The sequence below is a fragment of the Oryzifoliimicrobium ureilyticum genome (genome assembly GCF_037199735.1).
Taxonomy (GTDB): Bacteria; Pseudomonadota; Alphaproteobacteria; order Rhizobiales; family Rhizobiaceae; genus Rhizobium; species Rhizobium ureilyticus.
Map to the genome: position 1 here is coordinate 1 of NZ_JBBBVQ010000014.1, position 56227 is coordinate 56227.

Below are 56227 nucleotides of genomic sequence, written 5' to 3' on the forward strand. Positions count from 1 at the left end.
GTACGAACATCTGAAGATCAGAGGAGTAAACAAGGCGCGTGTTGCCATTGCGCGCAAGCTTTTGACGATCGCCTTCCAGATCCTGCGGGACCAGCGACCTTATGAGCGGCGTGACGCCAATAGTGAGGAAGAGGCATTGTCAACGAAATCCCGGCTGTCCTGATGGTAAATTAGCGAGCTCGGTAGAACTGGGCTGCGCTCTTGAAGGAGAATGGGAAGCCGGGAGCCGAACGTCACTCTGTGACCGAAGCCAAGGCATCAGGTCACGCATTGGAGATTGGTTCAAGAACCGAAGGACAACTCCGTCCTGCGGACGGAAGAGATTTAGCCGATCGGCGCAAACGCCGGTCAAAACATAACCGAACCCAAGGAAATTCCCGCAAATGCTGGTGTTTTGCCCCTTGTGTTCTTTCATTGGAGGATACCCATGCGACTGACAGTTCTTTCCACTCTCTTTCTTGCCACAACCGGTTTGAGTGCAGGTTCGGCGCTCGCGGCCGGTGAACTCAACCTCATCTGTGCCGCTGACGTTGTGATTTGCGAGCAGATGAAGGGTGACTTCGAAAAAACCCATGACATCAAGGTCAATATGGTGCGCATGTCCTCAGGCGAGGCCTATGCCAAAATCCGCGCTGAGGCGCGCAATCCGAAAACCGATGTCTGGTGGGCAGGAACGGGCGATCCTCATTTGCAGGCAGCGTCCGAAAAGCTGACAGCCGAATACAAGTCGCCGATGCTCGACCAACTGCAGGACTGGGCGAAGCGTCAGGCCGAAAGCTCCGACTATAGGACGGTGGGTGTCTATGCTGGCGCGCTGGGTTGGGGATACAACACCGAGATCTTCAAGAAAAAAGGATATAAAGAACCGGTCTGTTGGGCAGACCTGCTTTCGCCGGAGTTGAAAGGCGAGATCCAGATCGCCAATCCCAACTCATCCGGGACCGCCTATACGGCACTCGCCTCGCTCGTTCAGATCATGGGCGAAGACAAAGCTTTTGAGTATCTGAAGGCCCTGAACGCGAACGTTTCGCAGTACACGAAGTCCGGCTCTGCACCCGTAAAGGCGGCTGCCCGCGGTGAGACCGGCCTCGGCATTGTCTTCATGCACGACGCTGTTGCACAGACGGCCGAAGGCTTTCCCGTCAAGTCGATCGCCCCTTGTGAAGGCACTGGCTATGAAATCGGCTCTATGTCGATCGTCAAGGGCGCTCGAAACATGGAAAATGCCAAAATCTGGTACGACTGGGCACTGAAACCTGAGGTGCAGTCCCGTATGAAGGACGCCAAGTCTTTCCAGCTTCCGTCGAACAAGAGCGCCGAAATACCGAAGGAAGCGCCACGGTTCGAGGATATTAAGCTCATCAACTACGACTTCAAGACCTACGGCGAGCCGGCCAAGCGCAAGGAATTGCTTGAGCGTTGGGATCGCGAGATCGGCGCGACCGCTAACTGATCTGTGCGACCTTGGGCTGGCGGTCTGTCGACTGCCGGCCTCTTTCATCTTTCGAACCCACCAATGAGGTCGACCATGAGACATGGCAACCGCAGACTGGACCTGTTGCTGGCCACCGCGGCGGCGTCCTTCATTTTGCTTCCCTGGTACAGACTGGAGTCCGGCTTCTTCGGTCTTGGCTGGCTCGGCAAATATCCCTTCACCAAGGAGGCGGCGCCCGGAATTCTGCAGCTCTTTGCCTATGATCGCCTCTGGCTCATCGGTGTCGTCTTCTTCTTCGCCCTTGGGGTTGCTGCACGTTTCGTCGCCGATCCGATGCGTCGTGGCACCCTCTTTGCAGCCGCTGGGGTCGGGGGGCTCGTCTATCTATGTCTTCAAGGACTTGCCATCGGGTTTTCCGGTTGGAGCTGGGCGATCAGCGAAACTCTTTTCGGCGCGCTTTCCGACGGGCAGCCATCCATGGGCGCAGGCGCTGTGACGATCGCCATCCTCTTTGTACTGATGTTTGCTTTCGGTCTCGTCGAGCGCGGCGTCATGAAAGGCGACGCTTTCGTTGTCGGGTCTATTTCACTGCTTGTGTTTCTGGTCTTCGTTTTCGTCTTTTATCCAATCGGCAGCATGCTGGTGGCGGCTGTTCAGGATGTCGATGGGTCCTTCAAGCCTGATGGCTTCTTCCGAAATCTCCAGGATCCAGGCATCTGGAGCCTGAGCTGTCTGGTCGGTGTAGGACGCTGTGGCGTTGCTTGGCGCACTTTCACGCTTGCCATCATGACCGCCTCTGCCTCGACAATGCTCGGCCTTGCCTTTGCGCTGGTGGCAACGCGGACGCGCTTTCCATTCAAGAAGGGCCTGCGGCTTCTGACCGTCCTGCCGATCATCACGCCGCCGTTTGTCATCGGCCTTGCCCTCGTGCTGCTCTTCGGTCGCGCCGGTGTGGCTACCGCAACACTCTCCAATCTCTTCGGGGTGGAGCCCGGCCGCTGGCTCTATGGTCTTTCCGGCATCTGGATTGCACAGGTCCTGTCCTTTACACCGATCTCCTTCCTTGTCCTGATCGGGGTTGTCGAAGGTGTAAGCCCGTCGATGGAAGAGGCCTCGCAAACGCTGAGGGCCAACCGCTGGCGGACCTTCTGGCGCGTCTCTCTGCCTCTCATGAAACCAGGCCTCGCCAACGCCTTCCTGATCGGCTTCATCGAGAGCATGGCGGACTTCGGTAACCCTCTGGTCCTCGGCGGCAGCAATGGCGTGCTCTCAACCGAGGTCTTCTTCGCCGTCGTCGGCTCGCAGAATGATCCGTCACGGGCCGCTGCCCTGGCCTTGGTCCTGTTGTTCTTCACACTTTCGGCTTTTTTGGCACAGCGCCTCTGGTTGTCGGGTAAGAACTTCGCGACTGTCACGGGCAAAGGAGACAGCGGTGCCCACATCGCCTTGCCAAGAGGCCTTTCGATCGGCGTCCATGCCATCGTCATTCCTTGGATGATCTTCACCGTCGTTGTCTATGGCATGATCCTGTTTGGCGGCTTCGTGACCACATGGGGTCTGGATAATACGCTGACCCTTGATCACTACGCGCGCGCCTTTTCCGTGAGCATTCAAAATGGTTCGGTCGCCTGGACGGGCGTTGCGTGGAATTCCTTCTGGACGACCATGGAGATTTCTCTGATATCGGCCCCCTTGACGGCTGCCGTCGGACTTTTGACCGCCTACATCATCGTGCGCCAGAAATTTGCTGGTCGAAATCTTTTCGAATTTGCCTTGATGATGAGCTTTGCCATACCTGGAACCGTCATCGGGGTCAGCTATGTGATGGCGTTCAACCTGCCACCGCTTGAGATGACCGGTTCGGCGCTGATCCTCATTGCCTGCTTCGTCTTCCGTAACATGCCGGTAGGCGTGCGCGGTGGGATCGCGGCGATGAGCCAGCTCGACAAGAGCCTGGATGAAGCTTCGCTGACGCTGCGGGCAAACAGCTTTAGAACCGTGCGGAAGATCATTCTTCCTCTGCTGAGGCCTGCGATCACAGCAGCACTCGTTTATTCCTTCGTGCGCGCCATCACCTCGATCAGCGCTGTGATCTTCCTCGTCAGCGCTGAGCACAACATGGCGACGTCCTACATCGTCGGCCTCGTCGAAAATGGGGAATATGGCGTGGCCATCGCCTATTCGTCGATGCTGATCGTCGTGATGATCGCGGTCATCGGCGGCTTTCAGCTTCTTGTCGGCGAGCGCAAGTTGCGTCGCGAAAACCGCATTGCCGGGCTCGGCGATGCTCGTCCTATTCCTCTTGGTCAGGAGAAAATTGCATGATCACCGTCAAAGCCGGGTCCGTCACCTTCCAGAATGTTCGCAAAGTCTTCGGTGCTTTCACCGCGATCCATGACCTTTCACTTACTATCGAACCCGGTACACTCGTGACGTTGCTCGGGCCTTCCGGCTGCGGAAAGACGACGACGCTGCGTATGCTTGCCGGCCTTGAGCATCCGACTTCCGGAAAGATTCTGATCGGCGGCAAGGATGTGACGATGTTGCCTGCCAATGAACGCGACGTCTCAATGGTCTTCCAGTCCTATGCATTATTTCCGCATATGACCTCACTTGAAAATGTCGCCTACGGCTTGCAGTCGTCTGGTCTTGGCAAGAAGGAGGCGCGGGAGAAAGCCGAGGACGGGCTTAAGCTTGTCGGTCTCGCGGGTATGGGCCATCGCCTACCCGCCGAACTTTCGGGTGGCCAACAGCAGCGTGTCGCCGTTGCTCGCGCTCTCGTTCTCGAACCGCAGGTGCTTCTGCTTGACGAGCCTCTGTCCAATCTCGACGCGCGGTTGCGGCGTAGGGTGCGTACCGAAATCCGCGAGCTCCAGCAGCGTCTTGGGTTTACTGCCGTCTATGTCACACACGACCAGGACGAGGCGCTCGCCGTTTCCGACCGCATTATCGTGATGAAGGACGGAGAGATCGCCCAGTCGGGCGCACCGCGGGAACTTTACGAAACGCCAGCCTCGCCCTTCATTGCAGACTTCATGGGAGAGGCAAATGTGCTTCCATGTGAAGTCATCCAATCCGATGGCGGCGAGGTGCTGGTGCGGGTGAGCAATGTCGAGCATCGCTTGCGATCCCAGGCAGGCCGAGGCCCGGCCAAGCTTGCCGTACGACCAGGAGCCATCCGGATCGGAGCACCCAGTGCAGAAGGCTTGAAGGGACGCGTCTTGCACTCGGCTTATCTCGGCGGTCATGTGGAGTATGAGGTCGAGACCGATCTGGGAACGCTCTTCGTTATTGATCATGACGTCGATCACGCTCATACCGCGCTGAGTGACGTCTCATTGGGGTTCAAGAACCGCGGCATCGCCGTGATCAGCGGCTGACGATTTATTGCAGGCATAAGGATGAAAGACCATGACAATGACTGACACGGAGCTTGCGGCGCGGTTCGCGCTGGCCAAGAGGCTCGCGGCAGAAGCAGGAGCTATGGCGCTCGATTACTTCAATCGGCGCGATACGCTGGTGATCGAAACAAAGCGCGACCTGCAGGACGTCGTTTCCATTGCCGACCGAAACGTCGAAACGTTCCTGAGAGATCGCGTGGCCGAGGTATATCCCGAAGACGGGTTTTTAGGAGAAGAGTTCGGCTTTGGCGAAGGCACCTCCGGCTTCACATGGGTCGTCGATCCCATCGACGGGACGGCGCCGTTCGTCAACGGGATGCCGACATGGTGTGTGTCCGTCGCCATCATGCATGACGGTGAACCGGTCGTTGGTGTCATTCATGCGCCCTGCTCGAATGAACTCTTCGCCGCGGCGCGAGGCTTCGGTGCAACGCTCGACGGCGAGTCGCTTCACCTCGATCCTTCCCGCAACCTGCAGAACGCGATGACCGGCATCGGCTGCAACAGCTATGTGACCCCCGAACGCGTCGGCGCTATTATCGCCGGTCTCATGCAACGTGGCGGCAACTTCATCCGCAATGGTTCGGGCGCATTGATGCTGGCCTATGTCGCTGCCGGAAGGCTGGTCGGGTATTACGAGCCTCATATGCGCGCCTGGGACTGCATGGCAGGCTTCTGCCTCGTGCGTGAAGCTGGCGGTCAAACGCTCGATTTTCCAGGAACGGGAGAGGCATTCCTGCAAGGGCATCCGGTGCTGGCCGCAAACCAATCCTGTTACGAGGATCTCCTGGATCTTCACATGCGCAATCTCTGACGGCCTTCAGAACGGCTACTTGATGTTGGGCTGGACCATCGCAAGGCGCGAAGCGGTAGGCCCGCCTGACATCAGGCGATCGGAACATCAATGGCGATGACAGCGCTTATCTTTGATAAGCGCGCGCTTTCGTTGCAGGCGCGGAGCCATGATGCGCCACACCCGGAAGGATGCGGCAAAGTCTCGTTCCACAGCGAGATTTGTCGTGGTGTTGTCGTGAGAGCTCTGAAGGGCGAGGAATGGCTGCCTCGCTACGATCCCTTCGCACGGCGTGTTTCGAAGACCTGTCGCTTCTCGGCATGAGCGTCACGCTGCCAAAATGGGCTCATAGATAGCCAGCCTTGAGTGCCAGCCCGTTTGACGAAATGGTTCTATCTGATCACGGATACCCGATATATGCGGAACGCGTATGCGTCGCCAGGATCACATCAATGACCGCCACTTGCGGGGATTGCCCCCAATGTCATCACATGCTCGAACAGTTCGAAAACGGAAGCGTGACAGGCGTACGCTGCCAATTTTGTGGTTGGAGTGTCGTGAGGACAAACCATCGATCGTTCACTTTCGACCCTCAAGTTTATATTGTGTCCTTGACGGATGTTGTAAACGATGCGGCACATGTGCGAGCCGTGTCGAAAATAAAAGGAATAAACTTCCTTCAGGCGAGAAATTATATTCAAACCGGAGATTTTTCGAATTTTTTGGTGGGCAGGGCAGTGGAGATCAACAAAGACATCGAATTTCTGAAAAAGGCTGGTGTGAATTTTACTGTGTCACCTGAATATCCGTATCTGCAGAATGCAGGCGACAATCGTCTTGTTTATACGAGGTTGCGCTAACTAGTCCTGCGGGGTGCCCGCCAAATCTCCCAAGAGATCTTTTGCCAACGCAACGGCGTCGATCGGCCAATAGATTTCAGGCCGCGGGCGTGCCACTTTCGGATCACCGACCTCGGGCCTGCAGGCAAGGAGCGTCTCTCGCCATCGCGTCGGCACATGTTCGTCTCCGTAGACGGCGCCGAGAAGCGCTCCCGCGATCGCTGCATTGGTGTCGGTGTCGCCTCCTCTGGAGATCGTGTTGACCAAACCATCTTCGAGAGATGGCGCGTGCAGCAGTTGGAAAACAGCGTTCTGGAAGGCAATCATCACCCAACCCTGCTGGTGCTGAAAGTCTACAGGGGGCAAAGTTCTGGCTGCATTCAACGCATCACGCACAATCATTGCGACATTCAACTCTTGGGTCCAGATCACAAGCGCCTCATAAACCTCGGCAGGGGAGGGGCCCTGAGCAATCGCGTAAGCAAGGGCTCTGGCGAATAAGTTATTGATCTGGAGGCAGATTGGGTTCGGGTGCGTGATCATAGCATCCTCCTCCGCCCAGCTTCCGACCAATGCCAGGTTCCGGGTGGCACCCAAGATGCCTATTGGTGAAACGCGCATCAATGCGCCATTTGCCTGGCTTTCGTGGTTCGCTTCTCCGCGGATGCCACTCATGACCGTAAGGCCCACATCGAAGGGGTTCGACGCGAGCCAATCCTCATAAGCTTTTCGGGCAACTCGCTGATGGTACCCACCTTCGGATAACAGGCATCTGGCGAGTGCCAGAGCCATTTCGGAATCATCTGTCGGTTGGCCGGCAATGGTGTTCCAAGTGCCTCCATCATGCATTTCTCGAACGCCATCTGGATATTGCCGCCGGATTCGTTCCGTCGTCTCAAACTCAACAAGGGAGCCAAGGGCATCCCCTGCCAGTTGACCCAGCATGCAGCCGACCGCTCGCGATCGCATTTCTGATCTCATCAAACGTCTCCTTGGGCCTGCGGAAATAGCGTCGAGGGAGGTTCAATTAATCCCCTTCGTCACTTTAGATCTTCGGGGAAGAGTCGCAGGATATTGATAAGGACCTGTCAGAACATTGGTTAGAGCATTTGGAGGACAGAATGCATACTCGCTACGTCCTAGTCATCTTGTCCATACTCAGCTACTCCAGCCTCTCCTTTGCGCAGGTCGAGCCGAGGCAAATTGTAGCGGAACCGGAGTCGGACAAGGTTCAGCGCATTATCGGAAACATGAGGATTCACGGCGCCGAAATCTCATTTAGCAATATAAGAGGTCATTTGACCGTTGAACGGCTGAAGAACATTTTTCCTCCGGTTGGATTTCCGGGCTCTGGCCTCCTCAAGGTTTATAAACTGAAAAATGCTGCAGAGTTTTTCAAGAACAGGCATGCTGACTTTTTTGCCCAAGACCGGCGCCTGTCCCACTTATAGAGACCCTATCAGTAACCGCGATCCGCGTGTTCTTTCTGCAGGTGGATCTCCCAACTTTCGAGAAGCAGCCAGATAATGCGGTTTGCACGGCAACAAACTTTGACATCGTAAACTAGTGCTAGCGGACATTTGTTTTTCCATGTCACCACGCTTAATCATACGCCACAGCCGCCTCTATAGCGGTGTGGCCTACGATCAGAGCCTGTCAACGCTATCGGTCGTGCACACAGACGTTTAACATTGTTCGAAGGATCTTTGCAGCTCACAAGGCACATAACAGCTTTATAAAATGACAAAAGCAAACTTTCGATCTTTTGATGATGAAGACCTTCTTTCGGCATTAGCCGAGGCTAAGGGGGTCGGTGCGGATATTCTGATTGGGCATTCAATTGAGCTTTATTGCGAGCAGGGTTGGACGCTGGAAATCCGTCAATCGATGGTGAAGCTGGCCAGCGACTATCAGCGATCTCTTGGAGACAGGATCACGCATTATCATCCGCGGGAATCTGCTCGCTTGAAGAGGATCGCCGGCGTCGACTGGGTTGATTACTTTCTGAGGCTCGCCGAAACCGTCAAGGTCGACGATGAAGAAGGTTTCGATACCACCCTTTACGGCTTTGACGGAGGCCAGGACATCGACGCCGCAACGCCCTACTTCTTCTGCGCCATCGCGTCACCGCAGCGTAAACGATACTCCCGCATCAATGCCTATTATCCTGCGGACTGGTTTCAGACCAGCGATGGAACGGACCGCTATATCCGGTTGATGCAGCAGTGGTGCAGCCTTTTGAAGGTTTCCCATGGAACCGCCGGGTTCAGTCTTATTTTAGAGGAAGGACAGCCAAAGGATGGCGATGTTCGCGCAGCATTTCCTTTGCTGAAACGTTTTCCGGGACTCGACCTGCCGTACTCCAGTCGATGGAGCAGCAGTGTCCGCCGGACAGACAGGCGATACATTCGCACCATCAACTGGTTGACGGCCATCGACGACGATTTTGTCGAAGAACTGGGCGGGTGGGTCACGTCTGCGCCACGTTGGGAGATGATATTCCGGTTCACCGCTACGACGGCGGTGTCATCTTGCAGGCCGGGCCCTACCCGAAAACGGGCGATAGAGATCGCGGTCATATCCCCGGCCCGTACCAAAAGATCGCTCAGTTACTTGATCCGCTCATCTTCAAGGATTTCAGCGCCAAACTGCCTTACATCCATGCGCCGCATCCCCTGGAAAGCCTGGACGAGACAAAACGATGGATCGAACGTTTCAAGCTTGCTGATTGAGACTCGTTTTAGCAGAACTGGCGCAGTGGAAATCCTCGGGCGGGAAAAACGTTTCTTGCGTTGCTTTTACGCTTTCTCGTTCGGGTTCGCTCATGTGGGATCGAGGAGTGACCAGACGGCCCGCAGTTAATCGGTGCTGCAGAGGTAACCGCTGATCTAAAGCAAGATCAGCCACGCCTTTAGAAACGTCTGCGCCTCCCGCCAATTTGGTTAAAAACACCCGACCCTTCGCAATCATCACCGACGTGAATCGATCCTCGCCGACTGATTCAAAACTGTCGTTGGACGTCGGACTCGTCGTCGACGATTCTGATCATATGATCACCCAACCATACAGTCTTTATGTCGAACGCACGGATGCAGCAAAGAACATGGCGCGCTACTACGCCATGTCGATTGAGCCTAGCCTGTTTGGTGATGTCTGCCTGTTCAGGAAGTGGGGACGGATCGGGTTCAATGGGCAGATGATGGTGCATCACTTCGCGCGTGAGGAGGAAGCCGTGGAGCTTTTCCTTGATCTCCTGCGAAAAAAACGAAGACGCGGCTATCGACCGCGCCCGCCCGCCGCCTCATGAAAAGGTGAGCTTCTGAGGGAATGGGTGATGCGGTCTGTCGCGGCCCGAATCAACGCCATATCGCGTTGCTACAGCCTGTGAGCCAATGCAATGGCCTCGGCTGCCTCCACGCAGCGTTCGCTCAAGTTGCTGGTTGCAACGCGCAGATGTTGGCTCGGCAAAATCGAGAACTTGCTCCCGGGAACCACAGCAATGTTCCGAGCAGCGAGTGTCACCATTGCGAAGGGTTCTGACTGGACTGGAACCCATAAACAGAGGCCGCTGCCGGGCCAGGTTTGAACACCCCGCTCAGAGAGTTCGAAGGCCAATCGATCGCGTCGTTGCTGATAAATCTCACGCGCCTGCGTGATCTTGTCCCCTGTTGCCGGATCTTTAAGGAGCCAGGCCGTCGCCGCTTGCAGTATCCGGCTGGTCCAGCCGGCGCTGAAGGCTCGGTATGATTGGATCTGCTCGATGATTGCAGAAGAACTGGATACGACGGCCAGTCGAAGATCCGGCCCAAGCGTCTTTGAATAGGACAGGATGCGGATTGTTCTGTCCGGAAAGCGTGCACCGAGAGAGGCGGGTCTTTCGGCCGAGATATCGCCGATCCCATCATCCTCTATGATCAATGCATCGCTGTTTGCAAGGATCTGTCCCAATGCCTCTATCCGTGCCGCGCTGACAGTCTGTCCAGTGACGGAGTGCAGGCGCGGTTGGAAGAGAAAAGCTGAAGGCCGCTCCTTGAGTGCCTCGCCTAGGGACTGCGGTGTCGGTCCTTCTGCATCCGACAGGACTGGTACGAGCCTCACACCCAAGTCCTCCAGAATATCGAGGAGGCGCATCGCCGTCGGATGTTCAATCGCAACCACCGAGTCAGGCATCAACAGGGCATGCACTGTCGTATAAACAGCATTGTAGCCGCCGTTGGTGGCAAGAAAGGCTTCCGGTGCATATGGCCATGTGTCCATAACCGCATCCCGAAGTTCGGGTACGATGCGGCTTCTTTCGTAGCTGTTCAAGTCACCGACCTTTGCCCCGTGCGCCAATGCCCGCTCCAACGATGGCAAAAGACTGACGTCCGGGACGGCCATGGAAAGATCGAGCACCCCGCTGGCATAGTTTCCTGAGCTGGCAAGTCGCTCTGGCTTCGCCACAAACCGCTCCCCGCTGACCCAGGTTCCATTGCGTCCACGACCCGAAATGATCTTTTGGCGCCGCAGGTCGCTCCAGGCCTCCGAGATCGTGGCTGGGCTTACGCCGAGCTCATACGCGAGATCGCGAATGGCGGGCAGGCGCGTGCCAACCGGCAAGATGCTCGCGCGCACCAGAGCGCTTGTCTCCAGCGCAATGCCGCGTTGGGTCCTGTTGGTCAATTTTTCAGCAAGCCAGCGCGCAGTCGGAATTTCGCTCATTTTAATTGCACTCTTAAATGTTCAATAACGTAATAACATTTGTTTATGCGAAAATGAACATTTAACCTCCGATCTATTGATCTTGATTGTGGGTACTGACATGCCGCTGAAACTTCGCCTTGCCCTCCGTGACTGGGACTACATGACGCCTCTCGTTTTGGGCGACGTTGCCTCTTCTCGGCTCGAGATAGAAGTGGACCGGGTCGGCACGCTTGTTCCAAATATAGCGCGTGACGATGCGCATGATGCCGCCGAGATGTCCTTCAGCCGCTATGCGCAACTGCGTCATGATGGCGATGAGAGTGTCGTCGGCATCCCAAACTTCATCATGCGTGGCTTTCGTCACCGCTGTGTCATTACCACGAAGCAAAGCCCGCTGCGAACCTTTGCTGATCTCGCAGGCAAGAAGATTGGCGTTACGGGCTGGCGGGATTCCGGTAACACCTGGACGCGTGCTGCGCTGCGCCGCGAGGGTGTCGGGGTCGAGGATGCAAATTGGTATGCAGGCCGCCTCACGGAAGCGCATCCTATCACGGATCGCCTCGACGGGTTCGGTCGCCCCGGGCGTATCGAGGCTGCTCCAGGAGAGCGGCCCATGGTCGACCTTTTGATGGATGGCGGGCTCGATGCCGTCTTTACGCCCTTCATGCCCAAGGGCTTCTTCGATCATGATTCAAAGCTGCGGCCACTGCTGGATGATTACCGCGCCTCCGAAGTCGCGTATTTCAATGAGGTCGGATATGTGCCTGGCATGCATCTCATTGGCTTCAAGGCGGCGTTTGTTGAAGAGCATCCATGGATCATGGATGAGGTTAGTGCCCTGATCGACGAGTCCCAGCGTGTCTGGCTGGAAAAGCGTGAAAAATATGCCGACACGACACCCTGGATGATCGATGAATTGCGTCGCTGTGCGGCGGACCTGCCGGCAAACTGGAACATCAGCGGTTTTGCGGCAAACGAGCGAATGATCAGCGATTTCGCCGACGAACTCTATGAGCAGCAGATTCTAACGCGGCGTCTGACCCCACAGGAACTCTTTCCGCGGCAGACCGCCTCCAACTGATCAAGCCCTCTGACAACATAGGGCAAAAATAAAGGGAACAGTTCATGAAAACCAAACTAACCGCATCGCTCGCCTCATTCACTTTGCTGCTTGCTGGCAGTGCCTTTGCAGATGGTGCTGCTATTCCCAAGCAGACGGTTAACAACGAGCTTCGCGCGCGCCTACCGGAAAAAATTCGTACCGAAGGAAAAATGATTTCGGTCAATAACGGATCGTTCCCTCCCTATGAGATCGTGACCGGAACGAAGATGGAAGGTGCGAGCGAGGATTTGGCCAATGCCATTGGCCAGCTTCTTGGGATTGAAATTCAGCACGTTACCGTCGGCGGCCTGCCAGCGGAGCTGACGGGAATTAATTCCGATCGTTATCAATTCGCCATCGGCCCTGTCGGGGACTTCAAGAGCCGTGAAGAAGCGAGCGATTTTGTCGATTGGGTTCAGGAATTCGTCGTCTTTGCTGTTCAAAAAGACAATCCGAAAGCGATCACGTCCTTGGACACAGCCTGCGGCAATCGCATCGCGGTGATGTCAGGCGGCTCGGCCGAGCGTGTCATTCAGGTGCAGGCGGAAAAGTGCAAGACAGATGGCAAGAAACCCATCGAGATCCAGTCGTATACAGATCAGCCGAGCTCCATCTTGGCGGTACGCTCCAAGCGCGCCGATGCGTTTTTCTCCTCCCAGGCGCCGCTCACCTATTTCGTGTCACAAGCCAATGGCCAGTTGGAGCTGACGGGCGTTGGCCAGAAAAACGGCTTCGAGGATCTCTATCAAGGTGCCGTCGTCCAGAAGGGATCGGACTTCGGGCCACTGCTGAGAGATGCCATTCAAGTATTGATGGACAATGGGACCTATGCGGCCGTCATGAAGAAGTGGGGTCTTGAGAACAATATGCTCAAGCAGGCAGGCATCAATCTCGGGGGCCAGCTGCCAAAATGAGTGATCGCACACCATCCATGACAACGCACCCGGGGGAACACGATTTTCGCGATGTCTCGACGGCGCACGCCCCGTTTCGCACCGGCCGGTTGGTTCTTTGGATTGCCATTATCTTTGTCGTGGCGGATTTTGCCTTCATCGTCGCCAAGAACGAGAACTTCGGCTGGCCGGTCGTTGCTCAATATCTCTTCGATCCGGTCGTCATGAGCGGTCTTTCCGTCAGTCTCGGGTTGACGGTGATCGGTATGATTCTCGGTATCGCCTTCGGCCTGATCATCGCAATTGCGCGCATGTCTTCGGACAGGCTCGCCAGCTCGTTTGCCTCGCTGTTCATCTGGTTCTTTCGAGGCACGCCGCTGCTTGTGCAGCTGATCTTCTGGTACAACATGTCAACCCTCTTTCCACAGCTGTCGATCGCCGTTCCTTTCGGCCCCACGCTCATCAGTTGGGACACGAACTCCGTCATCACGCCAATGACCGCAGCAATTGTCGGCCTCGCTCTCAATGAGGCGGCTTATATGGCCGAAATTATCCGCGGCGGACTTTTATCCGTCGACCGGGGGCAGGCAGAAACCGCGCAGGCCTTTGGCATGACACGGGCGCGAGCTCTTTGGCGCATTATCATCCCTCAGGCCATGCGGTCCATCGTGCCACCAACGGGCAATCAGTTGATCAGCATGATCAAGGCTACCTCGCTGGTCAGCGTCATTGCGATGGCAGACCTCCTCTATTCGGTGCAGTCGATCTACAACCGAACCTTCGAAATCATCCCGATGCTGCTCGTGGCCGTCATCTGGTACCTTGTAATCACCACCGTGCTGAACATCGGTCAAAGTTATATCGAAGCCTATTATGGCCGCAGTGACCGGCGCAATAGCGGCGCAGCACCCAAGACGGTTGCCCTCACCGAGGAGGCAAGCCATTGAACGCTTCCAGTCAGGCCAAGCCGCTCGTCGAGGCGCGCAATGTTCACAAGTCATTCGATCAGCTGGAAGTGCTGAGAGGTATCGATCTGGATGTGATGCCAGGCGAAGTGGTCGTGATCCTCGGGCCGTCCGGTTCCGGCAAGTCAACCTTCTTGCGCTGTATCAATCATCTGGAAGCGATCCAAAAGGGCTACATTCAGGTGGACGGCGATCAGATCGGCTACAAGCTTCGCAAGGGACGTCTTGAAAAGCTGTCGCCCAACGGGCTCGCGCGGCAGCGACGCAAGATCGGTATGGTCTTCCAACAATTCAATCTGTACCCGCACATGACGGTGCTCCAGAACATCATCGAGGCCCCGATCGGCGTGCACGGAGAAAGCCGCGAGGAGGCGACCGCCAATGCTGTTCGGCTTCTGGAGCGCGTTGGACTTTCCGAAAAGGCTCAGAACTATCCACGCCAGCTTTCCGGCGGGCAACAGCAGCGCGTTGCCATCGCTCGTGCACTCGCCATCCGGCCAAAGCTGATGCTTTTCGATGAACCCACATCGGCGCTCGATCCGGAACTCGTCGGGGAAGTTCTCGCCACCATGCGTGATCTTGCCAAACAAGGTCTGACAATGATTGTCGTTACACATGAGATAGGCTTCGCGAAGGAGGCAGCCGACAGGGTGGTCTTCATGGACGGCGGCCATATCGTCGAAATGGGGAAGCCGGAGGACGTCATCGGCAACCCGCAACATCCTCGCACCAAGGCATTCCTATCGCGCTTTCTATAGCGGAAACGCCCATTTGCCATCTCATCGCCAGTCCCCTGGCTGGCGCTCCTTTCCCGACAGGCCGGAAGATTTTTATGTTGAACGACAATCAATTTGCACGCGTCTCCGATTTCGACGCCATGGAGGCAGAGCTCAAGCAAACGCGCCATTATCTGCATGCCCATCCGGAGCTTTCCCTGGAGGAGGCGGAAACCGCCCGCTTCGTCGCTGAAAAGCTGGAGGGCTGGGGTTATACCGTCACAAGGAATGTCGGCGGGCATGGTGTCGTGGCGTTGCTGAAAAACGGAAAAGGAACGAAGAGTATCGGCATCCGCGCCGACATGGACGCTCTGCCCATCGAGGAAGCGACGGGGCTGCCCTACGCCAGCAAGATGCCCGGCAAGATGCATGCCTGTGGTCATGATGGACACACAACGGTATTGCTTGGCGCTGCCGAATATCTTGCGCGGACGCGCCATTTTGATGGGACGGTCGTTTTGATCTTTCAGCCGGCGGAAGAAAACGGCCGGCCGAGCGGTGCCCAGAAAATGATTGCTGAGGGCCTCTTCGAGCGTTTTCCCATGGATGCGATCTTCGGTCTGCACAATCATCCCGGCGCGCCGGAAGGTACGATCCTTTATAGGGCAGGGCCTATCATGGCCTCGTCCGATACGGTCAACATCACGATCAAGGGCAAGGGCGGCCACGCTTCGCGTCCGCATCTGACCATTGACCCCGTGGTGGTGGCCTGTAACCTCGTCGTTGCTCTCCAGACAATCGTTTCCCGCAACGTCGATCCCACGCAGACGGCGGTCGTGACCGTTGGGACGATCCATGCCGGCGAAGCTGTCAACGTGATTCCGGAATATGCAAATCTCGCGCTCAGCGTTCGCAGTTTCGAACCGAAGGTGCGCGCTCTCCTGGAACAGCGGATCGTGAAGCTGGCGCAGGCCATCGCAGATGGTTACGACGCCACAATCGACATCCACTACGATCATGGCTATCCGGTCGTCGTCAATTCCGAAGTCGAAACCGATTTTGCCCGTACCGTTGCAGAAGAGTTGATCGGGCCCGACAAGGTCTCTCTTTGCCCGCTCATTCCAGGCAGCGAGGATTTTGCCTATTACCTTGAGCACAAGCCTGGCAGCTTCCTGCGCCTCGGTAATGGTGTCTCCTCCGCAATTTTGCACAGCCCGAACTATGATTTTGCCGATGGCAGCCTGACCGTAGGCGCAGCCATGTGGGCACGTCTGACGGAGCGCTTCTTGCAGGAACAATAGGTCAGAGAGCGATGGAAAGGCAGCCGCATGAAGATGTGGCTCGTCACTCTGTGCCATGTGTAGGCCTGCCGATGAGGTTGGCCCTATCGCATTTTCTTCTTAATGAATCGAATTGTTACTCGGGAATGCATGATCCTGATGTTGTTGGGGCAATTACAGGATCGAAAGTCCTGCGGCTGTGAACGCCGCACCTCGCCTCATACTCAATCGCTAATTGTCGATCCCTCGGTTCAGATATGACAAGCCGATTTTACCGATAGTTGTGTTTCAAACCTTGTCGCCTACGCCCTTGTGCTGCTTCTCGCGCGGAAACTTCGGCAGCCTCTTAACGCCGTCTCCCATGGTTCTCGAGCCATCTGCGCAAGCGTCGAGCAGTGCAGGTGGACGGCGCTATTTCGAGCAGGCGCATTATTTTTAGCAGCCCAATCACCAGCTTCACGTGGTGGAAGCGCCCAAAAAGCCGACGTCTAGCAGCGCTGAGAGGTCTTGAAGCGGGGCGAGGCGCGTAGTCGTATGCGCGGAGCTCTGATGTACTTGCTGATGTATGATAGCTTAGACGCAAACGGGAAAGCGATTGGCACTCGAATGGCCTACAGCGATCGCCGCCAACAATCGGTCGCTCTTTCGATGCAAGCTGAAGTAGCATACGCACATCTGGTAGCTCCGCATGACATCGTTAGGCTTGGCTCTATACGCGGCTTAACGAAGGTAAATAATATTTATCGTCTTTCTTCGAAGAGTTCAGCATTCATTAACCATATTTCGGTCTTTTGGGAGGCAACGAAGCGGTGAGTTGAGTCCAATAGAAATGGTGCTCGACAGGCATGATGCTGATCATCGTCCCGGAAGATTTCCGGAATGTCCCTCCGTATGAACTTGCTAGAAAAATGGGTCAATTTCGATGACGAGCATCTTAACGAACACTTCTGCAATGGCCGCTTTGCAGTCCCTGCGGACAGTCAATAGCAACATGAAAGAGACCCAAGCTGCGGTTTCTTCTGGCTTGCGCGTTGGCAAGGCTGCGGACAACGCAGCTTACTGGTCCATCGCGACGACGATGAAATCTGACAATAAAGCTCTTTCTGCCGTTTCTGACGCTCTTGGCGTTGGCGCAGCAAAGATCGATACGGCCTATACCGCAGTCGATAGCGCCATCGACGTTGTCGGGGAAATTAAGGCCAAGCTAGTAGCTGCCTCTGAAAAAGGCGTCGACAAGAATAAGCTTCAGGATGAAATTACGCAGCTCCAGCAGCAGCTTTACAGCGTTGCGCAGTCTGCCTCGTTCAACGGAGAAAACTGGGTCAACAACTCTGGCGGTACGGTGAGTGTTGTCTCGTCGTTTGTTCGCGCAACGAACGGCACCGTCAGCGTCAAGACGACCGACTACAATTTGACCTCATCGAATACGCTCTTCAACGGCACGACTTCCGGCGGCATCTTGGGTACTGCTGGTGTCAAGTCAGGCAAGTCGCTGTTTGCCTTCACGATTGGCGCAACAACGACCCAGGGCGATATTGATAACCTGATGACCGATGTCGAATCGGCTCTCAAGAACATGACCACCTTGGGATCGCAACTCGGCTCGCTTCAAAAGCGCGTAGACATCCAGACAAGTTTCGTGTCGAAGCTGAGCGACTCCATCGATTCCGGTATCGGCCGTCTTGTCGACGCCAACATGGAAGAAGAGTCCTCCAAGCTCACCGCGCTGCAGACGCAGCAGCAGTTGGCAGTCCAGTCCCTGTCGATTGCCAACTCGTCTGCGCAGAGCATCCTCACGCTCTTCAAGGGCTAATCCTCGGTTTCAAGGGTCGCGTGATAAGCTTGAACGCCGCCCGACACTCCTTGGAATGCCAGGCACTACGAACGGACCCCCGAAAGTTGGATATCAACTTCGGGGGTTTTTCGTTCGCAGGTACACCCTGCAGAATACGATACTGGTCAGGGCTTAGTGGTCTGATTAGCCCGCTGGCAGCCAGGCAGACCGAGGCTGTCAGAAAGCGGAGCGTTCTGGTGCAACAATGCAGAAGCGCCGTGCCTGTCCTGATCGTGATCGTGATCGGGTATCGCGTTGGACAAAAACTTAAACCTGTCGCAAGCCCCCATCGACGCATAATTCGGCGCCTGCAATATAGCTCGCCTCATCGCTCAATAAGAACAAAGCCGCCGCAGCTACTTCCGACGGCCGCGCCATCCGCCCCATCGGAATTGGAGCGATCAGTGCCGCACGCATGTCCTCGTCCACCGCAGCCATCATTTCCGTATCCGTAGGGCCAGGTGCAACGACATTGACGCGGATGTTTTGCGACGCGAGTTCTGCTGTCCAGGTTCGGGCATAGGAGCGTACGGCCGCTTTGGTGGCGGCATAGGTTCCGTACGAAGCGTATCCAGCGCTATCGGCGATGGATCCGATGAGGACGACAGAGCCACCAGCGATCATTGCAGGCAGTGCTGCCTGCAGTCCGAAAACCATTCCGCGAACGTTGACGTCAAAGTGGCGGTCGAAGTGCTCAGGCGTTATGTCGGCGATCTGCGCTGGTTCAGAAAGGCCTGCATTCAACACAAGCGCGTCGATGCGGCCGCTAGCCTTTTGCACCGTTCTGACCGCATCCACCAAATCTTCCGGGACACTGGCATCGGCCGCGATGCCGATCGCTTCATTGCCAATGCCATTGGCCGCCTTCTCGGCATCTTCGCGTCTGCGACTGGTGATGAAGACCTTCGCGCCTTCGGCGGAAAGCCGCTCTGCAATTGCCAAGCCGATACCCTTGGCGCCCCCGACGATGAGGGCGACCTTATTACTCATTTGAGCCATCGTAATTCCTTTCAAGTGATGGTCTCGCTATGATATACGTTAGATATCTGGTATCAATTACGCACCCGAAGTAGACTAGATATGAACGAGTATACCGACCTGGAAGCACTGTCTCAGTCCGCCCTCGCAGACATGGCGCGAGTTCGCCCGGTGCTCGACAAAATCGCCGACAAGTGGACGATCCTGATCCTGACGGTCATCTGTCCCAAACCTTCGCGCTTCAACGAAATCAAGCGACGTCTCGACGGGATCACGCACAAGGCCTTGGCTGACGCGTTAAAGAGGCTCGAGAGGAATGGCCTCGTAACGAGAACTGTTCTGCCAACGCAGCCTGTCGGCGTGGAATATGCGATCACGCCACTCGGACATTCGCTCCGAGAGCCTTTCGAAGCTCTGTGTGCTTGGGCAGCCGCCAACGGCAGCAAGGTCGAGGCGGCTGCGCTCCGTTATGATGAACGATAATTGGCCATCAGTGTCTTGATCGTTAACTGATGATCGCCTTCGCCTCCAGGAAAGCTTCGAGGCCAAAGGCGCCATACTCGCGGCCGATGCCCGATTGCTTGAACCCGCCAAAGGGAGCAAGAGGCTCATGAGGAGCTCCATTGATGACGACACGGCCGCTGTCTAGCCGATCCGCCAGTGCCTGCATCCGCGCGGTGTCGGTGCCGTGGAGATAGGCTTGGAGCCCGTATAGCGTATCATTTGCGATGGAAATGGCCTCTTCATCGTCGTGGTAGCCGATCACCGACAGGACGGGACCAAAAATTTCCTCGCGTGCAATCCGCATTTGGTTGCCAACATTGGTGAATATGGTCGGCTTCGCGAACCAGCCACGACCTAGTCCATCGGGCCGTCCCGGACCGCCCGCCGCTAGCGCCGCCCCTTCCTGCAGTCCCAGTTGAATGTAAGATTGCACGCGCTCATACTGCTTGCGGCTGACCATGGGGCCTATCACGACATCAGGATCGCCGGGCGCCCCGACTTTGAAGGTCTCAATTTCCTGCTTGAGCCTCGCCAGGACCTCGTCGTGCCAGTGATTGGGCACCAGGATACGGGTTCCGGCAATACAGGCCTGACCGCTGTTGATGAGGCCCATTCTTAAAACGGCAGGGATGGTCTTATCCAGATCGGCGTCGTTGAGAATGATGTTCGGGCCCTTACCACCAAGCTCCAGCGTGACGCGTTTGAAACTGTCGGCTGCATTGCGCAGGATTTCCCGACCGACCGATGTGGAACCCGTGAAGGTTATTTTGGCGATATCGGGATGCTGGGTGAGTTCGGCGCCGACGACCTGACCTAACCCGTTGACGATATTGAACACGCCTTTCGGGAGATCTGCTTCATGCAGGCATTCGGCGAGCACCTGCGTCTGTATGGCGCTCATCTCGCTCGGCTTAATGACAATGGTTGAGCCTGCGGCGATGGCGGTGGAAAGCTTTGAAGTGATGAAGCCTATATTGCTGTTCCAGGGCGTAATGGCAGCAGCCACTCCGACCGGCTGCATGACTACTCGTGCGCGGCCGAGGAAGCGCTCGAAGTCATACTCTTCCAGAACCTTCGCCATGCTGAGAAAGCTCGAGGCGGCATTGGGAATGGCAAAGCGTGTAAAGGCTTGCGGTGCACCATATTCGAGGGCCATCGCCTCAGTAAGATCAGAAAGGCGCGCGGAAACTGCGCTGTACAAACGCTTCAGCATGACGATGCGCTCGGCTTTGGTCGTGGTTGAAAAGGCAGGGAATGCGCGCTTGGCGGCAGCGATAGCGTCATGCGCATCCTCCCTATTCCCAAGCCTCACCCTTCCAATCTTTTCCTCTGTTGAAGGGTTGTAAAGGTCGGCGGTCTCCGCGCCCTTTGGGGTGACGAACTCGCCGTCGATATAGATCTTGTCGATGGTCCGCATTTCAAACTCCTTCGCGGTATAGCGAAGGCATATTTGGCCTTGGCCTGCCGTCTTGATAAGCTAAGCAAAGGCGCTCAGACTGATAGGGGATTACGGACAATGATGCGTGGCTCGCTTGCCGAACTTGAGGCTGTCCTTGCCGTTTCCGCCAAGGGCGGATTTCGGGCCGCCGCCCGGGAGTTGGGCATTCCTTCCTCATCACTAAGTCAGCAGATTGCTGCGCTGGAGACGCGTATGGGCGTCAGGTTGTTTAATCGCTCTACACGCAGTGTGGTGCTTTCAGCGGCTGGTGAAGAGTTCGTGGCGAGTGTTGGCCCAGCACTGGAGGCGATTAGAAATGCCGTCGAGCACGTTGACGAGCATCGAGCGGAAGCAACCGGGACGCTGCGCATCAACACATCCGTCGGCGCAACGCGCATGATCCTGACGCCGCTGATTTTGGAATATATGCGCCGAAACCCTAAAATGGCGGTAGAGGTGGTTACAGAAAGCGCCTTGGTCGACATCAACGCGAAGGGCTTTGACGCCGGAATCAGAATTCGCGAGGCTGTCCCGCCTGATATGATCGTCATCCCGATTGGTGACAGCATACGGCCTGCCATCGTCGGCTCTATCGATTATCTCGATCGCTATGGAAGGCCGAACTTGCCAGCGGATCTAGAAAAGCACGACTGCATCCGTGCTCGGATGGCGAGCGGTGCGATCTATCGTTGGGAGTTCGAGCGGCGGGGGGAGAGCTTTGCCCTTGATGTCCCGGGAAAGCTCACGCTTGACGACAGCGACCTAATTCTGCGGGCGGCGCGCGAAGGCGTTGGACTCGCTTACCTCAACGAATGGCAGGTGGCGGACGATGTTGCCGCCGGACGGCTGGAGCAGGTCCTGAACGATTGGACGCCGCCTTATCCCGGACTATGTCTTTACTATCCCGGACGGCGCAATATCCCAGCAAAACTGCGCCGCTTCGTGGATTTGGTAAAGGATGTGCGCGATGGGACAAACGGGGGACCAAACCTGCCAAAGCGATGACGCGTGCTTATTTCTCAAACGGCGTGGATGACAGCCTGACGGAACCGACGGCCCGCAATAGGGAAAGCCGGCGGTTCGCCGATACGAAGGATACTGGTCATGATGGAGACAGTGGTTTCGGTGCATTCAGATGAGCGCTTTGGCACGTCCGCTAATGATCGGCTCCGGTCCACCAAGAAGTCTTCTGTTCCCGATCGTACGTCGTCCCGTGCGCTAGAGCAGTTCATAGCAGGGCGACCGCTGTTGAGCGGGGATAGTCCGGCATGGAGCGACCTCTTTGTGCAGATCTCTACGCGCCATGAGAACCAGGAACCCTTTCTGGTACCAGCTGTCGCAGAGCCACTCATCGTCTGGGTCATGTCCGGCGAGGCCTTGGTTGAGGAGCGGGATATTGGCGGAGAATGGCTCGCCGCGCATGTGAAGACTGGCGACTTTTTTCTCACTCAGACAGACCGGCCCTATGAGATGCAATGGCGCGCAACCGGATCTGAGCCGTTCCAGGTAATGCATCTTTACCTTTCAGTCCCACTTTTCGAACGGGTGGGTTCGGGTATTCTTGGATGTGAGGCTAAACCTCGGCTCCGAGATATTTCCGGTGCGCAGGATCAAAGACTGGCTCACTTCATGGCTCTCATCCATCAAGAGCTCGTGGCGGAAGGTGAGGGAGCAAAGTTGTATCTCGAAGGGCTTGCGCAAAGCCTTGCCGTCCATTTGATCCGGAACTACGCCGTGAGCGACGGCGCAGGCAACCGGCAAGCGGCACTGCCAGGATACAAGCTACGGCGCGCAATCGCTCATCTCGACGAGCATTTGGCCGAACCATTCGATCTGAATGGGTTGGCCCAAGATGTGGGCATGAGCGCGTTTCACTTCAGCCGCTTGTTTAAAAAGGCCACTGGGGTTTCGCCGTCTCGCTATTTTATACGTCAGCGCATGGTACGTGCGCAGCAGCTTTTGCAGGAAACCGATCTCAGCATCATCCGCGTGGGTATTGCCGTTGGTTACTCAAGCCCGAGCCACTTTTCTCAGGTGTTCAGGCGAGAGACCGGGCTCCTGCCAAGTCACTACCGCAGGACAGGCGAATAGAAGAGACAAACTTCTCCGATTGCCACGTTGAAAGGCTGCACGATCTGGCGACCCTTTGAGGGACCGCCGCTCGGTGCGATCTGCATTCTAGGTCTCTTTCCTGTCGAGGCTTCCGATCTCAGCGCCGAAATTTGATGGCCTTTCCTGCATCTGCGACGCAGAGGTTGAGATCTCTAAACCGTTTTCGGTCGATTCCAGCAAAAGCCCGACAGGCCGAGCAAAAGCCCGAAAGAACCGCTCCGCTTCAATCCTAAATCCAGGATGTCAACACGACAAACCGCCCTTACGGGCTCACCAATTAGGAGTGAAGACAATGACGAACCTGAATGGAAAAATAGCTCTCGTCACTGGTGCATCTAGCGGTATCGGCGCCGCAACGGCCCTCAAGCTTGCGGAGGCAGGCGCCAAAGTCGGCATTGCCGCGCGTCGCACCGAGAAACTCAATGCCGTGAAAGATAAGGTCGAAGCGGTTGGCAGTGAAGCTCTTGTCCTTGAAATGGATGTCGTCGATCAGGCGTCGATCGATACCGGTGTGAAGAAGCTTATCGAGACCCATGGCGCTATCGACATTCTGGTCAATAATGCCGGCTTGATGCCGCTTTCGGATATCGATCAATTCAAGGTGGATGAGTGGCACAAGATGTTGGATGTCAATGTGAAGGGATTGCTCAATACGACCGCAGCGGTCCTTCCGCAGATGATCAAGCAGCATTCTGGGCATGTCTTCAACATGTCGTCGATCGCAGGGCGCAAGGTCTTTAAAGGGCTCTCGGTCTATTGCGCCACGAAACATGCCGTCGCTGCCTTCTCAGACGGCCTGCGCATGGAGGTCGGGCCGAAACACAATATTCGGGTGACGTGCATCCAGCCAGGCGCCGTCGCCACGGAGCTCTATGATCATATTACGGATCCTGTTTATCGAAACCAGATGGACGAGCTCTCCGGCCAAATGACCTTCCTCCAGGGAGAGGATATTGGTGACACGATCGTCTTTGCCGCTCAGGCTCCGACGCATGTCGATGTTGCCGAGCTTTTCGTGCTGCCTGTCGAGCAGGGATGGTGATATGATCCCTTGATGGCCCCTGCCTCAGCGCAGGGGCCTTTATTTCGAGCTATGGCATGCGCTTGAAATTACTTTGGGACCGGTTAGGCCGCCGCTAACATCAATCTCCGCAGCTTTCGGTCGTTCGCTGTGCGAACGTCGTTCTGGGCAAGATCTGTTTTGCTTCTTGTGCGCGGTAAGCCTTTGTCTGGCTGGGAGTAGAGCGGTTACGAGGGCATCAACTGATCGAGCGTCACCTTCTCAAAACGCTCCAAAATCAGGCTTTGCGCGCGCAACATGGTCTCCGAAAGTGTTGCTTTCACGGCCTCGTCTACCTTGCAACCTGAGTTGCGGCTGCGAGAGCCAATGGCGAAAAGCGTCGGTCGATCCAATGCCTCATAAACGCTCAGCAACGTGATCTCTTCGATGGGTCGCGCCAACTGCCAACCACCGCCATGCCCTTTGTCCGATCTTACGTGGCCTGCCCGACGCAAGCCCGCCATGGTCCTTCTGAACACCGCCGGGTTGGTGCCCATGCTCCGGGCAAGGACCTCGGAGGTGAGCGGCTCTGTCGCCCGGGCCAGATGCAGAAGGATATGAAGGACGTCTGACAGTCTTGTATCCAAGTTCATTCATCGCCTCGAAGCATTCAATCCGCCTTGCCTGGACGTTTTGTAGCACATGTTGATACGTGAGGCGATACCATGTTATGCAGCGTCATCTGATACATGAAATGGTCGATAATGAGCGACGCACGCAACCCCTTCCTGAGCGCGGATTCCGCAAGCACCTATGTTCGAGACACCCCCCGAAAAGTGCCGGGTCTCTCAGACCTTCACAGAATGACGACGTTGCTTCTGGATGAACGGGCGCCCGCTGCTGCGGACGTGCTCGTTGTCGGAGCGGGTGGCGGTTTGGAAATGAAGGCATTGGCCGAAGCGCGGCCGAATTGGCGCCTTCTCGGCGTCGATCCTTCACCCGCCATGCTGGACATGGCTCGCCAGATGACCTCCGCCTACGCAGAACGAACGGATTTCGTTCTCGGTACGGCTTGCGATGCGCCTGCGGGTCCATTCGATGGAGCGGTGTGTCTGCTGACACTGCACTTTTTGGAAAGGCAGGAACGAGTACAAACCCTGCAGGCGATCAGAGAGCGTCTGAAGCCAGGGGCTGTTTTCGTTGCGGCCCATCATGTGGCTGTCGATGGGCAGGCGGAGCGATGGCTGACTGGCTCTGCAGCATTTGCCGGCGACACAAACCCGGATTACCAACAGGCCAAAACATCAGCCCATATGATGGCAGAGCGACTTCCACTTCTTTCCGTTTCCCAGGAAGAAGCGTGTTTCCGACAGGCGGGCTTCAGCGAGCCTGCGCTTTTCTACGCTGCGTTCTCGTTTCGCGGTTGGGTGATGACAGCCTGATGGCGCACGGCGCGCAGATGCGCGTGCGGTATGTCGAGGCGGGTTTTCGTTACGGATGTTGGTTTTGCCAAGCTGTGAAACTTGGATCGAGTCGGAGCGGCTGGGGTTAAAAACCACAGCCTGCGCCAGCAAAAAGGGCTATGCGCTGATATCATGATAACCTTCGTCGTTATCGCATGACCTTCTCGAATAGAAATCCGTCATCGTCAGGCAGATCGCTTGGACGCCGACGGCTCGGGTCGGAATGTTTGGCATGGAAGAACGCAACGATTTTGAAACCGCATTTATTGACATAAAAGTGGATGTTTCTCTTCTCAAAATACGGCGTGTGCGTTTGCCACGTGACGGTCTGCGGATAGCGCGCCTCGATTGCAAGCCAAGCCTTCAGACCAAGTCCATGCCCTTGTTCTCCAACCTTTAAGAAAAAGAGATCGAGGGTGTTGCGATGGGTGTCTTCATCGATGGTAACCACTGCCCCGCCAACCGTCCTGCCCTCATGAAGAATACGAAGTGCAACGGCATTGGGAGCGTTGATCGCCTCGTTGAGATCTTCATCTGAAGGAATGGGACCATCTGGGAGATCGCCAAATTCTTCAACGACAGCAATGGCAAAAGCTTCCTGGAGCTCCTTCTTGAAATCGGGGAGATCGCTCCAGTCGGCGAGGGCGAGGCTAACGTCGAGGCTGCTCATGTCTTATCTCTTCCCACCTTAGGTCGGCCGCTGCTCTGGTAGAGATGTCGCTGCTCGGTTCGCGGAGCCCAACCACTTCTCTACCATTGTGGCAATGATGGGGATGCATCACAAACAGACGGCTCGAGGCGGCGGAGAGGTCTTTTTGAAGAAGCGTGGATGCGCACGAGCGGGTGGCAGCATGCCAAAGCCGCATTAATGCCGAGAACTTCAATTTCTGGAACACATCGTTCAAAATTTGCATGTTGACGGCGATCAGAATCATGGATAAATTTTATCCGTGATTAGGAGATGAACCGTGAAACTAAGCGAAGGTATTGAACAGGCGATCCATTGCACGGCATTCCTCGCGGGCCTATCCGACGACGGCGTTTTGTCGGCAGCTGCCCTTGCCGAACTGCACGGTGTTTCGACGAGTTATTTGCTGAAGCATCTCCAGGCGTTGTCCGCAGCAGGGATCGTCGCGACGACACCCGGCCCCAAGGGTGGCTATAGGTTGGCCAAACTTCCGAAGGATATCAGTCTGCTTGACATTGTACTTGCGGTCGAAGGACCGGCGCCTGCCTTTCGCTGCGCAGAGATCCGCCAGCGAGGGCCAAACCCTCTGCCGGCGCGCTACTTTACAAAGCCTTGCCAGATCAACGCCGCGATGCTGAAGGCCGAAAAAGCCTATCGCGCAGAACTCGCCAAAGTGTCCATCGCGGACCTTATGGCGGACCTTAGCGCAAACGATGACGGCGGTATCGCCGCCCGCGGATGCGCATTCCTTGAACTCCACGAACGCAAGACGGGCAATCGTACCTCGTCATAGGAGAGAAAGACATGAGTAAGCTGAAAAAGGTCGTCGTCATTGGCGGCACTGGCCTCATTGGCTCAAAGGCGGTCAAGCTATTACAGGAGGCGGGATATGAAGCGATTGTCGCCAGTTCCCGCAACGGCATCAACGCATATACCGGAGAAGGACTGGCTGAAGCCCTTAAAGGCGCAGACGCCGTTATCGACGTGTCCAACTTGATGTCGTTCGACCGGCAAGCGCTGATCGACTTCTTCGGCACCTCGAGCCGGAACCTAACAAGCGCAGAGAAGCTCGCAGGTGTTCGTCATCATGTCGTGCTGTCGATCGTCAATGCGGATGGTCTTGGTGCAAATCCATATATGACAGGTAAGCTCGCCCAGGAAGAAGCGGTCGCCGCGTCTGGGCAATCCTACACCATCGTCCGCGCAACGCAGTTTCACGAATTCATGGAGACACTGGTCGGCGCCTATGCCGTTGAGGGTACCGTGAACGTTCCAGACATCGATTTTCAGCCGATTGCTGCGGACGACGTCGCCGCCGCGCTTGTCGACGTCGCGCTGGCTGAGCCGAAGAACGGCACAGTCGATCTTGCGGGGCCTGAGCGAGCACCGTTCGTATCTTTCATCCAAACGTATCTCAATGCCAAGGGCGACGCCTCGCCCGTCAAGGCAGATGCGACACTCGAATACTTTGGCGCCCCGGTCGTCACAGACTCTCTTGTTCCCGGTGGAGACTACATCAAGGGCCGGATCACGATCGCCGAGTGGCTGAGGGAATAGGCAGGGGAGATCGATCATGAAGACCATCTTCTATGCCGCGACGGCGCTCATCGTCTCTCTCGCGACTGCCTCCGCGCACGACATCGCAAAGGCCGGACCCGCTTACGATACGAAGGATGCGAAAGTGACGCTGGTCTATGAGCATCCTCTCCCAGACGTTCCCGGCAAAAGCGTCAAGGGCGTGATCGTTGAGTATGGACCCGGCGGCTACAGCTCCGCCCATACGCATGCAAAGTCCGCGCTGATCTACGCCACGGTTCTCGAAGGCGCGATCGAGAGCGCCGTGAACGGCGACGAGACGAGGACCTTTAAAGCCGGTGAGAACTTCACCGAGTTGCCGGGCGACCGCCACGATGTCAGCGCCAATGCTAGCAAGACCGAGCCGGCGAAGCTGCTCGCCGTCTTCGTCGTCGACACCGACGATGCCGTCCTGACGACGCCGCGCAAGCCGTAGCGCGTCCTCCAAGGCCCAATCCGCAAAAACTGAACGAACAACGACGGCGTCTCCGGCGAACGGAGAGCCGTGTCCCCAAGAAAGGAAAAAAGAAGATGTCCCGCATGAACTGGTCCGAAGTCGCCCCTGAGGGCGCAAAGGCGCTCTATGGTGTCCACCACTACGTAACGACAAAGACGAACCTGCCGGAGGAACTCATCCACCTCGTCTTCCTGCGCGTGTCGCAGATCAACGGTTGCGCTTACTGCATCGACATGCATAGCCGCGATCTCCGTAAGACGATGTCAGTGGACAAGATCACTCTGGTGCCGGTCTGGGAGGAGGTGCCCCATCTGTTCAGCGAACAGGAACGGGCCGCTCTTGCCTGGGCCGAGGAAGTGACGAATGTCAGCCAGACGCACGCCTCTGACGAGGCCTATGCCGCAGCCGCAGCTGCCTTCGAGCCAAAGGACCTTGTTGATCTGACGATTACGATTGCCGCGATGAACGCCTTCAATCGCCTCGGCGCGCCGTTCCGTCTTCCGGTAGCGGCCAAGGCTTGATCGGATCAGTGAGCAGCGGCGGAGGAGGACATATATGAGGACATGCACAGCGTGACAGGGACCTATCCGGCGTTCCTTCGATGCAGACCTTAGAGGGCTGCCGAACTGCTATGTGACGGGACCCGATCGCTGTGCCATGTCTGATCCCCTCCGTCGTCCGGATATCGGCATTTCGCATTGGGGATTTGGTATTACAGTTTGCATGTGCCATGCTACCAAGCGGTATAGCTGACGGAGCAGCGTTTGGCCGAAGCGCTGCAAAATCTAAAAGACAACAAATTTCGAAGAGAACAGGGTTCTATCCTTTGATTTTAAAGACCATGGGGCACGCAGCAGTCTCAGCAAAGAGCGTCCGAACTCATATTCACAAGCCTATAAACCGTGGCCTTGTCTTCAGTCTTGCGCTTGCGGCTATCCTCATAGGGCATAACAACCTGAGGGCCGAGGATAAACGAAGCTTCGGGCTGGTGGAACGGACTTCGGATGAGGATCCGAGCTGCGAGGCTGTCAATCGTGCTTACGAGTCAGTCCACAATTCCGGTCGGATGGTCGAAGACATTTACAAGGTGAACTGGCCCGACCAGGTGGAGCTATACGCGGTTGATCTCTTTGATGATGCGGTTCTCTACGAGCGGATTCTTCCGAATGGAGCTCCCACGAAAAAGAAGAAGAGATACGGCTTTTACAGCTTACATTCCTCGTCGCGAACAAAATTTCAGAACTGCAGGCCACTAGGAAGAGAACGTGCCGGAGATGCGGAAAATCTGGTTTACGCCGCAGATTGGAGCCGTTTCGACCACGTCGCTTCAGCAAAGGTCTGGATATCCACGGCAAACGGAAAAATCGTGAAGACGCAGCGGGATTTTGAGCCTGGTCAGGGACCGGATGGCGCCTTGTCGCTGATCGATATCTATAGCGATGATCGAGGCACGTTTTTAAAAGCATCGTCGCAAGCTTCATTGGACGCTAAGCAATAGGCACATCGCTCGCATTGCGCTGCCGCATCCTTCTGCTTGCGACCGGCAGGCAGATCATACCCGCGCTTCAATGTCGGTATTCGTTTCGCGTTCAACGAGCATCGTCCTCATTGCGGGTGACCATCCTGGCGACGTGTTAGCCTCCTCGCGCAAAACGCCAGAATGCCCTCAAGTCGGATGCGCTGTCGCAATCTCGTCTGGGATAACCCAAACACGACCGTCAAACGCGAGATCGCCCCGCATAAGCTTCCTGCTGGCCACCATCTCGATGACGGGAAGTTGGGATTGGATCTCCGATGGTTTTCGATCAGGGGCGACAACGCAAACCACTTGAGATGTCTCATCGTCCTTCATGACCAGCAAAGTGTGTTGTGCGGTGTGGACAATCTTATTCGGAAGCGTGACGAGCTTCATGCTCCTCTCCTTCTTTCGCCGGCCCTTCAGCCGTCAATAGAAAGCCTGGAGGAATTTGGTTAACGAATCGTTAATGGGTAGCAAGCCTGGAAAGGAAGAAGTCCAAGCGGACAGGCCTTCACCAGGAGCGGACGGAAAGCATTGCTAACAGAGTTGGCCATCTGTAGTCTTGTCGGAAGACTTCCTCGCATCTTGCATCGATTCCATGGCCATCCTTTTCAAGACGACAGTTGCCGAAAGTTCTGCATTCGAAGCGATTGAGGAGGCGCTGACTTCGGGTCGTGCATATGATGGCTACTTTAACGCCGTAAGTGATGCTGGCGAGACGCCACTGCCTTGGTCGCCTGGCATCAGCGCCGAGGAATTTCTTGCTGAAGTCAGGGAAATGCTGCGGGTCTTCTGGGACGCAGCTCGGTTCTGGGTCATTTACGAGCGGCGCGAAGATCGTAGGGACGCGGAAACGACAGAGATGCGGAACGCGGCCTTCCGGCTCACCCGTGGCTATAACAGCGTCATCGTCGCTTCGTTGAGTCTCCTTGGGAAGCGCCACAGCGACCATGATCTTGAGCTGGTCTTCGTCTGTTTTACGGAAGACTTTCAAAGGCGAAACTTCCGGGTTCGCCACGAAGGCAAGGCGATCACGGGCTAAATGAAAGCCAGATGCGGCAGGGCGGACTTCAAAGGTGCTTTCCACCAGGCGAAACGATTGAAGACGATCGGCTCCATCTTCGTTTGATCTCTCAACATGTCGCGGCAGGTTTACACTGCTTAAAGTGCTTCGACAGTCGGCCAGCCATCCGGACGAGTGCTTAGAACGTCATCCTTTTCATCACGTTATCCTTGACAATGAAATGGTGCCATAGGGCGGCCAGAATGTGCAGGCTGACAATCGCGAGAAGACAATAGCCGGCATAGTGATGGACTTCGGCCGAAATTCTTTCGAGCCCTTTGTCCTGCGGAACTATATTCGGCCACTCGAACAGACCGAAGAACGGCAGGTCGTGACCGCCGGCTGCAGACGTGGTGTAGCCGGCAAGCGGCATCACGATCATGAGGACATAGAGAAGGATATGTGCGCCTCTGGCCGCGTAATGATTGAAAACGGAAAGCGGCTGTTGGTAGGCGGGCTCTCCAACCGACAGACGCAGCGGCAGGCGGATCGCGATCAGGAAAAGCGCCGCCATGCCAAGTGATTTGTGCACGTCCAAAAGTGCGCGACGCAACGGGATGCCTGGCGTGAGATAAGAGCAATAAAGACCTATTGTCAGAGCGCAGATGATAACGATCGCCATAGACCAATGAAGCAGCCGTTGGGATGGCCGATACTGGGTTCTGGGTGTGTCGGCTGCAATTGCCATGGTGTCGGACATCAACGTCTCCGGTCGTCGTCAGGTTGGCGCGTATAGCCTCATCCGTCGCAATGCGGCTGAAAGAATGGCTTCTTCGATCACCTTCATGCGAGCACACATCACATTTCGTCGCTTGGCCTATACACTGTTGCCGTGCATGCAGCTTTGAAAGCCTTTAGGGAGAGAGCGATAAAAGATATTGCGAACAAATTCGCGATATTGTCGCTCAGTGCGGACATGCTTTGGCCGGGTCTCTAGGCGAGCTGTAGCTCGACCCGACAAGGGGAGCGGCGCCAAGTCCGCTCGCCTTTAAGCTTTTTATCAAACTTGCGCCTGACCGCCATCGGCAAAGAGTTCTGCACCGTTGACGAAGCTCGCATCGTCCGATGCCAAGAAGAGGGCAGCCTTGGCAATTTCTTCTGCTTCTGCGACGCGGCCGAGCGGTATGCGTGAGGCAGCAAAGTCGATAAGCCCCTGTTGCTGATCCTTGCTCTCGCCTGCCAGCCCAAGCAAGCCGGGGGTGCGGGTCGCTCCTGGAGAAAGGACGTTGACGCGGATGCCGGTCTCCTTAAGGTCCAGCACCCAGGAACGAGCCAGATTGCGCACCGCTGCCTTTGAGGCGGAGTAAACGGAAAAAGCGGGTGTGCCTTCGGTGCCTGCAGTCGAACCCGTCAGGATAATCGACGCGCCTTTTCCCATCAGGGGAAGCGCCTTCTGCACGGTAAAGATCACAGCCTTGACGTTACGACCGAAGGTGTCATCAACCTGTTCCTCGGTTATCTGTCCGAGGGGGAGCATCGTCCCGCCGCCGGCATTAGCGACGAGAATGTCGAGACGGCCCTGTTCGGACTTTACCTGGCTATACAAGCGGTCCAGGTCGGCATTGCTGCTGGAGTCGGCCTGGACCCCAATAATATTTCCGCCGATCTCTCTGACGGCCTTGTCCAGAACGTCTCTGCGGCGTCCCGTGATATAAACATACGCACCTTCCTGAGCGAATAGTTTGGCGGTTGCGAGGCCGATACCGCTCGTTGCCCCTGTGATGACCGCGACCTTTCCTTGAAGTCTGCTCATCTCGATCTCCTTTTGCCGATGAACCGCAAAGTGAAATAGACAGAGGCTTTCCAGAATACTAGTATGCACCTTTTAGTAAGTGCCTGGAGAGAGATAGATGGCCAAGACGGATTTTTCCTGCGGTCTCGACGCGGCGCTGGCCGTCATCGGCGGAAAGTGGAAGCCATTGATCCTCTATCACCTGACCTATCAGGCCCGGCGCTATGGTGACCTGAGGCGCGCCATCGGCAATGTCAGCGACAAGATGCTCATCCAGCAGCTCAAAGAACTGGAAGCAGACAGTGTCGTCGGTCGCCTCGATTTCAAGGAAATTCCTCCCAAGGTCGAGTATTCCATCACGCCATTCGGGCAGACGCTTGCCGAGGCACTAAAACCGCTTTGCGGCTGGGGAAACGAGCATATGCTCGAAGTCGCAAAAATGGTGTCGCGCCGAGAAGCCTCTGAGACGTCGACCACTTAGAAGCTTTTGAGACGTGCGCAGTGAGTGCGGGCAAGGTAGCTTTATGCCGGCTTCGACCCGGCAGACGTAAGGCTGCATTAGGCGCAACATGTTGAAGAGCTTGAAAAGATGTTTTCGTAAATCGAAGCCTCAACAGAAGACGCGAGCCTTGATAGTGTCCGAGCTTGCTGTTTGCTCTCCTCTCCCAGAATTCACCAAGGCATTGAGCGCCTTGTTGGGAAAGACAGGATATCCGAGAGCTTGTCTGGCTGCGTGGTCTGCGACAGCCCATCGCGTTAACGTTCCGTCTATCAATACTATTCGGGCAGATGCGAGGGAGATCAGAATGGCGGTTACAGGCACTGTGGATGAAAGGCCGGCATCGTCATCGACTGCTTGCCGCCCTGATTTCGTTGGCCGCACGAGCTGCGTCGACGACGGCAGCGCCTGTTTTACGGCTATGATCCAACATCAGAACGCCTGCTAGCGCTGCGTTTTTGGCGACAATGGCGTCAAAAATGGCCTGGTGTTCGGCGACGGACTCCTTCCATCGTTGCTCGGACATCAAGGTTTCATGCCTGTTGTGAACCGATTGCTTGGTGAGGGTCATATGCGTTGCTGCGAGTTGCGGGTTGCCCGCCAATTCGACGATGAGTCCATGCAGTTTTTGGTTAGCCTTGAAATAGGCCTTCTTATTACGCTTGGCATATGCTTCGCCCATTTGAATATGGAGGCGCTCGATTGCAGCAAGTGCTTTGGGCTTCATTCTAGAGACGGCAATCTCGATCGCATGTCGCTCGAGCGCGCCGAGAACGTCAAAGACGTCCATCAATTCTTCAGCCGAGTACTGACGAACACGCGCGCCCCGGCCCGGCAGCAGTTCAAGCAAGCCCTCTGACGCCAGTAATTTGACGGCCTCGCGCATAGGCGTTCGAGAAACACCAAGTGCCTGCGCGAGGGCAACTTCATTTAATCGTTCACCGGCAGGCAGATCGCCGCGGCTGACCATCTCACGCAACTTGTCGACGACGTGATGATGAAGCGAGGCCCGCTTAATCGCCACCGGGTAGACGGTGGTGGTTGGCAAGTCGTCGTTCTCATCCATAGCCGTGTCCTTGAACATCATCTGAGCATTTGGCCTCACTGATATCCAACTGTGGACCAGTGAGACAAGCCAACTGCGTGACTAAAATTGAAGCATACAGATCACAGATAATGCAGGTTTACAATTACATAAATAATGCAATTTATAAATAAATACATTCCTTTCAATGACATAGAATGTGGCATGACCTTTGCAGGATGATTTATGTCTGCCACCCCAGCACAAGGTTTGTCCTACATGGCCAATAGCAAATCCTCCGTGATCTCTCGCATGCAAGCCTATAGCTCCCATAAAGCCATCATCATTGCGGCGAGCGTGTCTCTTGGTCTTCTTCATGGCGCTGCACGCGCAGAAACGCCGAAAGATGTCTTGATCGAAGTCGCTGAGCATGGGCCGAACTCGCTCGATGCCATGGCGCCGGCCGCCAACGAATTCTCGCAGATGACGTCCTGGCAGCTTTATGATCGTCTGATCACGCACGGAACAAAGACACTGCCCGATGGTAAACTCATGTACGATGCGACCAAGATTGAGCCGGAGCTCGCCAAAAGTTGGGAGATTCAAGACGGTGGCAAGACACTGATCTTCCATCTGCGCGAGGACGCCACCTTCCATGACGGCTCACCGGTAACAGCGGAGGATGTCAAGTGGTCGTTCGACCGCGCTGTCTCGGTTGGCGGCTTTCCGTCAGTGCAGATGGCGGCGGGTTCGATGACCGATCCCAAGCAGTTTTCCGCCATCGATGCGCACACGTTCAAGATCACACTTGATAAGGCTGATAAGCTTACTCTGCCGGATCTTGCGGTTCCCGTGCCCTATGTTGTCAACAAGAAGCTTGCGCTTCAGCACGCGACGGCGGATGACCCATGGGCGCTGAAATGGACGTCACTCAACGATGCCGGCGGCGGTCCCTTCAAGGTGGGTAGTTGGAAGAGTGGCGACAGGATCGTTTTCGAGCGTTTCGACAACTGGAAATCCGGAGCCAAACCGGCCCTTAAGCGGGTCGTCCTTCGTGAGATAGCCTCGCCGGGCACACGCCGTGCCTTGTTAGAGAAGGGCGATGTCGATGTCTCCGTTGGACTTCCGCCGAAGGACTACGCTGAGCTTGCTGCGGCTGGCAAGGTGAACGTCATCGGCACCCTGATGCAGAACGAACAGTTCAACGTTGACCTCAACGTCACGATGAAGCCATTCGATGACAAGCGGGTCCGCCAAGCTATTGCCTATGCTCTTCCCTACGAGAGCATAATGAAGCAGGCGCTTTATCAGCGCGGTGAGCCTCTCTTCGGAGCCGATCCGTCGCAGCCGTTCCCGCCGAAGTGGCCAGTCGCATCCTATTACAACACTGATCTCGACAAGGCCAAGGCGCTTCTCAAGGAGGCCGGCTACGCCGATGGTTTCAAGAGCGATCTATATATCGATATGAGCCAGACTACGGTTCAAGAACCGATGGCACTGCTGATTCAGGAGCAGTTGAAGAAGATTGGCATCACCATCGAAATCCACAAAGTGCCCGGCTCCGAGTGGTTCGCCAAAATGGGGTCAAAGAGCATGCCGATGGACATCAACTACTTCTACGGCTGGCTGGACTATCCTGAGTACTTCTATTTCTGGACGTATGACGGGAAGAACAATAGCGTCTTCAACACGGCGAATTACGCCAACCCGGAATTGGACAAGCTGATCGAGCAGGCGCGCTTCGAAAGCGATCCCAAGGCCTATGATGCAATCATCACCAAGATGAACACCATTGCCATGGATGACGTGCCGCGCGTTCCGGTGGCCCATCTCTACTCGGACATCGCTATGCAGAAGAATGTCAAGGGTTACGTCTACTGGTTCCACACGCATCTCGACCTGAAGGCGATCTCGAAAGAATAGCAAACTAGGCCGGGGCCACCCTCATGGCGGCTCCCGGCCCCTCAGCAGAGGGCGGCAATTGGCTTGTAAAGGTGTGCGGGGATTGAGGGTATGAAGATAGCCATGAATTTTGCGAAGCGGATCGTAACGGCGATTCCCAGCATCATCGGCGTCGTTGTCGTCACCTTTTTGCTGGCCCGAGCTTTGCCCGGCGATGCCGCTGCCTATTATGCCGGTTCCTCGGCGACGCCTGAAAGCATTGCTCAGATCCGCAAGGCGTTAGGGCTCGACAAGCCACTCTGGTTTCAGTTCGCAGATTATACATCCCATCTCCTTCATGGGGATCTCGGCACCTCGCTCTCGAGCGGTCAGCCAGTGTTTCAGGATCTGGTAACCCGCCTGCCTGCCTCCATCGAACTGACGCTTTGCGCACTGGTGTTTGCACTTCTGATTGGACTTCCGCTAGGAATCGCGGCCGCAACACGCCCGGGCAAGTCGATCGACCATCTCTGTCGCATCATCGTTTCAGTCGGAGCAGCCTTCCCAACCTTCTTCGTGGCTCTGGGCTTGGTCTACGCCTTTTATTTCAAGCTTGGCATTGCGCCTGAACCGCTTGGCCGGTTGAACGACACATATTTTTCTATACCGCCAACAGTGACCGGGCTTTATCTCGTTGACACGCTGTTGGCTGGAGATATGCAAGCCTTCGCGGCAAGCCTTTCCCAACTCGTGCTTCCCTCGATCTCGCTTGGGCTCTTTGCGCTTGCCCCGATAGCACGTATCGCACGGGCCTCGATGCTGGCTTCGCTGTCAAGCGACTTCTGCCGCACTGCGCGTGCCATGGGGCTGTCTCGAACAAAGATCGTCTATGGGTATGGTCTGCGCAATGCAATGTTGCCCGTCGTGAACATTCTCGGAATGGTCTTTTCGTTTCTACTGGGAGCCAATGTTCTCGTCGAACAGGTCTTCGCCTGGCCAGGGATTGGCGCCTATGCGGTAAATGCTGTGATTACCTCGGATTATGCCGCCGTCCAGGGCTTCGTCCTGATGATGGCGATCCTTTACATCCTCCTCAACCTCATGGTCGACTTCACCGCGGCCGCGATCGATCCAAGGGTTCGCTACGATGGTTGAAACCACCTCTTTTCCCTCACATACCAGCAACTTCTGGCGCGATGCCCGGCACGTGGCCAGCGAGAACAAACTGACACTCGCCGCGGCGCTGATCATGCTGCTCTTCATCCTCATTTCACTGCTCGCACCCTTCGTCGTACCCTACGATCCGTTGGCGGTGGATTCAGCCGCCGCTTTGAAGGCACCAAGCCTGACGCATCCGTTTGGAACCGATGCGCTCGGACGCGATATTCTCAGCCGTGTCGCGATTGCCGCGCGGCTCGACATTGGCATGGCGATCGGTGCAGTCGCATTGTCGTTCATCATCGGCACAGCGACCGGTGCGATTGCCGGCTACTTTGGTGGCTGGGTAGATGCCGTAATCGGCCGTATCATGGACACGATCATGGCATTTCCCCTCTTCGTCTTGGCCATGGGTATCGTTGCTGCCCTTGGCAACAGCGTCGAGAACATCGTGCTAGCAACGGCCATCATCAATCTGCCATTCTACAGCCGCTTCGCGCGAAGTGAAGTCAATGTCCGCCGCGACATGACCTATGTCGAGGCGGGGAGAATGGGGGGAAACAGGCCGTTTCGGCTGCTAGCGTTTCATATTGTCCCGAACATTCTGCCCACTATGATGGTGCAAGGATCCCTCAACCTCGGCTGGGCTATCCTCAATGCGGCCGGTCTTTCCTTCATCGGCCTTGGCGTTCGTCCACCGACCCCGGAATGGGGAATCATGGTCTCGGAAGGCGCCTCCTACATCTTTTCGGGCGAGTGGTGGACCTTCATCTTTCCTGGCGCGGCGTTGGTCATCACCGTCTTTTGCTTCAACCTGATCGGTGACGGATTAAGAGACATCATTGATCCTAGGAGGCGGACATGAGTGTACCATTGCTTTCCGTGATGAACCTTAACGTCAATTTCACGACGCGGTCCGGCACTGTGAAGGTTCTCAACGATGTTACCTTCTCTCTTCCAAAAGGTGAGATCATGGGGATCGTTGGTGAGAGCGGATCGGGCAAGTCGGTCCTTTCCTACGCGCTCATGGGCCTGCTCGATGCGAATGCCGAGATCAAGGCGGATAAGATCGAGTTCGGTGGGCTTGATCTCGCTGGCCCGAACTCGCCGCTTGCCACGATCCGCGGTCGTGAGTTGTCTATGATCTTCCAGAGCCCGCGCACTGCTCTAAACCCGATCATGCGCGTCGGGCGGCAGATCGAGGATGTCCTGAGGCGGCACGGCCCGGTTTCCAGAGCCAACGCCAAGACCGCTGCAATCGCTGCTCTCGCACGTGTACGCATTCCCGATCCCGAACGCCGCTATCAAGCCTATCCCTTCGAGCTCTCGGGCGGGATGTGCCAGCGGGTGATGATTGCCATGGCACTGGCCTGCTCGCCGTCGTTGCTGATCGCGGACGAGCCGACGACCGGTCTGGACGTCACCACCCAGGCTGTGGTTATGGACCTGATCCGCGAGCTCGTCCGGGAAACCAGGATGTCCGCGATCGTCATCACGCATGATCTTGCGCTTGCCGGGGAATATTGCGACCGGATCGCTGTGATGCATGCTGGGCACATCGTGGAAGTGGCGCCTGCTGACGAATTGCGGGCACATTTCGCCCATCCTTATACGAAGGGTCTGTTTGCAGCGACGCCGACGGCTGAAACGGAGCTCGAGCATCTTGCGTCGATACGCGGCAGCCTGCCTGATTTGAGGGCCGAGCTTCCACCATGTCGGTTTTCTCATCGCTGCGACCGGCAACAGCCGGACTGCCAAGCCGCACCGATCCCGCTTCGGCCGATCGGTGGGGATCACTCCGTTCGCTGCAGGCATCCCCTATGATTGCTTCTTCTTTACCCTTGATTGAAATTCAGAGCCTGTCGAAGCGCTATCCGGTGGGCAGTTTCCGCCGAAAAATGCTCCATGCCGTTGACGAGGTCGACCTGACGATTTCGCAAGGCGAATGCATCGGCCTTGTCGGCGAATCCGGCTGCGGAAAATCGACCCTCGCGCGCCTGCTTGCTCGCCTCATCGATCCCACCGAAGGACAAATCAAGGTTTCCGGCGTCGAGATCGCCAACATGCCGGCAAAAACTTTCGGTGCATCTCGTTTGCGCCGTGATATCCAGGTGGTTTTTCAGGACCCGACTGAAAGCCTCAATCCAGGCTTTACCGTCTTTCAGGCCATTGCCGATCCCTTGAAGCGACTCGTTGGTGGAACAGGCAAAGAGATCACTGAAAAGGTCCTGGCCGCCCTTAATGATGTCGGCCTGCCAAAGGAATATAGCAGCCGTTATCCGCACCAACTGTCCGGCGGACAAAAAGCCCGTGTCGGAATCGCGCGTGCGATCGTTGTCGATCCGAAGCTTCTCGTTCTCGATGAACCGACATCGGCCCTCGATGTCTCAGTTCAGTCGCTCATTCTTAAGCTCTTGTCGAAACTGCAGGCGCAACGAAATATGAGCTATCTCTTCGTCTCGCACGATCTCAATGTCGTGCGGCTTCTTTGCGACAAGATTGCGGTGATGTATCTTGGCCGCATCGTCGAATTCGGACCGTCGAAATCGATCTATTTCAGTCCGCGCCATCCTTATACACGCGCTTTGATCGATGCTATTCCCGATCCCTTGCGGAAGAATGCAGTCCGCACGAAGCTTGAAGGTTCTGCCTCAAGTCCGATCGATCCGAACCCGAATGCATGCCGCTTTTCCGGTCGTTGTCCCGTCGAACTGCCTATCTGTACACAAGTCATGCCGGAATTGGTGCCGACCACTGACGGCGGTCTGGTGGCCTGTCATCGTGCCGGTGGGGAAGACCGGTCATGACTAGAATTTTGCTCTTCAATCCCAATACATCGCGTGAGGTGACCGACCTTTTGGTTGAGGCGGCAAGCCCCGCTCTTTGGTCTGGATCTACCCTCATTCCTGTGACTGCGCCGCGCGGCATCCCGTACATTGCGACAAGGGCGGAGGCGGCCATCGCCTCGGGAATTGTTCTCGAGACTCTGGCCGAACACGAAGGCGACTTCGACGTCGCCATCATTGCCGCATTCGGCGATCCGGGCCTCGGCGGCGCCCGCGAGCTAATGTCCGTTCCTGTGATCGGCCTGGCCGAAGCTGCCATGCTCAGCGCCTGCATGCTCGGTCAGCGCTTTTCGATTGTTTCCTTCTCCCGCGCGCTCGGGCCCTGGTTTCGCGAATGCGTGGCAATGCATGGCCTTCTCGACCGGTTGGCAAGCATCCGGCTTCTGGACGGAGCGTTCGCATCATTGGCTACTGTGCAGGACGAGAAGGAAGACCTTCTGGTTGACTTGGCGCGAAGCGCTATCGAGCATGACGGTGCCGATGTCATCATTCTGGCCGGTGCCCCGCTGGCCGGACTTGCGGGACGGGTACGCGACCGCATCCCGGTGCCGGTGGTGGAGTCTGTGGTTGCGGCGGTCAAGCAGGCCGAGCTTCTCGTTGCCCTTAATACGAAAAAGCCGTCCGCCGGCAGCTTTCGCAGACCGGACCCCAAACCGTCCATTGGTCTTTCGGCAGCACTCGAGCGTTCGCTACTGGCAAGCCATTCCCCGATATCGCCGCGACTATAAAACCCCCTCTAGGAGGATTGCATGCTTATCGAAGAATATCCAAGTCTTTCGGCTCGAACGATCGCACAGCGCGTCGCCTCCGGCACGGTATCCGCCCGCGCAATTCTAGATGCGGCCTTCGCGGCTCTTGACAAGGTCGAGCATGAAATCCACGCATTTGCGACGATTGCTCGAGAGCAGGCCTATGCCGCAGCCGATAAAGTGGATGGCAAGATTGCGCGCAAAGAAGCGGTTGGGCCTCTGGCCGGGGTACCGGTCGCAATCAAGGATCTGGTTCTGACAAAAGGCATTAGAACCACCTTCGGATCCAACCTTTATGCCGACTATATACCTGATCACGATGATATCGTCGTGGAGCGCTTGAAAGCAGCCGATGCCATCATCATCGGAAAGACGAACGTATCAGAGTTCGGCTTCGGTGCGCATGGCAATAATCTTCTTTTCCCGGCCACTGGAAATCCTTGGGATACGGAGCGATCTCCAGGCGGCTCGAGCGCCGGTTCGGCGGCAGCTGTCGCCGCGGGCATTTGTCCGATTGCGATCGGAAGCGACGGCGGCGGCTCCGTTCGCTTGCCGGCAGCGCTGTCAGGCCTTGTCGGGGTTAAAGCTGCAATGGGTCGTGTGCCGCTTTGGCCCGGATGCCGCGATATCTCCTTGCCAGGCGTATCGGGTTGGGAATCGATCGAGCATATCGGCCCGCTCGCTCGCGACGTTGCTGACGCATCGCTCGTGCTGTCCGTGATTGCAGGGCCTGATCCGCGTGATCGCTGGTCGATCCCATGTGCAGATATTAACTGGACAGACATTGCGCCATTACCTCGAGGCACCAAGGTGCTTTACTGGCCAACATGGCACGATCAGGCGATCGAACAGGCCTTGAAGGACGCAACGGATAAAGCGGTCGCGCACCTCGCGGAAGCCTGCGGGCTAGAACTCGTTATCGGCGCTCCACCGCAAATCGATGTCCATGCGACGTTCAAAACGATCGTTGCTCTGGAAACGGATCTTTCCGGAATGGAAAAGCTGTTGAAAGCAAAGCCGCTTCCCGTCGCCAAGGCTGTCACGGATTTGCTTTCCGAGACGCGGCCATTTGTGGACGCGACTGATGCGATAACCGCCCGCAAGGCATTCGTCGATGAGATAGCAAAAGTGATGAGCGAGTGCGACGTCATCTTGACGCCGACCCTGTCCGTTACCGCCTTCGCCAAGGATCAGGATGGTCCATCGATGATCGATGGCAAACCCATTGTGCCTTACGAATGGTGCCCCTTTACCTCCCCCTTCAACCTGACGGGGCAACCGGCCGCCAGTGTGCCATGCGGGCTTGTCGATGGCCTGCCGATCGGCCTGCAAATCATCGGTCCACATCTCGGCGACGCCAAGGTGCTGTCGGCGGCTGCAGCCTTCGAGGCGGTCCTACCCAACATTGGCCGCCCACCCATCCATGCTTAATGAATTGTATAATTAGGATTTAAAATGAAACCGCTCCGCATCGGGATGCTGACGCCATCCTCCAACACCGTCCTTGAACCCGTTACCATGCGGATGATCCAGAACCTTTCTGGCGTGACGGCCCATTTCTCGCGATTTCGCGTCACCGCGATCGGCCTTGATGAAGCACTGCTCAGCCAGTTTGACGACCGTCCTATGATGAGCGCCGCTGAACTCTTGGCCGATGCCAAGGTCGATGTCATCGTGTGGAATGGCACGAGCGCCGGCTGGCTCGGACTGGACAGTGATCGCCGTCTTTGCGAGCGCATTACAGCGATAACAGGAATCAAGGCGTCGTCTTCGGTACTCGCTCTTTTCGACGTCATGCGGAAGGGAAACGAGACTAGGATCGGCCTTGTTTCTCCTTACACCGATGACGTGCAGGCCGCCATCGTTAAGTCTTTCGCAAAGGAGGGCGTCGAAATCATCTGCGAGCGCCATCTAGGCATTAAAGATAACTTCAGTTTTGCCGAAGTCACCAAAGAAACGATTTCAACGATGGTGGAAGGGCTAGCACGATCAAAACCAGACTCGATTGCGGTTTTCTGCACCAACCTTGCGGGCGCTTCGATCGTGGATCAATTGGAATCTGCATATGGCATTCCTGTCCATGACAGCGTGGCGACGGCGGTTTATGGCGGATTGTCGGCGGCGGGATATGACCCCAGCCGCATAACCGGTTTCGGAAAGATGTTTTCATAGGCAAGCAATTTTAGCGACGAGCGCGAGTTTACGCGAAGTTCCGCAAATAGCGTCACGATTGACTAGTGTCCCATCGGTGCTTCCTTGCCGAGTGTGACGCGGCGCAGCGTCAGGGCGAGCGGAATAGCAGCCAGCGAAATCAGCGTCAGAACCCAGAATGCGTCGACATAGGACAGAAACGATGCCTGGCTTTGTATCTGCTGATTGATCCAGCCGAGCGCCTGCTCTTTGGATGTCGCTAGTGAGCTGCCTTGCGCCATGAAATAGTTGCTGAGCTGCTTCACAGTATCCTGATAGGTCCCGTTTGACGGAATGAGATGTTCGACCAAGCGGCTTTGATGGAACTGTTCGCGGTGGGTGATGATGTTCGAAATGAGCGACACGCCGATCGATCCTCCTGTGTTACGGGCGGCATTCAAAAGAGCGGAGGCTTGGTCCGTCTTGGTGGGTGGAATACCGTCGTAGGAAGCAGAGGTGATCGGTAGAAAAATGAACGGCAGACCGATCCCCTGCAGCATGCGGGCTTTGGCGAGGTACCAAAAGCCAACGGCACTGTAGACGCTCGTTACCTGGTACATCGACAAGGCGACGAAGCCCGCTCCGATGGCGATCAGGTATTTTGGTTGTACCTTCGATGAGAGGATGCCAACCACAAACATCATGGCCATCGTGACCAAGCCACCGGGAGATAACATCAGTCCGGCCCAAGTTGCGGTGTAGCCGAGGTCTTGCTGAACAAGCTGCGGTAGATATTGCGTTGTGGCAAGCAGGAGTGCGCCGGTCGCCATCATCACGAGAAAGCAGGTGCCAAACTGGCGACCGACCAACATCCTGATATCGACAGCCGGATTCTTGTGCTTCAGTTCCCAAGGGATCATCAGCAAGAAGGCAAGAGCGCAGATCACAGCTGCGGTAATGATAAAGTTGGAGCCGAACCAGTCGTCCTCCAGGCCTCGGTCAAGCATCAGTTCCAGCATTCCAAGGAAAGTGGCGACGAGGCCGAAACCGATCCAGTCGAAGCCGGGCTCTTGGCTCCGCCTTTGAGCACGTTCCTCGGCAGCGCCTGACGGTTCCTTGACCAAAGCCGCAACGGCGGCAAGCGTCAGGATGCCGACGGGGCCATTGATCAGGAAGCACCAGTGCCAGGACAAATTATCGGACAGCCATCCGCCCAATGTCGGTCCGACGACAGGGGCAACGACGACGGCCACACCGAATAGTGCAAAGCCTTGGCCGCGTTTTTCCGGCGGGAAGCTGTCGGCGAGAATGGATTGCGCAACGGGCACCATGCCACCGCCGCCGATGCCTTGAAGAACGCGCGCGAGCAGGAGGAACTGCAGGTTGGGCGCAAACCCGCACATGACCGAGCTGATCGTGAACAATGCGAGGCAGCTCAGGAAGAATGTCCTGCGCCCCAGAATGCGCACGAGGTAACTCGTCGCAGTGACGATCACGGCGTTCGAGACGAGATACGTGGTGACCACCCAGGATGCTTCGTCCTGGCTGACACCGAGGCCGCCCGAAATATAATTCAGGGCGACATTGGCTATGGTTGTGTCGAGCACCTCCATGAAGCTGGCGAGGGCAACGACGATCGCAATGATCCAGGGGTTTGCCAGTGGTCTGGCCGCGGCGCTCGTGCTCACAGCAGGTTCCTCAGGCTTTCCCAAACAGACAGGCTAGGGTCGACCCGCACGGTCGGGACGACGGACATGCCAGGCCCGAGGGCAATATCGCTCGGTGTGTCATCGAGCGCGATTTTGACCGGCACGCGCTGGACTATCTTCACATAGTTGCCAGTCGCGTTCTCTGATGGAAGGAGCGCGAAGGCCGTTCCAGATCCCGGTTGCACGCTTGCAACATGGCCATCGATTTCACGCCCTCCATACGCGTCGATGGTGAGCGTCACCGGCTGGCCCGGCCGCATATGATCGAGCTGGGTTTCCTTGAAGTTGGCGGTGACCCAAAGTTTGTCCGGAACAAACATGGCGAGATCCGTGCCTGCCTGGACGTATTCGCCGTCGCCGGCAGATAGCTGCACCACACGACCTGGCTGAGACGCTGTGATGGTCGTATAGGAAAGATTGAGCCTAGCCTGATCGAGCTGGGCTTGGTCCTGCCTTAGAGTGGCCTCAACATTAGCAATCTGGAAGTCATCGGCGTCGAGTTGACGCTGCGCTGCGGTTAGCGACGCTTGGGCGGTGGTGAGGGCAGCCTCCTGCTGGTGCAGTTGCGAGGCATATTGCTGCGCCTCCTGAAGCGTACCGGAACCGCTCTTTACCAGCGTCTGATAGCGGTCGCTCTGCTGCTGGGCAAAGACGAGGTTTGCCTCGGCCTGTGCGACCTGCGCCTTGGCCTCTTCCACATTCGCTTCCTGAACCCGTTTTTGGGCCCCGGTATTCTTGATATTGGCGTTTGCCGCAGCGACCTGCGCCTCCGATTGCTCCAGAGCCGTCTGGTAGTCGCGGTCGTCGATCCGGGCGATTACGTCGCCTGCCTTGACATGTTGGTTATCCGTCACGGCAACGTCAGAGATATAGCCCGCCACACGCGAGGTGACCGCATATTGCCGCGCCGCGATAAAGGCATCGTCGGTGCTTTCATAATGGGAACTGTTGTCCCAGTAGATGTAGGTGGCGATGGCGGCAGCGGCGAGTGCGGTGCCTCCGAATAGAAGCATTTTCCGGCGGCGGGAGCGGCCGCCTTTTTCTTCTTTCTGTTCCTGCTGATCGGAAACATCGACCCTGTCTTGGTCTGTGCGCGTTTGTTCGACAGGTTGCGGCGCTTCTGCTGTTTCATGTCTGAGGTCAAGCCCGGTCTGATCGCTCGTTGCCTTAGCCGTTTTCGGTTCCAGTACGATCAATTTGCCAAAAGTCTCATCCTGAGGCGTGCTCATTTCATACCTCTTCTCTCATCATCTATTAAATGAAACGAAACGTTTTATTTTATTATTGGCGTAAACCTGATTGAGGTGATAGTCAAGACACGGCGCCGGTGCGAAGCGGTGTCAAAGGCAATCAAAAATGAGTGAGGTCCGTCATGCCGCGAGATATGGCAAAGCCGAAAATCAAAGCTCTGAAGACGGGAACACCGCGACGTGGTCGTCCGCCGCGGGAAAAAGAGGGCGAGGTCGAAGAGAGAATTCTTGAGGCAGCGCTCCACATCTTCATCGCTCGCGGTTATGAAGGTGCGAGTATCGACGAGATTGCGGAGCTCGCCAAAGCGGGAAAGCCGAGCATCTATGCGCGCTTCACCAATAAGGAAACTCTGTTCAGAGAAGTCGTCCTGCGCTGGGCACGAAGGTCAGACGACATGGTCGGCTCTGTGACCTCCGGTACCATCGTTGAGCGCTTCCAATCTGCTGGCATCCTGATTGTTCAGCGTGCGATCCGTACAGAGACGATCGGGCTGATACGCAGCGTGATCGGCGAAGCAACACGCCATCCGGACTTAGCGACCACGATCCACTACGCCATGCGGGCGCATGGCAAAGCAATCGCAATTGAACTCTTGGCAGAGCTGGCGGGAGCGGAGGAACTGAAGTCCCTGCCTGCTTTTGCGCCTGAAAATCTGCAGAGAACGACAACTTATTTCATCGATCTGGTGCTGCTGCCGATGATCATATCTTCGCTCTTTCATGCGGATCTGTCGCCGGTAAAGGCACAGATGGAGGACCATGCACGCGAGGCAGCCTCGTTTTTCTTAAGTGGTTGCGGATATAGGATGGATGGCTAAACTTGCCGCTGAAGTTGGTCTGACCTCTCTCAAGGCCAAATATCCAAGTTAGGTGTGGGTGCTATCTAAGGCGCATATTATTTTGGGGACAGCCTTCGAGCTGGCAAATCTCATTGGGCTCAGCGGTGGCCGAACAGCAGAGTGAAATAAGTAGAATGGACAGGGTGAAAATTCTCGACGGTGGCATGAGCCGCGAACTGCAACGTCTGGGGGCGGAGCTGCGTCAGCCGGAGTGGTCTGCGCAAGCGCTCATCGACAGGCCCGATATCGTTCGGCAGGTCCACGATCAGTTCATTCAGGCCGGCGCGGATGTCGTGACGACGAATAGCTACGCGCTCGTACCCTTTCACATCGGCGAAGAGCGGTTCTGGCAGATCGGGGCCGAGCTGATAGCGCGGTCCGGTCGCCTTGCGCGCGAGGCCGCTGACGGCTGCAGCGATCGGAAGATTCTCGTTGCCGGTTCCTTGCCGCCGATCTTCGGTTCTTATGAACCGCACTTGTTTCAGCCTGAACATGTTCAGAAATACCTGGCCGTCCTCGTTCAAAACCTTTCGCCTTATGTGGATGTATGGCTTGGCGAAACCTTGAGCCTCATAGCCGAAGCCGACGCAGTCCGTGTTGCGACAGCGCAAAGTGGCAAACCTTTCTGGATTTCCTTCACATTGGCCGACGGCCCGGACGATAATGATGCAGCCCCAAAACTGCGCTCCGGTGAAAGGGTCACCGATGCGGCAAACTGGGCAGTCTCTTCAGGAGCAAGCGCATTGCTGTTCAACTGCAGCCGCCCCGAAGTGATGTCAAAGGCGGTAAAGGCCGCCTCCGCGGTCATTGCCGAGCAGGATTCAAACTTGCAAATCGGGGTCTATGCCAATGCCTTTGACTCCGGTGAAGATGGTGCCGCCAACGAGACCCTCCATGCCGTTCGCGCTGATCTGACAGAAAAACGCTACAATGATTTTGCCTGCCAGTGGGTCGAAGACGGCGCGAATATGGTTGGCGGATGCTGCGGCATTGGCGCCAAACATATTCATCGGCTAAGCGAGACTATTCGCGCATTGCGATAGGGCCATCAGAACTAGGCGTGGTCTGCTGACAGACACTCCTGAACCGCAAGCACGACGGCAACAACGCCGTTGCGGCAATTCCCATCGCAAGTGGCGGGACAAAGAATAAAACCGTTGAACCCTGTCTGAAGCCTTGGAACCGGCCGGATGCATAGCCAGCCCGCTCGCCACGGGTATTGATGCTCACGACCGAGACGATTGATGCCTGTCAATTGCTTATGCGACGGCGCGCCGATGATCCCTATGCGCGAAAGCTGATCAACACACCCAGTAAAAGTTTGAAATGCAGTGTCATAAGGCAGCTTGGACATAAGTGTTCAGCAACATTCCTTTGATAGAGTAACGCTCGCAAAGGGGCCAAATATGACCAAGGTACAGATCCGGCTGGCGGAAATCATCGAAGCGCTCAGCAAAGCGCTCGATATGACTGAGGGGCAGCCTGAAGGTCATTGTATTCGATGCTGCTTTATTGGAACGCACATCGGCAAAAAGATAGGGCTACCGGAAAATGAACTCCGTGATCTCTACTATACCCTGCTTTTGAAAGATCTCGGTTGCAGCAGCAATGCAGCGCGCATTTGTGAACTGTATCTTGCAGACGACCTGATGTTTAAAAATGACTTCAAACATGTCGATGGTAGCTTCGGACAGGTTCTGAAATTCGTGATCAGCCACACCGGCATGAAAGCGGGCCTCGCCGAACGTTTCCGCAGCCTCGTCCATGTTCTGAAAAATGGAGGCGAGCTGGCCACCGAACTGATCCAGACACGGTGTCAACGCGGCGCGGAAATTGCTCGGCAAATGCGATTTTCCGAGAGCGTTGCGCAAGGGATCATTGGGCTCGACGAACATTGGAGTGGCAAAGGCAAACCGACTGGACAGGCTGGCGAGGACATCCCGCTCTTTTCCAGAATTGCGCTGCTTGCTCAGGTCATCGATGTTCTCCACGCCAGCGGCGGACCGCAAAGTGCACTCGATGAGATTACCAGACGAAAAGGAGACTGGTTCGATCCGACATTGGTCGATATCTTCGAACATATATCGTCACAGCCAGGCTTTTGGGAGCAGCTGGCTTCGAAAGATCTGGAGAGGATCGTTCTTGCTTCAGAGCCGGGTCGACATGGTGTCATCGCCGACGACGAATATCTCGATGACATCGCCGGCGCTTTCGCAAGGGTCATCGATGCGAAGAGCCCCTACACCTCAGGCCATAGCGAGCGCGTCGCGCTCTATACGGACCTGATTGCGGAGGAGATGCAGATCGACTTCGAAACGCGGCGGATTTTGAAGAGAGCTGCTCTGCTTCACGACATCGGCAAACTTGGCGTAAGTAACAGCGTCTTGGACAAACAAGGCAAACTTGATGACGAAGAGTGGCGTCAGATGAAACGCCATGCAGAATTTTCCGAGCAAATTCTGTCAACGATCGGAGCATTTGCGGATGCAGCACTGATCGGCGGCGCTCACCATGAGCGTTTGGACGGGAAAGGATATCCGCGCGGCCTTACCGCTGACGACATTCCGATGGAAGTCCGAATTGTTTCTACGGCCGATGTGTTTGATGCACTGACTGCAGATCGGCCCTACAGACCCGCCATGCCATTGGAGACGGCGATTTTAATTCTTTGGGAAGGAGCAGGGCTTTCGCACGATCCGATCTGCATTGAAGCTCTTCAGCGGGCGCTCGCGAAAACCTCATTGGTTACCTTGAGGACGACGGTTGATGCCGATCGAAGCGGCAGTTCATCCGACGAAAATGGCAAGGCAGCTTAGTCATCCCAGCGTGTTTTTCCCACACGTCGTGAGTGGCAGCGCGCGCGTCCAACTGTCGTTCAGCCGCATACTGGCGATGCGACCGTGACCAGTGCGAAACCGCACCTTCACCGAAGGCGTCCATCGGAAAAGTTGACATGGCTTGCAGGCATGTGGTCGGGGCCGCGGGCATCAGCTGCCGCCGGCTTGCCGAACTTCTTGAACCAGAAGCCGGTGATAATCGGCACAATGATCGAGGTTACGATGATGCAAATCGCAACAAGTGCGGTTGCAGTTGGCGCGGTCGCTGCAAATTGCGGTGCAACGGCAGCGATAGCGATCGGGTTGGCTGCGGCAGCACCGGCGGTCGAGGAAGCAGCAAGGCCCGCCGTGCCGTTACCACCGCCGATATACCTGTCAGCAAGGATGAGCGGTATCCCCGTCAGAATAATGACGGCGAGCGCAAGGGCAACACCCAGGCCGACGAGTGGCGACAGAAGCGTGTGAAGATCAATTGTATTGCCTAGAGAGAAGGCAAAGAAAGGAATCATCAGGACACTTCCTGGGGCAAAGAAGTCTCGCAACTTCGGATCCAGATTACCGAGCGCAAAACCGATCAGGAACGGCAAAATTGCCCCGACGAATATTTGAGGCTCGAAATGTGCGACACCGGAAGCGCCTAGAATGATCATGCTCATGAGCGGACCGGATTCGATGGACGTCAAGACGAAAGCTCCGGCTTCCTCCTTGGTCCCGTAGGTCTGCATCAGCGACGCGTAAAGACCACCATTGGTCATGTCCATGGCGCAGACGATGGCAAGAACCGAAAGGCCGGCAAAAATGCCAGTTTTAACCCCATCCGGAGGAAGGATCGTCGATGCGATCAGCGTGACGATCCCTGCAGCCACGAATTTCGTCAACACGATGGTGCCTGACTTGCGCAAAACCGTTCCGGTCGAGCTCAATTTGATCGATGCGCCCATGCAGAAGAACCAGACGGCGAGAATTGGAATAACGCCGGTCATAATCCCTTGGGTGAAACCCTTGAAATAGCCGGCTGCATCCGGAACGAAGGTCTTGCAGACCGCGCCTAGCAGCAGCGGTATAAGCATCAAGCCGCCAGGAATCCTGTCAATGGCGCTTTTAATCTGCATGTCATCTCCTCCCAACGAACGACAATCGCCCGTCAAATACGCTCGGGTTATGCAGTGTCCTCCGGCACAATCCCGCTGGAGTAGTAGCGCAATTTTCTATGCGCCTCTACCGATTGATAAAGACGAACTGCAGGTTGTTGGCTTTCCGACGCTGTGTGCGTTCGGATCCTTCCGATTAAAATTGGAAACTCCATCCGCGGCGATGAACTTTGGGTACTGCTCGGCATGGAGCGGTAACCGGCGACGTTGCCGCGTCCCGTCAGCGGCTTCCGGCCGTCTTCAACTGAACGTTACGGCGGAGATCGCTCTGGGGGAAAAACAAGTCTTGAAAGGCCACTTCTCCAGCATAGTTCTTTCTAAAGCGACTTCATGCGAACTCCCATGAAGCCCGATAGAATAATCCAAGGGAGAGTGCACATGCTAAAGAATATCACGATCGCAGCAAGCCTGTTGGCAGTTTTGGGTGTAAGTTCTCAGGCGCAGGCTATCGGCTGTGTCAGTGGTGGGGCGGCTGGCGCAGTGGCGGGCCATTATGCCGGGCACCATGCCGTTCTTGGTGCGGTCGGGGGATGCGTTGCCGGCCACGAAATGCACAAAAAGCAGGTCGCTGAGAAGAAGTTGAAGCAAAAGCAGCACCTTCAAACGCAGCAGCAGGACCAGCAGCAAGACTGATCTCTCTATTGCTCGGTGGCGGGACCGCATTCGGCGAAATCTGCGCCGAACCGTTAGCATTTGGTGAAATATCCTGGAAAGATCAGCGACGTATGCCTTGCTCGGTACGGCAAATAGGCATGATCTGAATACGAGCCTCGTTTCAAAACGCGGTTCGTCTTCAACTTTGAACGAGCGTAAACGTCACTGGCGCTGATCCCAGCCAAAAACAGCGCCATTGTGCTTCATTCACTTTGTTCCGAGGCTGCCTGATGACCGCTCGACTTACCAGAGATGGTGGACATGCGGAGCAATACGGTCGCGATAGAGTTCGCGAAGTGCCTCCATTTGCTCTGGAGAGATTGAAGGTATGTTGCTTGCCATGCTGTTGGCTTGCGCCTGGGCAGCATTCTTCGCACCCGGAATGACGACGGTAACCGCGTCCTCCATCAAGATCCAGCGCAACGCAAACTGTGCCATCGTGACGTTTTCCGGCATAAGCTTGCGGACTTCCTCCACAGCCTCAAGCGCGATGTCATAAGGAACGCCGGAGAACGTCTCGCCTTTGTCAAAGGCCTCGCCGTTGCGATTGAAGGCGCGGTGGTCATCTGCAGCGAATTGCGTCGCAGCGTTCATCTTGCCCGTAAGAAGACCCGAAGCCAGCGGCACGCGCACGATGACCGCAACATCTTTCGCCTTCGCTTCCCGGAAGAAGAGGCCCGCCGGACGCTGCCGGAAGATGTTGTAGATGATCTGCACTGAGACGACGCCGGGATATTCGATCGCTTTCAGGGCTTCTTCGACTTTCTCGACTGAAACGCCATAGTTGCGAAGCTTGCCTGCCTGCACGAGGTCGTCCAACACGCCAAATACTTCCGGACGGTAGAAGACCTCAGTTGGCGGGCAATGCAGCTGGACGAGGTCCAGGCATTCTGTGGAAAGGTTCTTCAGCGAGCGCTCGACGAAGGCAGTCAGGTTCGCCCTGTTATATTCGTCCGCGGTATGCGGCACGGCTCTGCGACCAGCCTTGGTGGCCACATAGGGGCGCTCGCCGCCGCGTTCCTTCAGAACCTCCGCGATGATCCGTTCCGACCGCCCGTCGCCGTAGACGTCAGCCGTATCGATAAAGCTGGTTCCAGCGTCGAGCGCCGCATGAAGCGCTCCCCGTGCATCCTCTTCAGAAACGTCACCCCATGCGCCGCCGATGGCCCATGCGCCGAAGCCGATGTCCGATACCTCGCGACCCGTGCGTCCGAATTTCCTGTAATGCATGTTCTTGTTCTCCTTCATGGCATCAATTGTCCCCCGTTGACCTCGATCACCTGACCGGTGATGTATCCGGACATAGCTTCCGAGGCGAGGAAGAGGAATGCGCCGACGCATTCTTCCGGCGATCCCTCGCGCCCCATCGGGATGGTGGCACGCTGCGCGGCCATGATCTCGGGCGAGGTGTACCGGTCGTGAAAGGGCGTCTGTATCAAGCCGGGCGCTACCGCGTTTACGCGGATGCGGTCTTTGACGAACTCCTTCGCCTGTCCACGCGTCAGGCTGCTGACGAAGGCTTTGGCCGCGGCATAAATGATGGCACCGCCGCCGCCGCCGTTCCGGGCTGCGACGGACGTGGTGTTGATCACGAAGCCACCACCGGCCTGTAGCAAATGCGGATGAGCGGCGATGGTCGCTTCCCATACGGATTTCGCATTGAGATCCAGCACGCGGTCGAAATGATCCGGCGAGATCTCGGTCGTCGGGATCCGGCCAAGCATTCCGCCCGCATTGTTGACGATACCATCCAAGCCCCCCAGCGCCGAGGCAGCGGCATCCACCACCTTTTTGGCTTCACCCTCGACGCCCATGTCGCCATGTGCCAGGATGATGCGGTCCGAAGCCTTCGATCTCACCTCTTCAGCCGCGGCCTTGCTCTGATTGTAGTGAACAACAACGCTCGCTCCCTGCGCCGCGAACCCGAGAGCGACAGCTGCGCCAATACCGGTTGACCCGCCTGTGACCAGAACCCGCTTGCCACGCAAATCGCCAAGCCGGACGTGCTCGAATACGGACATTTGTTTCTCCTCTCTCACGTTCTGGCAACAATACCCTCTTGGCTTTCAACAAACTTCGAAATTAAGATGAAACTGGTTCATTCATACACTGAGCGGTATTCATCGTGGCTCTTCTCGACCGAGTTGATTTTTCCGATCTTCGGCTCTTCCTGGCTATCGTCCGCCGGCAGAGCTTCAAAGCCGCGGCGATCGAACTTGGCCTTACGCCGTCGGCAGCCAGCCATGCGATGCGGCGGCTAGAAGAAAGGCTCGGCGCCAAGCTACTCAACCGCACAAATCGAGCTGTCGCCGCGACGGATCTCGGCTTGGAGCTTGCAAGTCGCCTCAGCGAGGGGTTTGAGCTGATCGGCTTCGCGCTTGAAACGCTCGATGCACCGGGTGCGGCGCGTTTCGGCGAATTGCGCATCAACGCGTTTGCCGACGCCGCCCATCTATTGATCGCGCCGGCCCTTCCCGAATTCGAGGCGAGGTTTCCGGATGTACGCCTAACGATCGTCGTGGAGGATCGGCCGATCGACATCGTGGCAGAAGGGTATGATGCAGGCTTGAGATACGGTCATCTCGTGCCCGAAGATATGATCGCCGTGCCACTCACGGGACCGCAGCGGTGGGTCATCGTTGGATCCCCTGACTATCTGGCCCGGCATGGAACACCGCGCGTGCCTGCCGATCTTTCGAGGCATCGATGTCTTCAACTCCTCCTGGGAGACAATTCGAGCTACAGGTGGGAGTTGGGCGACGGCGAGCGCGCTCAGCGGATCAAGGTCCCTGGCCTCATCACCATCGCGGACACCACGACGACGATTGCCGCTGCAAAGGCGGGAATGGGGCTCGCTTATCTCCTGGAATCTCGCGTCGCCGAGGAGATCCATGCCGGAAGTCTAGAAATCGTCATGAAGGAATACGCGTCAGCAGGTGAGCCATTCCAGATGTATTATGGCACCCGACGCCATGGGCATCCTGGCTTGCGCGGTCTCATAGACATTATCCGCCATCAGCACGGTCTTGCGCGCGTGATCGGGTCCAGTTGAATGAAGTAAGAAGCGTCATGCAACGCTTCACCAAATGCCGTTGGGACGTTGTCCTCAGTACTGCGATTGATGATTGCTACACCGGCGGTGAGCTGAACAAGGCCCAAGTACTAAAGTTTAACGTCTTATCGCTATATCAAACGACTATTGGCAGATTTTAATATCGTTAAGACCTTTGATGGAGTTCTTTAGTGGCTGGGTTTTTTCGTCACAAGTCGGATCATGGCACGCAAGCTGAATTAGAGCTTCTTCAAAATTCGCTATCTGCAATCAAAAATTCCAATGCCGTGATCGAATTTGCAGCAGACGGGACCATCCTGTCGGCAAATGGCGCTTTCTTGAAATTGATGGAATTCAACCTCGACGAGATCGAAGGCAAGCATCACAGTATCTTCCTGTCGAAGGAGGATGCCAGCTCTTCGAATTACCAGAAGTTTTGGGAAGACCTGCGCAGCGGTGTTCACAAGTCAGCCGAATTCAAACGCATCGCAAAGACTGGCCGAGAAGTGTGGCTTCAGGCAAGCTATAGCCCCGTTGTTGATCGATCCGGTCACTGTGTTCGCGTGATCAAAATCGCGTCCGATGTGACGCAGGCTCGACTTATGAATGCCGACCATTCTGGACAAATTGCAGCGATTGGCCGCTCTCAAGCGGTTATCGAGTTTTCCATGGATGGCATCATCTTGGACGCGAATGAAAATTTCCTTTCCGTGATGGGGTATTCGGCAGCTGAAGTGATCGGAAGGCATCACCGGATCTTCGTGACGCCAGAAGATGCGTCACATCCAGACTATGAAAAGTTCTGGAACACCTTGCGAAGCGGCCAACATGAGGTTCGCGAATATAAGCGACTTGCGAAAGGCGGACGGGAGGTCTGGATCCAGGCATCGTACAATCCGATCCGCGACCTGAACGGCAAGCCTGTAAAGGTCGTAAAGTATGCCACGGATGTGACGAAAGCGAAGTTACAGGCTGCTGATTATGCCGGTCAGATCGCCGCAATCGGGAAATCGCAGGCTGTCATCGAATTCAACATGAATGGCACGATCATAGGCGCAAATGACAGTTTTCTGCAGGTCATGGGCTATGAAGCTTCTGAAATTGTCGGCCGGCACCACAAAATGTTCATGCGAGAGGAAGATCTGGGCCCGACCTACGAGCAGTTCTGGCTTGATCTCCAAGCCGGGAAATTTTCGTCCCGTGAATATTGCCGTATGGCAAACGGTGGCCGACTGGTGTGGATACAGGCGTCATATAATCCGATTTTCGACATGAACGGCGTGCCGTTCAAGGTCGTGAAATATGCCACCGATATTACGCAGCAAGTCAGGCAGCGCGAAAAGTTCAGTTTGCTATCTTTGGTCGCCGATGAGACCGATAATTCGGTCGTTATTACGGATCGTCATCACCGCATTATCTACGTCAATAACGGCTTTGAACGGCTTACCGGTTACACTTTGGCCGAATCGATTGGAAAAAATCCCGGAAAAATGCTGCAAGGGAACAATACCAGTCCTGATACGGTCGCTCGGATTCGACAAAAACTCGCGGCAGGCGAGGCGTTCTACGAGGAAATCCTGAATTACAACAAAAGGGGGGAGCCTTACTGGATCAGTCTGGCAATCAACCCTGTCAGAGCATCGGATGGCTCCATTGAGCGCTTTGTCTCCATACAGGCAAATGTGACTGAGACAAAAAAACGCTCGTTGGAATTCAATGTGAAACTGGAGGCCATCAGCCAAGCGAACATCATTGCTGAATGGTCGATGGCGGGTGAGCCAATCTCTACGAACAAGACGGCGAACGTTGCTTCGGCAGGTCAACTATCTTTCGTTCTCGATGAAGCCTCGATGAGGGAACTATTGAGTGAAGGCAAACTGCGGCGCGAACTAAACTGGCCCTCCGATGGACCGGTCTGCTGGCTCGAAGCTTCTTTCTCTCTGATCCATGACCTTGAGGGCCAGCCGGAACGGATACT

55 protein-coding genes and 1 pseudogene (1 of these 56 cut by a window edge) are annotated in these 56227 nt (G+C 56.1%); 41 read left to right on the plus strand and 15 right to left on the minus strand.

The genetic code is table 11. The annotated features are described in order from the left end of the window. Nucleotides 1-427 precede the first annotated feature (427 nt). The 6 genes from VQ830_RS18195 (at nt 428) to VQ830_RS18220 (ending at nt 6489) form a co-directional block, all read left to right on the plus strand. Nucleotides 428-1453 (plus strand): ABC transporter substrate-binding protein, encoded by a 1026-nt coding sequence (locus VQ830_RS18195; RefSeq protein ID WP_337269572.1) that lies wholly within the window; start codon nt 428-430, stop codon nt 1451-1453. A 75-nt stretch (nt 1454-1528) separates the two neighbouring features. Beyond that, nucleotides 1529-3760 (plus strand): ABC transporter permease, encoded by a 2232-nt coding sequence (locus tag VQ830_RS18200; protein WP_337269573.1) that lies wholly within the window; start codon nt 1529-1531, stop codon nt 3758-3760. Next, complete coding sequence (locus tag VQ830_RS18205; protein WP_337269574.1) at nt 3757-4815, plus strand: ABC transporter ATP-binding protein; 1059 nt, start codon at nt 3757-3759, stop codon at nt 4813-4815. The genes VQ830_RS18200 and VQ830_RS18205 overlap by 4 nt, the downstream gene beginning before the upstream one ends. A 31-nt stretch (nt 4816-4846) precedes the next feature. Then, nucleotides 4847-5650, plus strand: coding sequence for an inositol monophosphatase family protein (locus VQ830_RS18210; protein WP_337269575.1), 804 nt, complete (start codon nt 4847-4849; stop codon nt 5648-5650). A 96-nt stretch (nt 5651-5746) separates the two neighbouring features. Continuing rightward, nucleotides 5747-5953 (plus strand): hypothetical protein, encoded by a 207-nt coding sequence (locus tag VQ830_RS18215; protein WP_337269576.1) that lies wholly within the window; start codon nt 5747-5749, stop codon nt 5951-5953. A 128-nt stretch (nt 5954-6081) separates the two neighbouring features. Further along, nucleotides 6082-6489, plus strand: coding sequence for a hypothetical protein (locus tag VQ830_RS18220; RefSeq protein ID WP_337269577.1), 408 nt, complete (start codon nt 6082-6084; stop codon nt 6487-6489). Here VQ830_RS18220 and VQ830_RS18225 read toward each other — a convergent pair whose 3' ends face one another. Then, a complete protein-coding gene (locus tag VQ830_RS18225) occupies nt 6490-7449 on the minus strand; it encodes an ADP-ribosylglycohydrolase family protein (protein ID WP_337269578.1) in 960 nt (319 codons plus the stop codon). 906 nt (nt 7450-8355) lie between these two features. Between VQ830_RS18225 and VQ830_RS28820 the strand changes: the two are divergent. The 3 genes and pseudogenes from VQ830_RS28820 to VQ830_RS18235 all read left to right on the plus strand — a co-directional run. Beyond that, nucleotides 8356-8922: pseudogene (locus VQ830_RS28820) on the plus strand (type VI immunity family protein); the annotation flags it as partial. After that, entirely contained in the window at nt 8838-9200 is a 363-nt protein-coding gene (locus tag VQ830_RS28825; RefSeq protein WP_438618226.1) for a type VI immunity family protein, read from the plus strand. The pseudogene VQ830_RS28820 and the gene VQ830_RS28825, both read left to right, overlap by 85 nt. A 317-nt stretch (nt 9201-9517) precedes the next feature. Continuing rightward, nucleotides 9518-9775, plus strand: coding sequence for a WGR domain-containing protein (locus VQ830_RS18235; RefSeq protein ID WP_337269580.1), 258 nt, complete (start codon nt 9518-9520; stop codon nt 9773-9775). A 68-nt stretch (nt 9776-9843) separates the two neighbouring features. Here the strand turns inward: VQ830_RS18235 and VQ830_RS18240 are convergent, their stop codons facing one another. Beyond that, on the minus strand, nt 9844-11169 hold the full coding sequence (locus tag VQ830_RS18240) for an aminotransferase-like domain-containing protein (RefSeq protein WP_337269581.1): 1326 nt from the start codon (nt 11167-11169) through the stop codon (nt 9844-9846). A 100-nt stretch (nt 11170-11269) separates the two neighbouring features. Between VQ830_RS18240 and VQ830_RS18245 the strand changes: the two genes are divergently transcribed. The 6 genes from VQ830_RS18245 (at nt 11270) to VQ830_RS18270 (ending at nt 17920) form a co-directional block, all read left to right on the plus strand. After that, nucleotides 11270-12232 carry a substrate-binding domain-containing protein gene (locus tag VQ830_RS18245; RefSeq protein WP_337269582.1) on the plus strand — a complete coding sequence of 321 codons (963 nt, stop codon included), beginning with the start codon at nt 11270-11272 and terminating at the stop codon, nt 12230-12232. Between the two features lie 44 nt (nt 12233-12276). After that, entirely contained in the window at nt 12277-13167 is an 891-nt protein-coding gene (locus VQ830_RS18250; RefSeq protein WP_337269583.1) for an ABC transporter substrate-binding protein, read from the plus strand. After that, nucleotides 13164-14093: an amino acid ABC transporter permease gene (locus VQ830_RS18255; protein WP_337269584.1), complete on the plus strand. Its 930-nt coding sequence runs from the start codon at nt 13164-13166 to the stop codon at nt 14091-14093. Before VQ830_RS18250 ends, VQ830_RS18255 begins: the two co-directional genes overlap by 4 nt. Then, on the plus strand, nt 14090-14869 hold the full coding sequence (locus VQ830_RS18260; RefSeq protein ID WP_337269585.1) for an amino acid ABC transporter ATP-binding protein: 780 nt from the start codon (nt 14090-14092) through the stop codon (nt 14867-14869). The genes VQ830_RS18255 and VQ830_RS18260 overlap by 4 nt, the downstream gene beginning before the upstream one ends. A 74-nt stretch (nt 14870-14943) precedes the next feature. After that, nucleotides 14944-16128, plus strand: coding sequence for a M20 aminoacylase family protein (locus VQ830_RS18265; protein ID WP_337269586.1), 1185 nt, complete (start codon nt 14944-14946; stop codon nt 16126-16128). A gap of 901 nt (nt 16129-17029) precedes the next feature. Continuing rightward, nucleotides 17030-17920 (plus strand): flagellin N-terminal helical domain-containing protein, encoded by an 891-nt coding sequence (locus VQ830_RS18270; RefSeq protein ID WP_337269587.1) that lies wholly within the window; start codon nt 17030-17032, stop codon nt 17918-17920. Between the two features lie 288 nt (nt 17921-18208). On the opposite strand, the gene VQ830_RS18275 is transcribed toward VQ830_RS18270, so the two are convergent. Next, a complete protein-coding gene (locus tag VQ830_RS18275) occupies nt 18209-18940 on the minus strand; it encodes an SDR family NAD(P)-dependent oxidoreductase (protein ID WP_337269588.1) in 732 nt (243 codons plus the stop codon). A gap of 81 nt (nt 18941-19021) precedes the next feature. Here VQ830_RS18275 and VQ830_RS18280 point away from each other — a divergent pair, with 81 nt between their 5' ends. Beyond that, complete coding sequence (locus VQ830_RS18280; protein ID WP_337269589.1) at nt 19022-19402, plus strand: winged helix-turn-helix transcriptional regulator; 381 nt, start codon at nt 19022-19024, stop codon at nt 19400-19402. Nucleotides 19403-19424: 22 nt separating this feature from the next. On the opposite strand, the gene VQ830_RS18285 is transcribed toward VQ830_RS18280, so the two are convergent. Then, a complete protein-coding gene (locus VQ830_RS18285; RefSeq protein ID WP_337269590.1) occupies nt 19425-20840 on the minus strand; it encodes an aldehyde dehydrogenase family protein in 1416 nt (471 codons plus the stop codon). 102 nt (nt 20841-20942) lie between these two features. Here VQ830_RS18285 and VQ830_RS18290 point away from each other — a divergent pair, with 102 nt between their 5' ends. The 3 genes from VQ830_RS18290 to VQ830_RS18300 all read left to right on the plus strand — a co-directional run bounded on the left by VQ830_RS18290 (nt 20943) and on the right by VQ830_RS18300 (nt 24015). Next, complete coding sequence (locus VQ830_RS18290) at nt 20943-21866, plus strand: LysR family transcriptional regulator (RefSeq protein WP_337269719.1); 924 nt, start codon at nt 20943-20945, stop codon at nt 21864-21866. Between the two features lie 99 nt (nt 21867-21965). Then, nucleotides 21966-22952 carry a helix-turn-helix domain-containing protein gene (locus VQ830_RS18295; RefSeq protein WP_337269591.1) on the plus strand — a complete coding sequence of 329 codons (987 nt, stop codon included), beginning with the start codon at nt 21966-21968 and terminating at the stop codon, nt 22950-22952. Nucleotides 22953-23265: 313 nt separating this feature from the next. Next, entirely contained in the window at nt 23266-24015 is a 750-nt protein-coding gene (locus VQ830_RS18300) for an SDR family oxidoreductase (protein WP_337269592.1), read from the plus strand. 206 nt (nt 24016-24221) lie between these two features. Here VQ830_RS18300 and VQ830_RS18305 read toward each other — a convergent pair whose 3' ends face one another. Then, complete coding sequence (locus VQ830_RS18305) at nt 24222-24626, minus strand: Rrf2 family transcriptional regulator (protein WP_337269593.1); 405 nt, start codon at nt 24624-24626, stop codon at nt 24222-24224. Between the two features lie 111 nt (nt 24627-24737). On the opposite strand from VQ830_RS18305, the gene VQ830_RS18310 reads away from it, so the two are divergent. Continuing rightward, nucleotides 24738-25415 carry a class I SAM-dependent methyltransferase gene (locus VQ830_RS18310; protein ID WP_337269594.1) on the plus strand — a complete coding sequence of 226 codons (678 nt, stop codon included), beginning with the start codon at nt 24738-24740 and terminating at the stop codon, nt 25413-25415. A 169-nt stretch (nt 25416-25584) separates the two neighbouring features. On the opposite strand, the gene VQ830_RS18315 is transcribed toward VQ830_RS18310, so the two are convergent. Beyond that, the gene (locus VQ830_RS18315; protein WP_337269595.1) at nt 25585-26106 is read right to left on the minus strand and encodes a GNAT family N-acetyltransferase; all 522 of its coding nucleotides are present in this window, start codon (nt 26104-26106) and stop codon (nt 25585-25587) included. A 298-nt stretch (nt 26107-26404) separates the two neighbouring features. Here VQ830_RS18315 and VQ830_RS18320 point away from each other — a divergent pair, with 298 nt between their 5' ends. The 5 genes from VQ830_RS18320 to VQ830_RS18340 all read left to right on the plus strand — a co-directional run bounded on the left by VQ830_RS18320 (nt 26405) and on the right by VQ830_RS18340 (nt 29654). Then, complete coding sequence (locus VQ830_RS18320; protein ID WP_337269596.1) at nt 26405-26917, plus strand: RrF2 family transcriptional regulator; 513 nt, start codon at nt 26405-26407, stop codon at nt 26915-26917. Nucleotides 26918-26928: 11 nt separating this feature from the next. Beyond that, nucleotides 26929-27681: an SDR family oxidoreductase gene (locus VQ830_RS18325; RefSeq protein ID WP_337269597.1), complete on the plus strand. Its 753-nt coding sequence runs from the start codon at nt 26929-26931 to the stop codon at nt 27679-27681. Nucleotides 27682-27697: 16 nt separating this feature from the next. Next, nucleotides 27698-28135, plus strand: a complete 438-nt coding sequence (locus VQ830_RS18330; RefSeq protein ID WP_337269598.1) for a cupin domain-containing protein — start codon at nt 27698-27700, stop codon at nt 28133-28135. 95 nt (nt 28136-28230) lie between these two features. Next, the gene (locus VQ830_RS18335) at nt 28231-28677 is read left to right on the plus strand and encodes a carboxymuconolactone decarboxylase family protein (RefSeq protein WP_337269599.1); all 447 of its coding nucleotides are present in this window, start codon (nt 28231-28233) and stop codon (nt 28675-28677) included. A 467-nt stretch (nt 28678-29144) separates the two neighbouring features. Then, nucleotides 29145-29654 (plus strand): hypothetical protein, encoded by a 510-nt coding sequence (locus VQ830_RS18340; RefSeq protein WP_337269600.1) that lies wholly within the window; start codon nt 29145-29147, stop codon nt 29652-29654. Between the two features lie 168 nt (nt 29655-29822). On the opposite strand, the gene VQ830_RS18345 is transcribed toward VQ830_RS18340, so the two are convergent. Next, the gene (locus tag VQ830_RS18345) at nt 29823-30068 is read right to left on the minus strand and encodes a hypothetical protein (RefSeq protein WP_337269601.1); all 246 of its coding nucleotides are present in this window, start codon (nt 30066-30068) and stop codon (nt 29823-29825) included. A gap of 205 nt (nt 30069-30273) precedes the next feature. Here VQ830_RS18345 and VQ830_RS18350 point away from each other — a divergent pair, with 205 nt between their 5' ends. Next, nucleotides 30274-30717: a hypothetical protein gene (locus VQ830_RS18350; RefSeq protein WP_337269602.1), complete on the plus strand. Its 444-nt coding sequence runs from the start codon at nt 30274-30276 to the stop codon at nt 30715-30717. Nucleotides 30718-30877: 160 nt separating this feature from the next. Here the strand turns inward: VQ830_RS18350 and VQ830_RS18355 are convergent, their stop codons facing one another. Together VQ830_RS18355 and VQ830_RS18360 are read right to left on the minus strand one after the other, a co-directional pair. Continuing rightward, on the minus strand, nt 30878-31438 hold the full coding sequence (locus VQ830_RS18355; protein ID WP_337269603.1) for a cytochrome b: 561 nt from the start codon (nt 31436-31438) through the stop codon (nt 30878-30880). A gap of 300 nt (nt 31439-31738) precedes the next feature. Further along, entirely contained in the window at nt 31739-32491 is a 753-nt protein-coding gene (locus VQ830_RS18360) for an SDR family NAD(P)-dependent oxidoreductase (protein WP_337269604.1), read from the minus strand. A gap of 97 nt (nt 32492-32588) precedes the next feature. Here VQ830_RS18360 and VQ830_RS18365 point away from each other — a divergent pair, with 97 nt between their 5' ends. Further along, nucleotides 32589-32951: a winged helix-turn-helix transcriptional regulator gene (locus tag VQ830_RS18365; RefSeq protein ID WP_337269605.1), complete on the plus strand. Its 363-nt coding sequence runs from the start codon at nt 32589-32591 to the stop codon at nt 32949-32951. A 364-nt stretch (nt 32952-33315) separates the two neighbouring features. Here the strand turns inward: VQ830_RS18365 and VQ830_RS18370 are convergent, their stop codons facing one another. Continuing rightward, the gene (locus VQ830_RS18370) at nt 33316-34035 is read right to left on the minus strand and encodes a GntR family transcriptional regulator (RefSeq protein WP_337269606.1); all 720 of its coding nucleotides are present in this window, start codon (nt 34033-34035) and stop codon (nt 33316-33318) included. Nucleotides 34036-34239: 204 nt separating this feature from the next. On the opposite strand from VQ830_RS18370, the gene VQ830_RS18375 reads away from it, so the two are divergent. From VQ830_RS18375 to VQ830_RS18410, 8 genes are all read left to right on the plus strand, one after another. Further along, nucleotides 34240-35916, plus strand: a complete 1677-nt coding sequence (locus tag VQ830_RS18375; protein WP_337269607.1) for an ABC transporter substrate-binding protein — start codon at nt 34240-34242, stop codon at nt 35914-35916. Between the two features lie 90 nt (nt 35917-36006). Further along, a complete protein-coding gene (locus tag VQ830_RS18380) occupies nt 36007-37029 on the plus strand; it encodes an ABC transporter permease (RefSeq protein WP_438618188.1) in 1023 nt (340 codons plus the stop codon). After that, a complete protein-coding gene (locus VQ830_RS18385; RefSeq protein ID WP_337269609.1) occupies nt 37022-37897 on the plus strand; it encodes an ABC transporter permease in 876 nt (291 codons plus the stop codon). Before VQ830_RS18380 ends, VQ830_RS18385 begins: the two co-directional genes overlap by 8 nt. Then, nucleotides 37894-38856: an ABC transporter ATP-binding protein gene (locus VQ830_RS18390; RefSeq protein WP_337269610.1), complete on the plus strand. Its 963-nt coding sequence runs from the start codon at nt 37894-37896 to the stop codon at nt 38854-38856. Before VQ830_RS18385 ends, VQ830_RS18390 begins: the two co-directional genes overlap by 4 nt. After that, nucleotides 38853-39839: an oligopeptide/dipeptide ABC transporter ATP-binding protein gene (locus tag VQ830_RS18395; protein WP_337269611.1), complete on the plus strand. Its 987-nt coding sequence runs from the start codon at nt 38853-38855 to the stop codon at nt 39837-39839. The genes VQ830_RS18390 and VQ830_RS18395 overlap by 4 nt, the downstream gene beginning before the upstream one ends. Then, nucleotides 39836-40606, plus strand: coding sequence for an aspartate/glutamate racemase family protein (locus VQ830_RS18400; RefSeq protein ID WP_337269612.1), 771 nt, complete (start codon nt 39836-39838; stop codon nt 40604-40606). The genes VQ830_RS18395 and VQ830_RS18400 overlap by 4 nt, the downstream gene beginning before the upstream one ends. Before the next feature lie 21 nt (nt 40607-40627). Next, nucleotides 40628-42058: an amidase gene (locus tag VQ830_RS18405; protein WP_337269613.1), complete on the plus strand. Its 1431-nt coding sequence runs from the start codon at nt 40628-40630 to the stop codon at nt 42056-42058. Between the two features lie 24 nt (nt 42059-42082). Next, complete coding sequence (locus VQ830_RS18410; RefSeq protein WP_337269614.1) at nt 42083-42799, plus strand: maleate cis-trans isomerase family protein; 717 nt, start codon at nt 42083-42085, stop codon at nt 42797-42799. 62 nt (nt 42800-42861) lie between these two features. Here the strand turns inward: VQ830_RS18410 and VQ830_RS18415 are convergent, their stop codons facing one another. Together VQ830_RS18415 and VQ830_RS18420 are read right to left on the minus strand one after the other, a co-directional pair. Further along, nucleotides 42862-44445 carry a DHA2 family efflux MFS transporter permease subunit gene (locus VQ830_RS18415; protein ID WP_337269615.1) on the minus strand — a complete coding sequence of 528 codons (1584 nt, stop codon included), beginning with the start codon at nt 44443-44445 and terminating at the stop codon, nt 42862-42864. Next, entirely contained in the window at nt 44442-45695 is a 1254-nt protein-coding gene (locus tag VQ830_RS18420) for an HlyD family secretion protein (protein WP_337269616.1), read from the minus strand. The genes VQ830_RS18415 and VQ830_RS18420 overlap by 4 nt, the downstream gene beginning before the upstream one ends. 143 nt (nt 45696-45838) lie before the next feature. Here VQ830_RS18420 and VQ830_RS18425 point away from each other — a divergent pair, with 143 nt between their 5' ends. From VQ830_RS18425 to VQ830_RS18435, 3 genes are all read left to right on the plus strand, one after another. Beyond that, nucleotides 45839-46534, plus strand: a complete 696-nt coding sequence (locus tag VQ830_RS18425; RefSeq protein WP_337269617.1) for a TetR/AcrR family transcriptional regulator — start codon at nt 45839-45841, stop codon at nt 46532-46534. A 155-nt stretch (nt 46535-46689) separates the two neighbouring features. Beyond that, nucleotides 46690-47598 (plus strand): homocysteine S-methyltransferase family protein, encoded by a 909-nt coding sequence (locus VQ830_RS18430; RefSeq protein ID WP_337269618.1) that lies wholly within the window; start codon nt 46690-46692, stop codon nt 47596-47598. A gap of 363 nt (nt 47599-47961) precedes the next feature. Next, entirely contained in the window at nt 47962-49371 is a 1410-nt protein-coding gene (locus tag VQ830_RS18435; RefSeq protein WP_337269619.1) for an HD-GYP domain-containing protein, read from the plus strand. Nucleotides 49372-49478: 107 nt separating this feature from the next. Here VQ830_RS18435 and VQ830_RS18440 read toward each other — a convergent pair whose 3' ends face one another. Then, nucleotides 49479-50504: a 2-keto-3-deoxygluconate permease gene (locus VQ830_RS18440; protein ID WP_337269620.1), complete on the minus strand. Its 1026-nt coding sequence runs from the start codon at nt 50502-50504 to the stop codon at nt 49479-49481. Nucleotides 50505-50921: 417 nt separating this feature from the next. On the opposite strand from VQ830_RS18440, the gene VQ830_RS18445 reads away from it, so the two are divergent. After that, nucleotides 50922-51176, plus strand: a complete 255-nt coding sequence (locus tag VQ830_RS18445; protein ID WP_337269621.1) for a hypothetical protein — start codon at nt 50922-50924, stop codon at nt 51174-51176. 264 nt (nt 51177-51440) lie between these two features. Here VQ830_RS18445 and VQ830_RS18450 read toward each other — a convergent pair whose 3' ends face one another. Both VQ830_RS18450 and VQ830_RS18455 read right to left on the minus strand, forming a co-directional pair. Beyond that, entirely contained in the window at nt 51441-52427 is a 987-nt protein-coding gene (locus VQ830_RS18450; RefSeq protein ID WP_337269622.1) for an aldo/keto reductase, read from the minus strand. A gap of 14 nt (nt 52428-52441) precedes the next feature. Further along, on the minus strand, nt 52442-53218 hold the full coding sequence (locus VQ830_RS18455) for an SDR family NAD(P)-dependent oxidoreductase (protein WP_337269623.1): 777 nt from the start codon (nt 53216-53218) through the stop codon (nt 52442-52444). Between the two features lie 104 nt (nt 53219-53322). On the opposite strand from VQ830_RS18455, the gene VQ830_RS18460 reads away from it, so the two are divergent. Next, entirely contained in the window at nt 53323-54249 is a 927-nt protein-coding gene (locus VQ830_RS18460) for a LysR family transcriptional regulator (RefSeq protein ID WP_337269624.1), read from the plus strand. 191 nt (nt 54250-54440) lie between these two features. Further along, a protein-coding gene (locus tag VQ830_RS18465) for a methyl-accepting chemotaxis protein (RefSeq protein WP_337269625.1) crosses the window boundary here: on the plus strand, nt 54441-56227 show its 5' portion. Its footprint extends 325 nt past the window's final position; the window shows 1787 of its 2112 coding nt (coding positions 1-1787); it begins with the start codon at nt 54441-54443; the stop codon falls past the right edge of the window.

Bases quoted from the DNA above. Each gene is read 5' to 3' on its own strand.
- VQ830_RS18290 (WP_337269719.1), top strand. From the start codon at position 20,943: ATGCGTGGCTCGCTTGCCGAACTTGAGGCTGTCCTTGCCGTTTCCGCC.
- VQ830_RS18345 (WP_337269601.1), bottom strand. From the start codon at position 30,068: ATGAAGCTCGTCACGCTTCCGAATAAGATTGTCCACACCGCACAACAC.
- VQ830_RS18305 (WP_337269593.1), bottom strand. From the start codon at position 24,626: ATGAACTTGGATACAAGACTGTCAGACGTCCTTCATATCCTTCTGCAT.
- VQ830_RS18390 (WP_337269610.1), top strand. From the start codon at position 37,894: ATGAGTGTACCATTGCTTTCCGTGATGAACCTTAACGTCAATTTCACG.
- VQ830_RS18350 (WP_337269602.1), top strand. From the start codon at position 30,274: ATGGCCATCCTTTTCAAGACGACAGTTGCCGAAAGTTCTGCATTCGAA.
- VQ830_RS18450 (WP_337269622.1), bottom strand. From the start codon at position 52,427: ATGCATTACAGGAAATTCGGACGCACGGGTCGCGAGGTATCGGACATC.
- VQ830_RS18235 (WP_337269580.1), top strand. From the start codon at position 9,518: ATGATCACCCAACCATACAGTCTTTATGTCGAACGCACGGATGCAGCA.
- VQ830_RS18400 (WP_337269612.1), top strand. From the start codon at position 39,836: ATGACTAGAATTTTGCTCTTCAATCCCAATACATCGCGTGAGGTGACC.
- VQ830_RS18410 (WP_337269614.1), top strand. From the start codon at position 42,083: ATGAAACCGCTCCGCATCGGGATGCTGACGCCATCCTCCAACACCGTC.
- VQ830_RS18225 (WP_337269578.1), bottom strand. From the start codon at position 7,449: ATGAGATCAGAAATGCGATCGCGAGCGGTCGGCTGCATGCTGGGTCAA.
- VQ830_RS18215 (WP_337269576.1), top strand. From the start codon at position 5,747: ATGACAGCGCTTATCTTTGATAAGCGCGCGCTTTCGTTGCAGGCGCGG.
- VQ830_RS18375 (WP_337269607.1), top strand. From the start codon at position 34,240: ATGTCTGCCACCCCAGCACAAGGTTTGTCCTACATGGCCAATAGCAAA.
- VQ830_RS18240 (WP_337269581.1), bottom strand. From the start codon at position 11,169: ATGAGCGAAATTCCGACTGCGCGCTGGCTTGCTGAAAAATTGACCAAC.
- VQ830_RS18330 (WP_337269598.1), top strand. From the start codon at position 27,698: ATGAAGACCATCTTCTATGCCGCGACGGCGCTCATCGTCTCTCTCGCG.
- VQ830_RS18405 (WP_337269613.1), top strand. From the start codon at position 40,628: ATGCTTATCGAAGAATATCCAAGTCTTTCGGCTCGAACGATCGCACAG.
- VQ830_RS18265 (WP_337269586.1), top strand. From the start codon at position 14,944: ATGTTGAACGACAATCAATTTGCACGCGTCTCCGATTTCGACGCCATG.
- VQ830_RS18440 (WP_337269620.1), bottom strand. From the start codon at position 50,504: ATGCAGATTAAAAGCGCCATTGACAGGATTCCTGGCGGCTTGATGCTT.
- VQ830_RS18220 (WP_337269577.1), top strand. From the start codon at position 6,082: ATGACCGCCACTTGCGGGGATTGCCCCCAATGTCATCACATGCTCGAA.
- VQ830_RS18255 (WP_337269584.1), top strand. From the start codon at position 13,164: ATGAGTGATCGCACACCATCCATGACAACGCACCCGGGGGAACACGAT.
- VQ830_RS18245 (WP_337269582.1), top strand. From the start codon at position 11,270: ATGCCGCTGAAACTTCGCCTTGCCCTCCGTGACTGGGACTACATGACG.
- VQ830_RS18335 (WP_337269599.1), top strand. From the start codon at position 28,231: ATGTCCCGCATGAACTGGTCCGAAGTCGCCCCTGAGGGCGCAAAGGCG.
- VQ830_RS18280 (WP_337269589.1), top strand. From the start codon at position 19,022: ATGAACGAGTATACCGACCTGGAAGCACTGTCTCAGTCCGCCCTCGCA.
- VQ830_RS18300 (WP_337269592.1), top strand. From the start codon at position 23,266: ATGACGAACCTGAATGGAAAAATAGCTCTCGTCACTGGTGCATCTAGC.
- VQ830_RS18205 (WP_337269574.1), top strand. From the start codon at position 3,757: ATGATCACCGTCAAAGCCGGGTCCGTCACCTTCCAGAATGTTCGCAAA.
- VQ830_RS18430 (WP_337269618.1), top strand. From the start codon at position 46,690: ATGGACAGGGTGAAAATTCTCGACGGTGGCATGAGCCGCGAACTGCAA.
- VQ830_RS18200 (WP_337269573.1), top strand. From the start codon at position 1,529: ATGAGACATGGCAACCGCAGACTGGACCTGTTGCTGGCCACCGCGGCG.
- VQ830_RS18385 (WP_337269609.1), top strand. From the start codon at position 37,022: ATGGTTGAAACCACCTCTTTTCCCTCACATACCAGCAACTTCTGGCGC.
- VQ830_RS18395 (WP_337269611.1), top strand. From the start codon at position 38,853: ATGATTGCTTCTTCTTTACCCTTGATTGAAATTCAGAGCCTGTCGAAG.
- VQ830_RS18315 (WP_337269595.1), bottom strand. From the start codon at position 26,106: ATGAGCAGCCTCGACGTTAGCCTCGCCCTCGCCGACTGGAGCGATCTC.
- VQ830_RS18365 (WP_337269605.1), top strand. From the start codon at position 32,589: ATGGCCAAGACGGATTTTTCCTGCGGTCTCGACGCGGCGCTGGCCGTC.
- VQ830_RS18360 (WP_337269604.1), bottom strand. From the start codon at position 32,491: ATGAGCAGACTTCAAGGAAAGGTCGCGGTCATCACAGGGGCAACGAGC.
- VQ830_RS18455 (WP_337269623.1), bottom strand. From the start codon at position 53,218: ATGTCCGTATTCGAGCACGTCCGGCTTGGCGATTTGCGTGGCAAGCGG.
- VQ830_RS18425 (WP_337269617.1), top strand. From the start codon at position 45,839: ATGCCGCGAGATATGGCAAAGCCGAAAATCAAAGCTCTGAAGACGGGA.
- VQ830_RS18285 (WP_337269590.1), bottom strand. From the start codon at position 20,840: ATGCGGACCATCGACAAGATCTATATCGACGGCGAGTTCGTCACCCCA.
- VQ830_RS18275 (WP_337269588.1), bottom strand. From the start codon at position 18,940: ATGGCTCAAATGAGTAATAAGGTCGCCCTCATCGTCGGGGGCGCCAAG.
- VQ830_RS18380 (WP_438618188.1), top strand. From the start codon at position 36,007: ATGAAGATAGCCATGAATTTTGCGAAGCGGATCGTAACGGCGATTCCC.
- VQ830_RS18355 (WP_337269603.1), bottom strand. From the start codon at position 31,438: ATGTCCGACACCATGGCAATTGCAGCCGACACACCCAGAACCCAGTAT.
- VQ830_RS18210 (WP_337269575.1), top strand. From the start codon at position 4,847: ATGACAATGACTGACACGGAGCTTGCGGCGCGGTTCGCGCTGGCCAAG.
- VQ830_RS18310 (WP_337269594.1), top strand. From the start codon at position 24,738: ATGAGCGACGCACGCAACCCCTTCCTGAGCGCGGATTCCGCAAGCACC.
- VQ830_RS18435 (WP_337269619.1), top strand. From the start codon at position 47,962: ATGACCAAGGTACAGATCCGGCTGGCGGAAATCATCGAAGCGCTCAGC.
- VQ830_RS18445 (WP_337269621.1), top strand. From the start codon at position 50,922: ATGCTAAAGAATATCACGATCGCAGCAAGCCTGTTGGCAGTTTTGGGT.
- VQ830_RS28825 (WP_438618226.1), top strand. From the start codon at position 8,838: ATGGAGCAGCAGTGTCCGCCGGACAGACAGGCGATACATTCGCACCAT.
- VQ830_RS18250 (WP_337269583.1), top strand. From the start codon at position 12,277: ATGAAAACCAAACTAACCGCATCGCTCGCCTCATTCACTTTGCTGCTT.
- VQ830_RS18195 (WP_337269572.1), top strand. From the start codon at position 428: ATGCGACTGACAGTTCTTTCCACTCTCTTTCTTGCCACAACCGGTTTG.
- VQ830_RS18370 (WP_337269606.1), bottom strand. From the start codon at position 34,035: ATGGATGAGAACGACGACTTGCCAACCACCACCGTCTACCCGGTGGCG.
- VQ830_RS18270 (WP_337269587.1), top strand. From the start codon at position 17,030: ATGACGAGCATCTTAACGAACACTTCTGCAATGGCCGCTTTGCAGTCC.
- VQ830_RS18295 (WP_337269591.1), top strand. From the start codon at position 21,966: ATGATGGAGACAGTGGTTTCGGTGCATTCAGATGAGCGCTTTGGCACG.
- VQ830_RS18420 (WP_337269616.1), bottom strand. From the start codon at position 45,695: ATGAGCACGCCTCAGGATGAGACTTTTGGCAAATTGATCGTACTGGAA.
- VQ830_RS18325 (WP_337269597.1), top strand. From the start codon at position 26,929: ATGAGTAAGCTGAAAAAGGTCGTCGTCATTGGCGGCACTGGCCTCATT.